General features: G+C 64.0%; 52 protein-coding genes and 1 pseudogene (2 of these 53 running past the window's edge). 37 read left to right on the top strand and 16 right to left on the bottom strand.

Features of this window, described 5'->3' with window-relative positions; all coding sequences use genetic code 11:
* From YUA_RS0129760 to YUA_RS0129705, 13 genes and pseudogenes are all read left to right on the top strand, one after another.
* A protein-coding gene (locus YUA_RS0129760) for a UxaA family hydrolase (RefSeq protein ID WP_027533974.1) crosses the window boundary here: on the top strand, positions 1-1,351 show its 3' portion. Its footprint begins 173 nt before the window's first position; only the last 1,351 of its 1,524 coding nucleotides appear in the window; its start codon lies beyond the left edge, outside the window; its stop codon occupies positions 1,349-1,351.
* A 105-nt stretch (positions 1,352-1,456) separates the two neighbouring features.
* Positions 1,457-4,729 (top strand): DUF2126 domain-containing protein, encoded by a 3,273-nt coding sequence (locus tag YUA_RS0129755; protein ID WP_027533973.1) that lies wholly within the window; start codon positions 1,457-1,459, stop codon positions 4,727-4,729.
* A gap of 27 nt (positions 4,730-4,756) precedes the next feature.
* Entirely contained in the window at positions 4,757-7,279 is a 2,523-nt protein-coding gene (locus YUA_RS0129750) for a circularly permuted type 2 ATP-grasp protein (RefSeq protein ID WP_027533972.1), read from the top strand.
* Positions 7,276-8,154, top strand: a complete 879-nt coding sequence (locus YUA_RS0129745) for a transglutaminase family protein (RefSeq protein WP_027533971.1) — start codon at positions 7,276-7,278, stop codon at positions 8,152-8,154. Before YUA_RS0129750 ends, YUA_RS0129745 begins: the two co-directional genes overlap by 4 nt.
* A 372-nt stretch (positions 8,155-8,526) precedes the next feature.
* On the top strand, positions 8,527-9,354 hold the full coding sequence (locus YUA_RS0129740; protein WP_027533970.1) for an HD domain-containing protein: 828 nt from the start codon (positions 8,527-8,529) through the stop codon (positions 9,352-9,354).
* A gap of 110 nt (positions 9,355-9,464) precedes the next feature.
* A complete protein-coding gene (locus YUA_RS0129735) occupies positions 9,465-10,352 on the top strand; it encodes an alpha/beta fold hydrolase (protein WP_027533969.1) in 888 nt (295 codons plus the stop codon).
* 107 nt (positions 10,353-10,459) lie between these two features.
* Positions 10,460-11,086: a GTP cyclohydrolase I FolE gene (gene folE / locus YUA_RS0129730; RefSeq protein WP_027533968.1), complete on the top strand. Its 627-nt coding sequence runs from the start codon at positions 10,460-10,462 to the stop codon at positions 11,084-11,086.
* Between the two features lie 19 nt (positions 11,087-11,105).
* Positions 11,106-12,629 carry an FAD-dependent oxidoreductase gene (locus YUA_RS0129725; RefSeq protein ID WP_027533967.1) on the top strand — a complete coding sequence of 508 codons (1,524 nt, stop codon included), beginning with the start codon at positions 11,106-11,108 and terminating at the stop codon, positions 12,627-12,629.
* Between the two features lie 108 nt (positions 12,630-12,737).
* Positions 12,738-13,313, top strand: coding sequence for an HdeD family acid-resistance protein (locus YUA_RS0129720; protein WP_027533966.1), 576 nt, complete (start codon positions 12,738-12,740; stop codon positions 13,311-13,313).
* 98 nt (positions 13,314-13,411) lie between these two features.
* Complete coding sequence (locus YUA_RS47150; RefSeq protein WP_245285289.1) at positions 13,412-13,915, top strand: GNAT family N-acetyltransferase; 504 nt, start codon at positions 13,412-13,414, stop codon at positions 13,913-13,915.
* Between the two features lie 218 nt (positions 13,916-14,133).
* The gene (locus tag YUA_RS45425; protein WP_156947340.1) at positions 14,134-14,661 is read left to right on the top strand and encodes a cupin domain-containing protein; all 528 of its coding nucleotides are present in this window, start codon (positions 14,134-14,136) and stop codon (positions 14,659-14,661) included.
* 198 nt (positions 14,662-14,859) lie between these two features.
* Positions 14,860-14,994: pseudogene (locus YUA_RS52755) on the top strand (acyl-CoA dehydrogenase); the annotation flags it as partial.
* A gap of 87 nt (positions 14,995-15,081) precedes the next feature.
* Complete coding sequence (locus tag YUA_RS0129705) at positions 15,082-16,407, top strand: chloride channel protein (RefSeq protein ID WP_027533964.1); 1,326 nt, start codon at positions 15,082-15,084, stop codon at positions 16,405-16,407.
* Positions 16,408-16,432: 25 nt separating this feature from the next.
* Here YUA_RS0129705 and YUA_RS0129700 read toward each other — a convergent pair whose 3' ends face one another.
* Positions 16,433-16,930, bottom strand: coding sequence for a YkgB family protein (locus tag YUA_RS0129700; protein ID WP_027533963.1), 498 nt, complete (start codon positions 16,928-16,930; stop codon positions 16,433-16,435).
* A gap of 221 nt (positions 16,931-17,151) precedes the next feature.
* Here YUA_RS0129700 and YUA_RS0129695 point away from each other — a divergent pair, with 221 nt between their 5' ends.
* The 3 genes from YUA_RS0129695 (at position 17,152) to YUA_RS0129680 (ending at position 18,825) form a co-directional block, all read left to right on the top strand.
* Positions 17,152-17,469 carry an antibiotic biosynthesis monooxygenase gene (locus YUA_RS0129695; protein ID WP_027533962.1) on the top strand — a complete coding sequence of 106 codons (318 nt, stop codon included), beginning with the start codon at positions 17,152-17,154 and terminating at the stop codon, positions 17,467-17,469.
* Between the two features lie 148 nt (positions 17,470-17,617).
* On the top strand, positions 17,618-17,881 hold the full coding sequence (locus YUA_RS0129690) for a hypothetical protein (protein WP_027533961.1): 264 nt from the start codon (positions 17,618-17,620) through the stop codon (positions 17,879-17,881).
* Between the two features lie 425 nt (positions 17,882-18,306).
* Positions 18,307-18,825 (top strand): AAA family ATPase, encoded by a 519-nt coding sequence (locus YUA_RS0129680; protein ID WP_027533960.1) that lies wholly within the window; start codon positions 18,307-18,309, stop codon positions 18,823-18,825.
* Between the two features lie 240 nt (positions 18,826-19,065).
* Here the strand turns inward: YUA_RS0129680 and YUA_RS0129675 are convergent, their stop codons facing one another.
* The gene (locus tag YUA_RS0129675; RefSeq protein WP_027533959.1) at positions 19,066-19,974 is read right to left on the bottom strand and encodes a LysR family transcriptional regulator; all 909 of its coding nucleotides are present in this window, start codon (positions 19,972-19,974) and stop codon (positions 19,066-19,068) included.
* 130 nt (positions 19,975-20,104) lie between these two features.
* Here YUA_RS0129675 and YUA_RS45420 point away from each other — a divergent pair, with 130 nt between their 5' ends.
* From YUA_RS45420 to YUA_RS0129660, 3 genes are all read left to right on the top strand, one after another.
* Positions 20,105-21,334 (top strand): MFS transporter, encoded by a 1,230-nt coding sequence (locus tag YUA_RS45420; protein WP_051383454.1) that lies wholly within the window; start codon positions 20,105-20,107, stop codon positions 21,332-21,334.
* A 77-nt stretch (positions 21,335-21,411) separates the two neighbouring features.
* Positions 21,412-21,825, top strand: coding sequence for a cupin domain-containing protein (locus YUA_RS0129665; protein ID WP_027533958.1), 414 nt, complete (start codon positions 21,412-21,414; stop codon positions 21,823-21,825).
* 2 nt (positions 21,826-21,827) lie between these two features.
* Positions 21,828-22,844, top strand: a complete 1,017-nt coding sequence (locus tag YUA_RS0129660; RefSeq protein ID WP_027533957.1) for a zinc-dependent alcohol dehydrogenase family protein — start codon at positions 21,828-21,830, stop codon at positions 22,842-22,844.
* Positions 22,845-22,859: 15 nt separating this feature from the next.
* Here YUA_RS0129660 and YUA_RS0129655 read toward each other — a convergent pair whose 3' ends face one another.
* Both YUA_RS0129655 and YUA_RS0129650 read right to left on the bottom strand, forming a co-directional pair.
* Positions 22,860-23,312: a low molecular weight phosphatase family protein gene (locus YUA_RS0129655; protein WP_027533956.1), complete on the bottom strand. Its 453-nt coding sequence runs from the start codon at positions 23,310-23,312 to the stop codon at positions 22,860-22,862.
* 254 nt (positions 23,313-23,566) lie between these two features.
* A complete protein-coding gene (locus YUA_RS0129650) occupies positions 23,567-25,306 on the bottom strand; it encodes a methyl-accepting chemotaxis protein (protein ID WP_027533955.1) in 1,740 nt (579 codons plus the stop codon).
* Positions 25,307-25,622: 316 nt separating this feature from the next.
* Between YUA_RS0129650 and YUA_RS0129645 the strand changes: the two genes are divergently transcribed.
* The 5 genes from YUA_RS0129645 (at position 25,623) to YUA_RS45415 (ending at position 32,968) form a co-directional block, all read left to right on the top strand.
* Positions 25,623-27,005, top strand: a complete 1,383-nt coding sequence (locus tag YUA_RS0129645) for an ethanolamine ammonia-lyase subunit EutB (protein ID WP_027533954.1) — start codon at positions 25,623-25,625, stop codon at positions 27,003-27,005.
* 171 nt (positions 27,006-27,176) lie between these two features.
* Positions 27,177-28,763 (top strand): B12-binding domain-containing radical SAM protein, encoded by a 1,587-nt coding sequence (locus YUA_RS0129640; protein WP_027533953.1) that lies wholly within the window; start codon positions 27,177-27,179, stop codon positions 28,761-28,763.
* The gene (gene eutC / locus YUA_RS0129635; protein WP_027533952.1) at positions 28,760-29,545 is read left to right on the top strand and encodes an ethanolamine ammonia-lyase subunit EutC; all 786 of its coding nucleotides are present in this window, start codon (positions 28,760-28,762) and stop codon (positions 29,543-29,545) included. Before YUA_RS0129640 ends, eutC begins: the two co-directional genes overlap by 4 nt.
* 205 nt (positions 29,546-29,750) lie before the next feature.
* Positions 29,751-32,117, top strand: coding sequence for an RND family transporter (locus YUA_RS0129630; protein ID WP_027533951.1), 2,367 nt, complete (start codon positions 29,751-29,753; stop codon positions 32,115-32,117).
* Positions 32,118-32,176: 59 nt separating this feature from the next.
* Complete coding sequence (locus YUA_RS45415; RefSeq protein ID WP_051383453.1) at positions 32,177-32,968, top strand: class I SAM-dependent methyltransferase; 792 nt, start codon at positions 32,177-32,179, stop codon at positions 32,966-32,968.
* A 66-nt stretch (positions 32,969-33,034) separates the two neighbouring features.
* Here YUA_RS45415 and YUA_RS0129620 read toward each other — a convergent pair whose 3' ends face one another.
* Positions 33,035-33,532: a hypothetical protein gene (locus YUA_RS0129620; protein WP_027533950.1), complete on the bottom strand. Its 498-nt coding sequence runs from the start codon at positions 33,530-33,532 to the stop codon at positions 33,035-33,037.
* Positions 33,533-33,989: 457 nt separating this feature from the next.
* Here YUA_RS0129620 and YUA_RS50340 point away from each other — a divergent pair, with 457 nt between their 5' ends.
* The 8 genes from YUA_RS50340 (at position 33,990) to YUA_RS0129580 (ending at position 40,778) form a co-directional block, all read left to right on the top strand.
* Positions 33,990-34,223, top strand: a complete 234-nt coding sequence (locus YUA_RS50340) for a hypothetical protein (protein ID WP_027533949.1) — start codon at positions 33,990-33,992, stop codon at positions 34,221-34,223.
* A 188-nt stretch (positions 34,224-34,411) separates the two neighbouring features.
* On the top strand, positions 34,412-35,296 hold the full coding sequence (gene hpnC / locus YUA_RS0129610; protein ID WP_027533948.1) for a squalene synthase HpnC: 885 nt from the start codon (positions 34,412-34,414) through the stop codon (positions 35,294-35,296).
* Positions 35,286-36,125 carry a presqualene diphosphate synthase HpnD gene (gene hpnD / locus YUA_RS0129605; RefSeq protein ID WP_027533947.1) on the top strand — a complete coding sequence of 280 codons (840 nt, stop codon included), beginning with the start codon at positions 35,286-35,288 and terminating at the stop codon, positions 36,123-36,125. Before hpnC ends, hpnD begins: the two co-directional genes overlap by 11 nt.
* On the top strand, positions 36,125-37,381 hold the full coding sequence (gene hpnE, locus YUA_RS0129600) for a hydroxysqualene dehydroxylase HpnE (RefSeq protein WP_027533946.1): 1,257 nt from the start codon (positions 36,125-36,127) through the stop codon (positions 37,379-37,381). Before hpnD ends, hpnE begins: the two co-directional genes overlap by 1 nt.
* A 63-nt stretch (positions 37,382-37,444) precedes the next feature.
* Complete coding sequence (gene shc, locus YUA_RS0129595; protein ID WP_027533945.1) at positions 37,445-39,412, top strand: squalene--hopene cyclase; 1,968 nt, start codon at positions 37,445-37,447, stop codon at positions 39,410-39,412.
* Positions 39,409-40,158, top strand: coding sequence for a phosphorylase (locus YUA_RS0129590; RefSeq protein ID WP_027533944.1), 750 nt, complete (start codon positions 39,409-39,411; stop codon positions 40,156-40,158). Before shc ends, YUA_RS0129590 begins: the two co-directional genes overlap by 4 nt.
* Positions 40,159-40,306: 148 nt before the next feature.
* Positions 40,307-40,582 (top strand): AbrB/MazE/SpoVT family DNA-binding domain-containing protein, encoded by a 276-nt coding sequence (locus YUA_RS0129585; RefSeq protein ID WP_027533943.1) that lies wholly within the window; start codon positions 40,307-40,309, stop codon positions 40,580-40,582.
* Positions 40,569-40,778, top strand: coding sequence for a hypothetical protein (locus YUA_RS0129580; protein ID WP_027533942.1), 210 nt, complete (start codon positions 40,569-40,571; stop codon positions 40,776-40,778). The genes YUA_RS0129585 and YUA_RS0129580 overlap by 14 nt, the downstream gene beginning before the upstream one ends.
* A gap of 86 nt (positions 40,779-40,864) precedes the next feature.
* On the opposite strand, the gene hpnH is transcribed toward YUA_RS0129580, so the two are convergent.
* Positions 40,865-42,025 (bottom strand): adenosyl-hopene transferase HpnH, encoded by a 1,161-nt coding sequence (gene hpnH / locus YUA_RS0129575; protein ID WP_027533941.1) that lies wholly within the window; start codon positions 42,023-42,025, stop codon positions 40,865-40,867.
* Positions 42,026-42,060: 35 nt separating this feature from the next.
* On the bottom strand, positions 42,061-42,987 hold the full coding sequence (gene ispH / locus YUA_RS0129570) for a 4-hydroxy-3-methylbut-2-enyl diphosphate reductase (RefSeq protein WP_027533940.1): 927 nt from the start codon (positions 42,985-42,987) through the stop codon (positions 42,061-42,063).
* A gap of 461 nt (positions 42,988-43,448) precedes the next feature.
* On the opposite strand from ispH, the gene YUA_RS0129565 reads away from it, so the two are divergent.
* Positions 43,449-46,037, top strand: coding sequence for an MMPL family transporter (locus YUA_RS0129565; protein ID WP_027533939.1), 2,589 nt, complete (start codon positions 43,449-43,451; stop codon positions 46,035-46,037).
* Here YUA_RS0129565 and YUA_RS0129560 read toward each other — a convergent pair.
* Positions 46,005-46,640 (bottom strand): DUF2147 domain-containing protein, encoded by a 636-nt coding sequence (locus YUA_RS0129560; RefSeq protein ID WP_027533938.1) that lies wholly within the window; start codon positions 46,638-46,640, stop codon positions 46,005-46,007. The two genes, YUA_RS0129565 and YUA_RS0129560, sit on opposite strands and share 33 nt — an antisense overlap.
* A 142-nt stretch (positions 46,641-46,782) precedes the next feature.
* On the opposite strand from YUA_RS0129560, the gene hpnO reads away from it, so the two are divergent.
* Positions 46,783-48,174, top strand: coding sequence for an aminobacteriohopanetriol synthase HpnO (gene hpnO, locus YUA_RS0129555; RefSeq protein ID WP_027533937.1), 1,392 nt, complete (start codon positions 46,783-46,785; stop codon positions 48,172-48,174).
* Positions 48,175-48,183: 9 nt separating this feature from the next.
* Here the strand turns inward: hpnO and YUA_RS0129550 are convergent, their stop codons facing one another.
* Complete coding sequence (locus YUA_RS0129550; RefSeq protein WP_027533936.1) at positions 48,184-48,489, bottom strand: HigA family addiction module antitoxin; 306 nt, start codon at positions 48,487-48,489, stop codon at positions 48,184-48,186.
* 261 nt (positions 48,490-48,750) lie between these two features.
* Here YUA_RS0129550 and YUA_RS0129545 point away from each other — a divergent pair, with 261 nt between their 5' ends.
* Entirely contained in the window at positions 48,751-49,125 is a 375-nt protein-coding gene (locus tag YUA_RS0129545) for a hypothetical protein (RefSeq protein ID WP_027533935.1), read from the top strand.
* Here YUA_RS0129545 and YUA_RS45410 read toward each other — a convergent pair.
* Positions 49,114-49,527 (bottom strand): MarR family transcriptional regulator, encoded by a 414-nt coding sequence (locus YUA_RS45410; protein ID WP_035972209.1) that lies wholly within the window; start codon positions 49,525-49,527, stop codon positions 49,114-49,116. The genes YUA_RS0129545 and YUA_RS45410 overlap by 12 nt on opposite strands.
* A 256-nt stretch (positions 49,528-49,783) precedes the next feature.
* Here YUA_RS45410 and YUA_RS0129535 point away from each other — a divergent pair, with 256 nt between their 5' ends.
* Complete coding sequence (locus YUA_RS0129535; RefSeq protein WP_156947338.1) at positions 49,784-50,077, top strand: hypothetical protein; 294 nt, start codon at positions 49,784-49,786, stop codon at positions 50,075-50,077.
* Between the two features lie 58 nt (positions 50,078-50,135).
* Here YUA_RS0129535 and YUA_RS47145 read toward each other — a convergent pair whose 3' ends face one another.
* Positions 50,136-51,395, bottom strand: a complete 1,260-nt coding sequence (locus YUA_RS47145) for a LuxR C-terminal-related transcriptional regulator (RefSeq protein ID WP_051383452.1) — start codon at positions 51,393-51,395, stop codon at positions 50,136-50,138.
* Positions 51,396-51,594: 199 nt separating this feature from the next.
* Between YUA_RS47145 and YUA_RS0129525 the strand changes: the two genes are divergently transcribed.
* A complete protein-coding gene (locus YUA_RS0129525) occupies positions 51,595-53,283 on the top strand; it encodes a methyl-accepting chemotaxis protein (RefSeq protein ID WP_051383451.1) in 1,689 nt (562 codons plus the stop codon).
* A gap of 48 nt (positions 53,284-53,331) precedes the next feature.
* Here the strand turns inward: YUA_RS0129525 and YUA_RS0129520 are convergent, their stop codons facing one another.
* The 5 genes from YUA_RS0129520 to YUA_RS0129500 form a co-directional block, all read right to left on the bottom strand.
* The gene (locus YUA_RS0129520; protein ID WP_027533932.1) at positions 53,332-54,096 is read right to left on the bottom strand and encodes an anti-sigma factor; all 765 of its coding nucleotides are present in this window, start codon (positions 54,094-54,096) and stop codon (positions 53,332-53,334) included.
* On the bottom strand, positions 54,093-54,641 hold the full coding sequence (locus YUA_RS0129515) for a sigma-70 family RNA polymerase sigma factor (RefSeq protein WP_027533931.1): 549 nt from the start codon (positions 54,639-54,641) through the stop codon (positions 54,093-54,095). The genes YUA_RS0129520 and YUA_RS0129515 overlap by 4 nt, the downstream gene beginning before the upstream one ends.
* 151 nt (positions 54,642-54,792) lie before the next feature.
* Positions 54,793-55,134, bottom strand: a complete 342-nt coding sequence (locus YUA_RS0129510; protein ID WP_027533930.1) for a cupredoxin family copper-binding protein — start codon at positions 55,132-55,134, stop codon at positions 54,793-54,795.
* A gap of 24 nt (positions 55,135-55,158) precedes the next feature.
* The gene (locus tag YUA_RS0129505; protein WP_027533929.1) at positions 55,159-56,103 is read right to left on the bottom strand and encodes a metallophosphoesterase; all 945 of its coding nucleotides are present in this window, start codon (positions 56,101-56,103) and stop codon (positions 55,159-55,161) included.
* Between the two features lie 172 nt (positions 56,104-56,275).
* On the bottom strand, positions 56,276-57,107 hold the 3' portion of the coding sequence (locus YUA_RS0129500; RefSeq protein WP_027533928.1) for an alpha/beta fold hydrolase. The gene runs 53 nt beyond the window's last position; only the last 832 of its 885 coding nucleotides appear in the window; its start codon lies beyond the right edge, outside the window; the stop codon is at positions 56,276-56,278.

Here is a 57,107-nt window from a genome sequence, read left to right as displayed (position 1 = left end):
CGGACAGATCATCGGCTTTGCGACGATGCCGATCGCGCCCGGCCAGCACGTGCACGTGCAGAACATCGGCATGGGCGATTTCGCCAAGGACTACGCCTATTGCGCCGACGTCAAGCCGACGCCGAATTTCGACCTGCCGGCGACCTTCGAGGGCATCCGCCGCCCGGACGGCCGCGTCGCCACGCGCAACTATATCGGCATCCTCACCTCGGTGAATTGCAGCGCGCATGTCGCAAGCCTCGTCGCCGACGTCTTCAAGAAGAATCCCTTCACCGGCGACAATCCGCTGGCCGAATTCCCCAATGTCGACGGCGTGGTCGCGCTGACCCACAAGACCGGCTGCGGCATGACGCAGAACGAGCCGCTCGCGCTGCTCCGCCGCACGCTCGGCGGCTATGCGCGGCACGTCAATTTCTCCCACGTCATCGTGCTGGGGCTGGGCTGCGAGGTGAACCAGATCGGCGGCCTGATGGAAGAGCAGAAGCTCGCCGGCCGCCTGCGTGCGATGGACATCCAGGAGGTCGGCGGCACCCGCAAGACGGTGGAAGCCGGCATCGCCTTCGTGAGCGAGGCACTCGCCGACTCCAACAAGGTCAAGCGAGAGTCCGTGCCGGTGAGCGAATTGACCGTGGCGCTGCAATGCGGCGGCTCGGACGGTTATTCGGGCGTGTCGGCTAACCCTGCGCTCGGTGCTGCCAGCGATCTCATCGTCCGTCACGGCGGCACCGTGATCCTGTCGGAAACGCCCGAGACCTACGGCGCCGAGCATCTGCTCACGCGCCGTGCCGTGAGCCGCGAGGTCGGCGAGAAGCTCGTCGATCTCATGCGCTGGTGGGACGAATACACCGAGCGCGAAGGCGCCGAGATGAACGCCAATCCGAGCCCAGGCAACAAGGCCGGCGGTCTCACCACCATTCTGGAAAAGTCGCTCGGCGCGATGGCGAAGGCCGGCACCACCAATCTCGTCGACGTGCTGCGCTACGCCGAGCCGGTGACCAAGCGCGGCTTCGTGTTCATGGACACGCCCGGCTACGATCCGGTCGCCGCCACCGGCCAGGTCGCCGGCGGCGCCAACCTGGTCTGCTTCACCACCGGCCGCGGCAGCGTGTTTGGCTGCAAGCCCGCGCCCTCGATCAAGCTCGCCACCAACACGCCCATGTACAAGCGCATGGAAGAGGACATGGACGTCAATTGCGGCACCATCCTCGAAGGCGAGGAGAGCGTCCAGGAGTGCGGCGAGCGCATCTTCGATCTCATCCTCAAGACCGCGTCCGGCCAGCCGACCAAGAGCGAAAGCTTCGATTTCGGCGGCGCCGAGTTCGCGCCCTGGGTGCTGGGCGCGACGATGTAGTTGAGCGTGCAGCCCGTGCCGTAGGCACGCGCTGCCCGTTGTTAATGCTTGATCGAGGTCACCAGCAGTGTTCTGCTCAAAAAAGCTGCTGGAGCACCGTACCCCGTGTCGATCTACGTCGCATTACACCACGTCACGCACTACAAATACGACCGCCCGATCGATCTGGGACCGCAGACCATCCGCCTGCGGCCGGCGCCGCATACGCGCACGCCGATCCTGAGCTATTCGCTCAAGGTTACGCCGGCCAATCACTTCGTGAACTGGCAGCAGGACCCGCAGGGCAACTGGCTCGCCCGCTACGTCTTCCCGGAGAAGACGACCGAGTTGAAATTCGAGGTCGACTTCACGGCGCAGATGACCGTGGTCAACCCGTTCGACTTCTTCGTCGAGCCCTACGCCGACAGCTTTCCGTTCGACTACCCGAAGGACCTCAAGACCGAGCTGGCGCCGTATCTCGAGACCATCAAGCCCGATCCCGCGTTCGCAAAATATCTCGCCTCGATCCCGCGCGAAGCGCCGAACACCGTCAACTTCCTGGTCGATTTGAACAGGGAGCTGCAACAGAGGATCAACTACGTCATCCGCATGGAGCCGGGCGTGCAGACGCCGGAGGAGACGCTCTCCTCTTGCGCCGGATCGTGCCGCGACTCCGCCTGGCTTCTGATCCAGACCTTCCGCCATCTCGGCCTCGCCGCCCGTTTCGTCTCCGGCTATCTGATCCAGATCCGCCCCGACATCGATCCGATCGAGGGACCGCCGGAGGTGGAGAACGATTTTACTGATCTGCACGCCTGGGCCGAGGTCTATCTGCCGGGCGCGGGCTGGATCGGCTTCGATGCGACCTCCGGCATGCTCGCGGGCGAGGGGCACATCCCGGTCGCGGCAACACCGCATTATCGTTCGGCTGCGCCGATCTCCGGCGGCGCCGGCTTTGCAGAAGTCGAATTCGATTTCGATATGAGCGTCCGCCGCATCCGCGAAGCGCCGCGTATCACAAAGCCATTCTCGGACGAATCCTGGACGCGGCTCAACGATCTCGGCGAGCAGGTTGACGGCGATCTCGCAGCCCAAGACGTGCGCCTCACCATGGGTGGCGAACCGACCTTCGTTTCCGTGGATGATCTCGAAGCGGCGGAGTGGAATACGGAAGCCGTCGGCCCGACCAAGCGCGCGCTCGGTGACGATCTGATCCGCCGCCTGCGCAACCGCTTCGCAGCCGGAGGCCTGCTGCATTACGGCCAGGGCAAATGGTATCCCGGCGAGAGCCTGCCACGCTGGGCCTTTGGCCTCTACTGGCGCAAGGACGGCGTGCCGATCTGGAAGAATGGCGACCTCATCGCCAAGATCGAGAAGCCCAAGCGCGCCGTGACCGAGGACGCCGAGGATTTCATGGAAGGCACGGCGGCGCGGCTCGGGCTCGATCCCGGCTACATCATTCCGGCCTATGAGGACACCGCCTATTGGCTGCTGAAGGAGGCCGAGCTTCCCGTCAACGTCGATCCGTCCGATTCCAAATTGTCCAATCCGGAGGAACGCGCGCGCATGGCGCGGGTGTTCGATCAGGGCCTCCGCAAGCCACGCGGCTATGTGCTGCCGGTGCAGCGCTGGAACGCGCCGCCACGCTGGCGCAGCGAGCGCTGGCAACTCCGGCGCAATCATCTGTTCCTGATGCCCGGCGATTCGCCTCTCGGCCTGCGCCTGCCGCTCGACTCGCTCGGCTACGTCCCACCCGATCAATATCCCTACATCATCGAGCGGGATCCGATGGAGGCGCGCGACAAGCTGCCGGTGTTCAGCCTCCCGGCGCGCCCGGAATCGCCGCCGCCGCGGGTCGCGCCCGAGCAGCTCAACACGTCCGTCCCCGTCCGTACCGCGCTGTCGATCGAGGTCCGCGACGGCGTGATCTGCGCCTTCATGCCGCCGGTCGAACGCATCGAGGATTATCTCGAAATGATCGCGGCGCTCGAAGCCACGGCCGAGGAGATGCAGCTCCAGGTCCATGTCGAGGGCTATGCACCGCCGTTCGATCCGCGCATCGAGGTCATCAAGGTGACGCCTGACCCCGGCGTCATCGAGGTTAATGTCCAGCCGGCAAAGAATTGGCGCGAGGCGGTCGACATCACCGTCGGGCTCTATGAAGATGCCGGCAAGATACGCCTCGGCGCCAACCGTTTCCTGGTCGATGGCCGCCACACCGGCACCGGCGGCGGCAACCACGTCGTGGTTGGCGGCTCGAGCCCACAGGATTCGCCGTTCCTGCGCCGGCCTGATCTTTTGAAGAGCCTGGTGCTGTACTGGCAGCGGCATCCCTCGCTGTCCTACTTCTTCTCCGGCCTCTTCATCGGCCCGACCAGCCAGGCGCCACGCATCGATGAGGCGCGTCACGACAGCATCTACGAGCTCGAGATCGCACTCTCGCACGTGCCGCCGCCGGGCTACCAGACGCCGCTGTGGCTGGTGGATCGGCTGTTCCGGCATCTGCTCGTCGACATCACCGGCAACACCCATCGCGCCGAGATCTGCATCGATAAGCTCTATTCGCCGGATGGTCCCACGGGCCGGCTCGGCCTCGTCGAATTCCGCGCGCTCGAAATGCCGCCGGATCCGCGCATGTCGCTGGCGCAACAGCTCCTGATCCGCGCGCTGATCGCAAAGTTCTGGCGCGAGCCCCAACAAGGCAAGTTCGTGCGCTGGGGCACCGCGCTTCATGATCGCTTCATGCTGCCGCATTTCATCTGGGAAGATTTTCAGGAGGTGCTCTCCGAGCTCAAGAGTTCCGGCTATCCGTTCGAGCCGGAATGGTATCTGGCCCAGCTCGAATTCCGCTTCCCTGCCTTCGGCCGCGTCCACCAAGGCGGCGTGACGCTGGAGTTGCGCCAGGCGCTGGAGCCCTGGCACGTGCTCGGCGAGGAAGGCTCGGCCGGCGGCACCGTGCGCTATGTCGACTCGTCGGTCGAACGGCTCCAGGTCAAGGCGGAAGGTTTTGTCGAGGGACGCCACATCGTCACCTGCAACGGTCGCCGCCTGCCGATGACCTCGACCGGCCGTTCGGCCGAGGCCGTGGCCGGCGTCCGCTTCAAGGCCTGGCAGCCGGCCTCCGGCCTGCATCCGACCATCCCGGTCCACGCACCCCTGACCTTCGACCTGATCGACACCTGGAATGGCCGCTCGCTCGGCGGCTGCGTCTATCATGTCGCCCATCCCGGCGGCCGCAGCTACGACACCAAGCCCGTCAACACCTATGAGGCCGAGGCGCGGCGGCTGGCGCGCTTCCAGGACCACGGCCATACGCCCGGCCCCATGCAGCCGCCGCCCGAGGAACGCACAAATGAATTCCCGCTGACCCTCGACTTGCGGACCCCGCTTCTGCAATGAGTATGATGGTGGGGCAGGGAGAGGCGCATGGGCGAGGGCGCAGCCGAACAGGACAAGGCGGGTAAGGCGCAAGGCCAGCGTGAAGGCCAGCGCCGCCTCGCGCAATGGGTCCGCGACTATCGCCGCCTGCCCGGCATTCCCGACGAGTTCCTGGGGCCCGACGGCGCCCCACGCGCGGTCTGGAGCCGCTTCTTCAACGCCTTCGGCGCGCTCGCGCCTGACGAGGTCGAGCGGCGCTTCGGCATGGCCGACCGTCACCTGCGCGAGGCCGGCGTCACCTACCGCGCGCCCGGCGACAGCGCCGACCGGCCCTGGTCGATCAGCCATTTGCCGCTTCTGATTGATGAGGCCGACTGGAAGCAGCTCTCCGACGGCATCACCCAGCGCGCCGAGCTTTTAGAGCTCGTGCTGCGCGACATTTATGGCGAGGGCCGGCTGGTCGCGGAAGGCGCGCTGCCCGCGGGCGCGATCGCCGGCAGCCCCGAATATCTGCGCCCCGTCTGCGGCGTGCCGCCGCCGGGTGGCCGCTACCTCTCGCTCTATGCTGCCGATGTCGGCCGCGGGCCCGATGGCCGCTGGTGGGTGCTCGGCGACCGTACGCAGGCGCCGTCGGGCGCGGGCTACGCGTTGGAAAACCGCCTGGTGTTGTCGCGCGCGTTCTCCGATCTCTACAAGTCGATGAACGTGCCGCGCGTCGCGCCGTTCTTCGAGGCGTTCCGCGACAGCCTTCGCGGGCGCGCCGATCGCGACGAGCCGCGGATCGGCGTGCTCACGCCCGGCAGTTTCAGCGAGACCTATTTCGAGCACGCGACGCTGGCGCGCTATCTCGGCTTCCTCTTGGTCGAGGGCGACGACCTCGCCGTCAGCGACAATCGCATCCACATCCGCACGGTCGCCGGGCTCAAGCGGCTCGACGTGCTTCTTCGTCGTGTCGATTCCAACTCGCTCGATCCGCTCGAGCTCGATGCCTCCTCGCATCTCGGCGTGCCGGGCCTGATCGACGTGCTGCGCAAGGACGGCGTCGTCGTCGCCAACATGCCGGGCTCGGGCGTGCTGGAGGCGAGGGCGCTGCTTGGCTTCCTGCCGGCCCTCAGCCGCCGCCTGCTCGGTGAAGAGCTGAAGATGCCGCATATCGCGACCTGGTGGTGCGGCCAGCGCTCGGCGCGCGACGAAGTGCTGTCGCGGCTCGACGAGGTCGCGATCGAAGGCGCCTATCGCCGCGGCGTGCCCGGCTTCGACAGCAACGGCCCGGTGCTCGCAAGCGAGCTCGACGCAGCCGGACATCAGCGCCTGGTCGATGCCATCAGCGCGCGCGGCATGGATTATGTCGGCCAGGAGGTGGTGCGCCTGTCCACCATGCCGGTGTGGGAGCAGGGGCAGCTCACGCCGCGTCCCTTCGTACTGCGCGTCTTTGCGGCCGCAACGCCGGATGGCTGGGCCATCATGCCCGGCGGCTTCTGCCGGATCGCCGAGCAGGCGGATGCGCGCGCTGTGTCGATGGGCGATGGCGCCCGTGCCGCCGACGTCTGGGTGGTTTCGGACAAGAAGGTCTCGACCGCATCGCTGTTGCCGGCGACCGACAAGGTGCGCATTCGCCGCATTGCCGGCGTGCTGCCAAGCCGCGCCGCCGACAATCTGTTCTGGCTCGGCCGCTATCTCGAACGCGCCGAAGCGACGCTGCGGCTGGTCCGTGCGCTGGGCTCGCCGAGCGGGCCCAACAAGGGCACTGCGGCCTCGCTGCAATCGGCCGAACGGATCCAGCGCCTGCTGGTGACCTGGGGCGCGATCTCGCAGACCTCGCGCGCGGCACCGGGACGCATCGTCGCCGAAGCATTGCAAAGCCCGGAGCGTTTCGGCTCGGCGTTGTCGCTGGTGCGCTCGGCGCAGCGCACGGCGACCTCGTTGCGCGAGCGGCTGTCGCCCGATGCCTGGCAGGTCATCACCGAGATGGCCGAGCGTCTATCTTACGAGGTCGAGGACGACGACAGCGTGCTGAGCGCAGCCGAGCTGACCTTGCAGGAGCTCGCGAGCTTTGCGGGGCTGGCGCAAGAGAACATGAATCGCGCCGCCGGCTGGCGCTTCCTCGATATCGGCCGCCGCACCGAGCGCGCCATCAACACCGCGCGGTTTGCACGGCAGTTCGCCTATGACGAGGCCGGCGACGAGGACCTCGATATCCTGCTGACGCTGGTGGACTCCCAGATCACCTATCGCTCGCGCTATCTGCTGGCGCCGATCCTGGCGCCGGTGCGCGACCTCGCGGTGCTCGATAGCTACAATCCGCGCTCGGTCGCCTTCCAGGTGGCGACCTTGAACGAGCATATCGCAGCGCTGCCTAGCCTGAAGGAGCACGGCCTGATCGAGCAGCCGCAGCGGCTTGCCGTGGCGGTGCAGTCCATGCTGGCCACCGCGGAAGCCGAGAAGCTCGAGGTCAAGACACTCTTCGCGCTGGAGCAGGATCTGCTCAGCCTCGCCGAGGCGATCGGGCTGCACTACTTCCCGCATGGTCCGAATGCGAGCCGGCCGGAGAAGCTGACGGGGCTGGCGTGATCTACGACATCCGGCACGTCACCACCTACGAATATGAGAGCCCGGTCAGCTTCGCCCGCTGCACGCTGCGGCTCGAGCCGAAGGACGGCAACGGTCAGGAGCTGATCTCGCACAAGGTCGAGATCCGTCCGCGTCCGTCCGAGCGCCACGTCCGCCGCGACTTTTTCGGCACGCTGACCGAGAGCATCGTGATCGAGGCCGCGCATCGCAATCTACGCATCGACTCGCGCTCGCGCGTGTCCGTCGAGCGGAAGCCGCCGGCGCGCGAGGCCGTAAGTCCGCCGTGGGAGAGCGTCCGCGACATCGCGTTTGAAGCGACAAGCCTCGGGCCGTCCTCGCCGGTCGGTTATGTCTTTGCGAGCCCGCTGGTGCCGGTGCTGCGCCCCGTCAGTGCCTATGCTGCCGAGAGCTTTGCGTCAGGCGCAGGTATCCTTGCCGGTGCGGTTGATCTCATGCATCGCGTCCGCACCGAGTTTCGCTACGATCCCAAGGCCACCGTGATTTCGACGCCGCTCAACGAGGTCTTCGACAAGCGCCACGGCGTCTGCCAGGATTTTGCCCATGTCATGATCGCGGGGCTTCGCGGGCTCGGCCTGCCTGCGGCCTATGTCAGCGGTTACCTGCGCACCATTCCGCCGGCGGGCCAGCCGCGCTTGCAGGGCGCGGATGCCACGCATGCCTGGGTGTCGCTGTGGTGCGGGGCGGAGCTTGGCTGGATCGACTTCGATCCGACCAACGATCTGCTGGTCGCCAACGATCACATCGTCCTGGCGGTCGGCCGCGACTTCTCCGATGTGTCCCCCGTGGACGGTATCATCGTCGGCTCGCCGAAGCAGAAGCTCGGCGTCGCCGTGGACGTGCTGCTGGTGGACTGACCGTAGTTTTCGACCGGATGCTCGCGCGCTTCGCGCAAGGGAATTGACGCCGCAGTCCGCACCCCTGATCCCACCGCGGTGGACGCCCGGCTCTCCCAAGTCCTTTCCAACAACACGTCCTTTTCCAACAAAACGGCGTTTGACGGTCGGCCATTGGCCGGGCCGACAAAGCTCCCCATGGCCTGGCCGTGAGGTGCATCGGACTGTGACCGCAACCGTGATGCTGCGCAGCGGGACGGTATCATATTTACGTATTTTTGTTCCGGGATTTGGCCTGCCGCCCCAGATTGGGTTATGCTGAGCCTGCGTCGAGGGCGAGTATGAGGCGTCAGGAGCTAGCGTGGGACACCACCGACAGACGGGGCTGCATCCATGATGACGTTACCGCGACTGGCGGCTGAATCCCTGGAGAAGCTGCTGGGCACGTTCATGCGGCGTCGGTATGACGAGTCCTATGCCAGGGTGGTGGAGGCCTCGACGCGCACCGCGATGGAATGCATTGGCAACAGCGACGCGCTCTACCACAATATCGAGCATACGATGCTGGTGACATTGGCGGCTCAGGCGATCATGCTTGGCCGCAATCTCCATGCGCACATCGAGGCCGACGACTACATTCATATTCTGATCGCCTGCCTTGCGCACGATATCGGCTATGTCCGCGGGCTGTTTCCGGAGGATGACGAAGATGGTTTCGTCATCGACGAGGCCGGCACCAAGGTGTCGCTGCCGCGCGGCGCCTCGGACGCCAGCCTGATGATGTATCACGTTGACCGGTCGAAGCTTTTCGTGCGACGGCGGCTGCCGCCGATCCGTGGCGTCGACAGCGAGCGGGTCGCCCGCGCCATCGAGGGGACGCGCTTTCCGGCCCGCGAGGGCCAGGAATACGACGACGAGGCGTCGATCCTGCGCGCCGCCGATTTCATCGGGCAACTCGGCGATCCCAACTATCTGCGCAAGGCCAATGCGCTTTACTATGAGTTCGAGGAGGTCGGCATGAACCGCCAACTCGGCTACGACTCGCCCGCCGACATCGTGAACCGCTATCCACAATTCTATTGGAATAGCGTCGCACCGCACATCCAGACCGAGATCGGCTACCTCAACAAGACCGAGATCGGCCGGCAGTGGATCGCCAATCTCTACAGCAACGTCTTCCGCGCCGAACGCGAGATCTCGCTGTCGGGGCCGCAGAGGTAGCCCCGTAGCCCGCATGGAGCGAAGCGGAAAGCGGGGGCGCCTGCATCCGTGAATCCCGGATTACGCTGCGCTCCATCCGAGTTACGATCTCGCAACTCCGGGAGCAAACCATGCAACAAAAGACAGTCCTAACGGATGTCCTCGACATCGGCTATCTCGACTACGGCGCGCCGGATGGCTGGCCCTGCATCATGGGCCACGGCTTTCCCTATGATGTGAACGCCTATGCCGAGGCCGCGCCGCTGATCGCGCAGGCGGGCGCGCGGGTGCTGGTGCCCTGGCTGCGCGGCTACGGGCCGACGCGGTTCCGGTCAGCTCAGACCTTGCGTTCCGGCGAGCAGGCGGCGCTCGGCGCCGATCTGCTCGCTTTTATGGATGCGCTTCGCATCGAGCGTGCTGTGGTCGGCGGCTATGATTGGGGCGGCCGCGCGGCCTGCGTCGTCTCGGTGCTGCATCCGGAGCGCGTGGTCGGGCTTGTCTCCGGCAATTCTTACAACATCCAGAATATCGCGCGTTCCATGGAGCCTGCCTCGCCGCCGGAGGAGGCCGCGCTGTGGTATCAATATCTCTTCCACAACGAGCGCGGCCGCCGCGCGCTGGAGCGCAACCGCCGGGGGTTTGCCCGCCAGCTCTGGGCAATGTGGTCGCCGACATGGCACTTCGATGACGCCACTTTCGAGAACAGCGCGGTGTCGTTCGACAACCCTGACTTCGTCGACGTCGTGATCCACTCCTATCGCCATCGCTATGCGCTTGTCGAAGGCGATCCCGCCTATGCGGAAATCGAGGCGAAGCTCGCCGCGCAGCCGCCGGTCCGCGTCCCCACGATTGCGATCGACGGCGACAGCGACGGCGTCAATCCCGGCACCGCGCATCACGCGCGCAAGTTCGAGGGCTTTTTCGAGCGGCGCGTGTTCGCCGGAGCCGGGCACAATCTGCCGCAGGAGCGGCCCGTCGAGTGGGCGCAGGCCGTGGCGGACGTGCGGCAAGCGGGTTGAAAAGGCATCGCTTCCGATTTTTCCTGATCTCGGGAACCTTTTCCGACTGCAGCAGTCCAAGCTGAGGGGCCGTTTCTGTATGCGGCTCGTTGCAGGGGAGGTTGTAGATGACGTCACAAACGCGCAGGCTGGAACGTGTCGCGGTCGCGCAGGCGCCGAGCGGGCGGCCTGACAAGGCGGAGGTCGAGCAGGCGGTCCGGACCATGATCCGCTGGGCCGGCGACGATCCCGCGCGCGATGGCTTACGCGATACACCGGATCGCGTCGCGCGCGCCTTTGAGGAATATTTCTCTGGCTATGCGCAGGATCCGAGCGAAATCCTGCAAAAGACTTTCGAGGAGATCGAAGGCTACGACGAGATGATCGTCCTGCGCGGCGTTCGCTTCGAAAGCCATTGCGAGCACCACATGGCGCCGATCGTCGGCCGCGCCTGGGTCGCCTATATCCCGCAGGGGCGCGTGGTCGGCATCTCAAAGCTCGCGCGTCTCGTGGACATCTACGCAAAACGTCTCCAGATCCAGGAGAAGATGACCGCGCAGATCGCCAACACGATCGACGACGTACTCAAGCCCGAAGGTGTCGGCGTCATCATCAAGGCGACGCATCACTGCATGACCACGCGCGGCGCGCACAAGCCGGGGACCGATCTCGTTACCAGCCGTATGCTCGGCGTGTTCCGCGACAATGCGCTGACACGCCAGGAATTGCTGGGGCTGGCCAATTCGGACGACTGATCCGCAAGGAGGCAATGCCATGACCGAGGACAAGAAGCCAAGCGGCCCGGACCTGACCAAGGGCGTGTCGCTCGCCGATTTCAAGGACAGCAAGCTGCTCGGTCATGTCGGCGAGGAGGACGTCCTGTTGGTCCAGGCCGGCAGCGAGATTTTTGCGATCGAGCCGTCTTGCAGCCACTACCACGGCCCGCTCGCCGAAGGGTTGGTGGTCGGCGACACCATCCGCTGCCCCTGGCATCATGCCTGCTTCTCCTTGCGCACTGGCGAGGCGACGCGCCCACCGGCGCTGAATGCGCTGGCGGTGTGGGATGTCACGCGCGATCAGGACAAGATCGTTGTTGCGCGCAAGCGCGAGGCACCCAAGCCGTCGGCTGCTCACCGCACCGCGCCGGCGCCGGAAAAATTCGTCATTGTCGGCGGTGGTGCGGCCGGCTTCGCGGCAGCCGAGACGCTTCGCCGCGAGGGCTTTGCCGGCGCCATCACCATGTTCAGCAGCGACGGCGCGATGCCGGTCGACCGGCCCAACCTCTCCAAGGATTATCTTGCCGGCAATGCGCCGGAAGACTGGCTGCCGCTGCGGGGCGAGGACTATTATCAGGACGCCGGCATCGATCTCCGGCTCAACACCAACGTTTCGGCGATCGATCCGAAGACGCGCAGCGTGACGCTCGGCAATGGCGACAAGCTGCCGTTCGACCGCCTGCTGCTCGCGACCGGTGCGGAGCCCATAAAGCTCCAGATCCCCGGCGCCGACCAGCCGCATGTCCACACCTTGCGCTCGGTCGCCGACAGCCGTGCCATCATCAAGGCTGCGGGCAGCGCAAAGCGCGTGCTGGTGATCGGCGCGAGCTTTATTGGCCTCGAGGTTGCGGCGTCCTTGCGGGCGCGCAAGCTCGAGGTGCACGTGGTTGCGCCGGAAGAGCGGCCGATGCAGCGCGTGCTCGGGCCTGACATGGGCGACTTCGTTCGCGCCCTGCATGAAGAGAACGGCGTCAATTTCCATCTCGAGGACACCGTGGAGAAGCTCGATGGCACCCGCGCGACGCTGAAGACCGGTACCGTCATCGATGCCGACCTCGTCGTGGTCGGCATCGGCGTCAAGCCGCGTCTCGCGCTCGCCGAGCACGCAGGGCTTGCGGCCGATCGCGGCGTCAGCGTCAGCGAATATCTCGAAACCAGCGTCGCCGGAATCTTCGCCGCCGGCGATATCGCGCGCTGGCCCGATCCGCATTCGCGGCAAACCATCCGCGTCGAGCACTGGGTGGTCGCGGAGCGGCAGGGCCAGACCGCGGCGCGCAACATGCTCGGCAAGCGCGAGCGTTTCGACGCCGTGCCGTTCTTCTGGAGCCAGCATTACGACGTGCCGATCAACTATGTCGGCCACGCCGAGAGCTTTGACGACATTGCGATCGACGGCGCCATCAAGGATAAGGACTGCCTGCTGAAATATCGGAAGGGGGGCCGTGTGCTGGCGGTCGCCTCAATTTATCGCGATCTCGAGAGCCTCAAAGCCGAGCTCGAGATGGAGCGCTCGCGCGCTTGATCTGCGTCAACGTTGGTGGCCGCCGGGGCTGCTGTGCTGGCTGTCGTCCCGGCACGATCGGTGCTATCCTAAGGTGTGCTCTGGGCTTCACACGCAGGAGTAGTCGTCATGACAAGCGCTTCGGATACGTCCCCTAACCTCGGCCTGGGCTCAGGCTTTGCCGCACTGCACGCCAAATGGGGCTGGATCGTCGCCCTCGGCGTCGTCTATCTCGTCACTGGCTTCATCGCGCTCGGCAGCATGGTGATGGCCACGGTGGCGAGCGTGATCGTGGTCGGTGCGATGATGATCGTCGCAGGGTTCACCGAGGTGATCGGCGCCTTCCAGATGAAAAGCTGGGGCAAGTTCGTGCTCTGGGCCTTGCTCGGCGTGCTCTACATCATCGCGGGCTTTCTGACCTTCGAGAACCCGTTGTTTGCAGCAGCGCTGCTGACCTTGTTCCTCGGCGCGTCGCTGCTCGCCTCCGGCGCGGTGCGGCTGTTTCTCGCCTTCAGCATGAAGCGCGAGAGCCCTTGGGTCTGGGTGGCGCTGTCTGCAATCATCACGCTGCTGCTCGGGCTGTTGATTTTGGCGCGCTGGCCGGTCAACAGCGTCTACATCCTCGGCCTGTTCCTCGGCATCGATCTCATCATGGCCGGTGCCGGCTGGATCAGCCTGGGTTTCAGCCTGCGGCGGCGTCATTAAACAGGCTGCGTAGAGCAGAGACCGTCGGCCGGTCGACAGCGAGCGGGGAGAGGCTAACCCTTGGGGAGAGGCTAACCCTTGGGGAGAGGCTACTCTTGGTGAACGTCAAGCGCGTCGAACCCGACTGGACAATCCGGCCGTTCCGGCTTGGCGACGCGCGCTCGGCGCGGCGGCTCATCGAAGCTGTTTGGCGCGAGCATTTTCATGATCACCCGGACGTCTTTGTACGGGAGTTCATCTATCCGCGACTGTCGGACGTCGACAACGCAGAAACTGAGTACGCCGACCGGGCCCTCTTTTTGTGCGCGATCGCCGAAGACGAAATCGTCGGCACCGGTGCGATTCGGCGCTTCGACGATCGGGAGTGTGAGATGGTTCGTATGTTTGTCGCTCCGCTCTGCCGAAATCGCGGGATTGCAAGGGCTATCGCAGATGAACTCATCGGCTTCGCCCGCAATGCGGGATACGATCGGATACGCCTGTGCAGCAACAACGCGCTGACAGCCTCGCATCGTCTGTACGAAAAGATGGGATTCCAGCCGACGCCCCCATGGGAGCCGGGAGGCGACACCTACTCGCGTTATTACGCCTTGCACGTATGATCGCAGACGCTCGCCATCACGGCGCCCGATCTACCAGTCGTAGGGTGGGCAAGGGCGCACTTGCGCCTTGCCCACCACCGATCCAACACCGAAACTGAAGCGGTGGGCATGCTTCGCTTTGCCCACCCTACGATACTGCCACCGTCCGCAGGGGCGTGTACTCGTTGGTGGTGGAGGAGTCGCGGCTATCACCCGAATGGGTGAAGACGTGCCGCGCAATGCAGCTTACCCTGGAGAACCTCAATTTTCGGCAGGGAGCGACGATGCATTCCACTAAGCTGATGGTCGGTCTCTCAATCGCAGCCATTTCGCTCGGATTGCCGTTGGCACGAGCGCAGGATCAATCACCTGCATACGTCCGCGTCACGCAGGCGGACGTAAAGTGGAGTCCACTAGCTTCCATGCCAAAGGGGTCACAAATTGCCGTTCTGTATGGCAATCTGGCCAAGCCCGGCCTGTTTACGATGCAGGTGAGGGTGCCTGCGCACTCCAAGATCCCGGTACATTTCAATCCCGACGAGCGCATCCGTACAATCATTTCCGGCACCTACTATTCGGCAATTGGCGACAAGATCGACAACTCGAAGCTGGTGGCTTTTCCTCCGGGCACGATCTCGAATGTGCCTCCGAAAGTTTGGCAGTTCGCGGAAACGAGAGACGAAGAGGTCGTATTTCAGATAACGGGCGTCGGACCAACCGGCATCACCTATCTGAACGCCGAAGACGACCCGCGAAAAGCTCAATAGACCCGTCGTCATCTGGAGCTGTGCACCCTTCGCCGACTCACCAGGGCGAACTGGTCTTGTCTGAACCCAAGAACAGAGCGGACCGAGGCACATCTTCGCGTGCCGATGGATGATGAGGCATGGCAGGCCGGCAACCCATTCTCATCGTCTGCGGCGGCCTTCCCGGCACCGGGAAGACCACGCTCTCGCGCGAGCTGAAGCGGCGTCTCGCAGGACACCTTCCTCGCGCGCTTACGTCTACGCCCGCTTCATCCGCATCAGTGACGCCCGGACCAGGTGCATCTGGCCGCGGTCGGCAAGGAGTTGATCAAGCGCGGCGGGGTGATGGCGTAGGGGGAAGGATTTCGTGGCGCAATTTTAGTGATGGTCCCAGGGAGACCGCTCGCGTAGTGTCATTCGCTACGCTCACCCAGTTGTTCCATGCCTCCGATCTTTACCCATCGCCTCCGCCGCTCCATCAGGGTCGTTTCAGTCCGCTGGCGAAGACGCCTGACCTTCCTGATCGGCGGCATCGCGGTCGGTGCCTCGGCCGTAGCTCTGGCCAAGTTGGCAGACTGGGCGCAAGTCGCGTTCGCCTACCTGCTCTCGGAATCGCGCTACGCTGCAATGCTGGTGACGCCGCTCGGGTTTGCGCTGTCCGTCTATCTGACCAGCCGCTTCTTTCCAAACTCGCAAGGAAGCGGCATCCCGCAAGCAATTGCCGCACGCCAGCTCAGCGAGCACGCAGCGCGCAAGAAGCTGGTCTCGATCCGCATTGCCGTCGGGAAGGTGTTGCTCACGCTGCTCGGGCTGCTTTGCGGTGCCTCGGCGGGCCGGGAGGGGCCGACCGTGCAGGTCGGGGCTTCCGTCATGTTCGCCCTTGGCCGCATGTCGCCACGCCGCCAGCCGGGCCTGATCCTGGCCGGAGCCGCAGCCGGGGTGGCAGCCGCATTCAACACGCCGCTGGCGGGCATCGTGTTCGGCATCGAGGAGATGAGCAGAGCCTATGAGACCAGGACGAGCAGCCTGGTCATCGGCGCTGTGATCGCGGCAGGTCTGACCTCGTTGGCCCTGGTTGGAAACTACGATTACTTCGGTAGCAGCTCGACGATGCTACGGAACGGCACGGACTGGCTTGCCGTGCCGTTGTGCGGCATCGCCGGCGGACTGGCCGGTGGCGCATTCAGCAGGCTTCTCATCGAGGTCGCGCGCGGACTGCCTGGCCGGCTGGGATCACTGACAAAGCAGTATCCTCTGCCATTTGCCGCGGCATGCGGCCTTGGTGTTGCCCTTTGCGGCCTGGCCTCAGGAGACATGATCTACGGCACCGGCTATGCGCAAGTGAAGACGGCCCTGGAGAGCGACGTTCCGCTGCCCTGGGATTTCGGCGTGTTGAAGCTCGCTGCGACCGCGCTTTCCGCGATCAGCGGCATCCCGGGCGGGATTTTCGCGCCTTCGCTCGCTGTCGGTGCCGGCATCGGTACGAACATCGCACATCTGTTTTCGGGTGCCCCGCTCGGCGCGTTCATGCTGCTCGGAATGGTCTCCTACTTTGCCGGCGTCGTGCAGGCTCCCATCACGGCCTTTGTCATCGTGACCGAGATGACCAACAACCACGCCATGGTGGTGCCGTTGATGGCGTCCGCGTTGATCGCGCAGGCCACGTCGCGTCTCCTGTGCCCCGAGGGCATATACCACGCGCTCGCCAAGGGCTTCCTGCGGGCGCATTCGACGGAAGCCCCTGCGCCGCTATCTCCGTCGACCTGAGCGTTCCCTGCTCATGCTCGAGCTCCTAGCAACGCAGCCGCGTAACGGCTTGGGGCAGCGACGCCAGGAGCAGCACGACGCAGACACAAAACAGGACGATGTCCTTGAACAGGAACTCGCCCGCCAGATTCCAGGCCATCGGGTCGGTCGAGATGCTCCATTTCACGACTCCAGGGGTCGTGAAAAAGAACGACCAGGTGACGGCAAAAGTCACCACGCCCATGAACGATCCTACCGCCGACAGGATCGGGCTGAATGCACCGGCGGCCAGCAAGGCTGCGATCACGAATTCGGTGACACCAAGGACATAGGCTTCGCCCCTCAATCCGAAGATCGGCAGCCATGAGACAAACGGACTGTTGCTGATGAATTGCGCGATGCCTTGCGCCGACTGCAGCGTGAATTTCTGCATGCCGAACGACACGAAGATCACGACCATGACCCAGCGCAGGATGGACAGAGGTCGATAAGATCCCGCCCCATCTTCTGCAATGTGGAAGGTCGTTCGCGTTAGCTCTGTCATTCTACCAGCTCTCGATGATGATGCGTTGCCGGCTGTACGGTTGTTCTCCTCGACTCGTTACGCGCGTTCGGTGGGTCTTCGGTTCACGGTTGTGTGCGGCGCGGCCGGGCTTCGATCACGAAGATTACAGTCGGTCGCGAGAATTTTTGATCCCGAGGCGTAATATTCCCCGGCGCGGCCCGAATACCCTCTCGGGCTGAATTGAACTGCGGAGGACGGATATGCTCGGTGAGGTGATCGTCATTGGAGATCTCAAGCTGCGGGATGGTGCTTCGGCTGAAGAGTACGATCGCCTGGGCGAGCGCATGTATGGAATAGTCAGCGCCCTTCCGGGATTTCTGTCGGCGAAGTCGTTCAAGGCGGATGACGGCGAGGAGGTCACCGTCTTTCGCTTCGCTTCAGAGGAAGCGCTCGAAATATGGCGCACTCAGCCCGATCATGTCGAAGCCATGAAGCGAGGCCATGCCGAATTCTACGCCAGCGGATTTTTGCAGATCTGCAAGGTCATCCGCGAAGTTGGGCCGTTTGAGCACGGGTGATGGTTCGTCGGGCCGGTTCGGCTCACGGATGATGGTGGAAAAGGCCGCGCCGTTCGCTGTCGTTCGTTGATCTGGATCAACGAGAACGTGCCACCACATGGCGCGATGCGACCGCGCAGTCCCGTTCGCATCGCACTGGAGCCCCGTCATGTGGGTCCTGATGTATGTGTTTTCCTATTCGGTCAGCCCAGCCGCAACCAACGACAGGGCGGAATGGCGGCTTCTGCCGACCGTCGTGTTTCAGGAATTCTCGAACGAAGAACGGTGCAAGGCGGCCAAGTCGACGCTTGAGGCGAGCTTGAGCCAGGCGGGTGCCAAGCTGAAGAGCGGCCTGGAAGATCTGAAGAGCCTGGGAAAGGCCGATCCCAGCCAGCTCATCATCGCCTACAATGTGGAATGCCTGCCGAAATAGGCCGACGAGCTTACCTGCCTGGCCCTGCGGCGGACGGCAACCCGCCATCCCCCGTAAAATCTCCCAATCGCCGTTTTGGCACAAACTGCACAGGCTTGCGGCCCTGTCATGGGTTAACTTTGGGCATGGGCAGCGAGCTGATGGTACGTGTGGTTGCCATTACGGCCGGTGTTTTCACCGTCGCCGCCGTGTCCGCACTCTTGTTCAGCTATTGATCTATCTCAAATAGCGCACCGTCCTCGGGTGTTCCCTGCCATGGGCAGGACATGCGAAACGGGGTGCAATGATGCGGCCGTGGGCTTTGCATTCGTTGGCCTGGGGGCTGGCCGCCATCGGCCTGATAGTCATCGCCTCCATGATTCTCTGAGGTCGTCGCTCTGCGACCGAGCCATTGCGGGCCCAGGCGTGTCGATGGATGATGCACCATGACAAGCCTGCAACCCGTCCTCACCGTCTTCGGCGGCCTTCCCGGCACCGGAAAGACCACGCTCTCACGCGAACTGACGAAACGGCTTGCGGCGACCTATATCCGCGTCGACGCGATCGAGCAGAGCTTGCGCGCGGCGGGCCACGACGTCGGCCCGATGGGCTACGTCATCGCCAATGCGCTGGCGTCTGAAAATCTGCGGCTCGGCCGCGCGGTTGTCGCGGACTGCGTCAATCCGGTGCTGGCAAGCCGCGATGGCTGGTGGCAAACGGCCATGCAATCATCGGCCCGCATCGCCGAGATCGAAGTGATCTGCAGCGACGTGGCTCTGCACCGGCAGCGCGCAGAAGCGCGTACGTCCGACATCGCCGGCCTCAAACTGCCGGCCTGGCAGGACATCGTCGGGCGGCATTATGAGCCGTGGGACCGCGACCATCTGGTGCTCGATACCGCCAATGATTCGATCGATCACCTGCTCGAACGGGTGGAGATCTATCTTCGCGACCGGGACGGGTGATCCGGTTCCGCTCCTTCGCGACATTTTGTCCGCGCCCAACCCCGTCATCATCCGTTCAAAATCCGTTGCTAGTCTTCCACTCGACGATTGGTTCGCCGGATGTACGCGGGCTGGATCGCAAGCCTCGGCCCGCGTGCCGGGGCTTTTCGTTGTCGAAGCACGCATCAGCGCAGATATTCGCGCTATCGCTCGCGAATTCACAGGCCGCGTTCGAGTATTTCTCAATCACACGGTCGGGTGCTAGCCCCGCTTTCTTCGCGCTTCGTGATGGCGGAGCGCGTCGACGATCACCTTGAATGCAGCCGAGTTCTGCCGTGAGGTCGGATAGTAGATGTAATAGCCGTCGAATTTCGGCGACCAGTCGTCGAGCACGACGACGAGCTCGCCGGACCGCACGTGCCGCCTCACCATGTCTTCGGGAAGATAGGCGATGCCGAAGCCTTTGACAGCGGCTTCGATCATCGCGCGGGAGTCGTTGAAGGTCAGTTGCCCCTCGACCCGCACCCGGAGGTCGGGACCATTTTTGGCGAACTCCCATACATAATGACCGCCGGCCGCCGCGCGCCGCTTGATGCAGACATGCGTCAGGAGGTCCTGCGGATGCTTTGGCTTCGGATGCTCTTTTAGATAGGCGGGCGAGGCGACGGCGACGAGCCGCCAGTCCGGACCGATGCGCACCGCGACCATGTCTTTCTCGACGCTCTCGCCGAGGCGGACGCCTGCATCGAAGCCGTCTTCGACGATGTTGCGGAAGGCCGTGTCGAGGCTGAACTCGACCTTGATGTCAGGATATTCCGTCAGGACCGGCGCCAGCTTCGGCCAGACGGCTTTTTCGAGCGCATGGTCCGAGAGCGTGATCCGGATGGTGCCCGAAGGCTTGTCGCGCAGGGACATCAATGCGGCGATATCGCGCTCGATCTCCTCGATGCGCGGCGCAACCGATTGCTGGAGCCGCTCGCCGGCCTCGGTCAGGCCGACGCTTCGGGTCGTGCGTGTGAGAAGCCGCAGGCCCATCTGCGATTCCAAGCGCTTGATCGTATGACTGAGCGTCGACTGCACGACGCCCAGCTTCGCGGCGGCCTTCGTGAAGCTGCGCTCGCGGGCAACCGCCACGAAAGCCAGCAGATCGTTGAAATCCTGGCTTGCCATGGCCGTCACTATTCATGGCGCGCATCGATTAATGCAAGCAAATTATATCGGCTAATCGAACGCCGGCCGGGGCTCTATGTGTTGCCGTGAACAGCGCCGCCTTGGGCGCATCTCGACATATGGATTCCCGATGGACGTGACGACAAATCAGACGGCAGCGCAGCCCGCGGCTCCATGGAGCGCGGTTTTCGCGCTGTCGCTTTGTGCCTCGACGCTGGTCGCGTCCGAATGGATGCCCGTGAGTCTGCTCACGCCAATCGCGGATAGTCTGGATCTGACCGAAGGGCAGGCAGGACAGGCCATTTCCATATCCGGCCTCTTCGCCATCCTCACCAGTCTCTTCATCTCGGCCGCGACGCGCGGTGTCGATCGTCGGTCCGTCTTGCTGTGGCTGAGCGGCATCACGATTGTCTCCGGTGTCTTCGTTGCTTTCGCGCCCGGTTACCCGGTCTTCATGGTCGGACGTGCGCTGGTCGGCATCGCTGTCGGCGGCTTCTGGTCGATGTCGGCCGCGACGATGATCCGCATCGTGCCAGGCAAGGACGTGCCGCGTGCACTTGCGATTCTGAATGGCGGCAATGCCCTCGCGACGACGGTTGCCGCGCCTCTCGGCAGCTTCCTCGGCCAATACATCGGCTGGCGTGGCGCGTTCTTCTCCGTGGTGCCAGTTGCCGTGCTGACCCTGCTCTGGCAGTTTTTCACGCTGCCGGGGATGCCGAGCCAGGAACGCGCAAGTCCGGCGGCGGCGTTCAAGGTCCTGCGCCGCCCCGAAGTCCCCTACGGCATGATTGCAGCTGCGCTGTTCTTCCTCGGACAGTTCTCGCTCTTCACGTATTTGCGGCCTTTCTTCGAAATGGTGACGCGTGTCGAAGCCACGACCGTTTCGGTCCTGCTGCTGGTCATGGGCGTTGCTGGTCTTGTCGGCACGTCGCTGATCGGGCTCGTCATCCGCCAGCGCCTTTATGCTTCTCTCGTCTTGATGCCGTTCGCAATGGCCGTCATGGCGGTCGCGTTGACGGCGTACGGTTCCTCTCTCGGCGCGACGGCGGCGCTGATGTTTCTGTGGGGCTTCGTCGGCACGGCGGCGCCCGTGGGCTGGTGGACGTGGCTGAGCAGGGCATTGCCTGACGACGCGGAAGCAGGCGGCGGCCTGATGGTCGCGGTGGTTCAGTGCGCCATCACGATCGGAGCGGCGGGCGGCGGCGTGCTGTTCGACGGCGGCGGCTATCGGGCCACCTTTCTGTTCAGCGCGGTCATCCTCGCGCTCTCATCCTCGGTCATCTTGATCGGAGCCTTTCGTCGCAGGGTAAGAGCGCGTCCGCAATGCGCGGCCTGTGTGCCGGCAAGCCTGGCCTCGTAACGCGCAGGTCCCGTAACGCGGCATCGTTCGCAAGATTTGAAGCACCGGCAATAACGACCAACTCAAGGAGGCATAACATGCAAATTCGGCAAGCAGGCTCCCAGCCCTCGGCCCGGGCGCCAACTGAGTACTTCACCGGCACGGTCCGTATCGATCCCCTGTTTCCGGCCGTCGATCCATCTCGCGTCGCTGGCAATCACGTCACCTTCGAGCCTGGCGCGCGGACGGCGTGGCACACGCATCCGTTTGGCCAGACGCTCATCGTAACCTCAGGCCTCGGCCGCGTGCAGCGTTGGGGCGGCCCGATCGAGGAGATCCGTCCAGGCGATGTGGTCTCGTTCGAACCCGGCGAGAAGCACTGGCACGGCGCGTCTGTGGCAACAGCCATGAGCCATATCGCGATTCAGGAAACGCTCGACGGCAGCCCGGTCACCTGGATGGAACGGGTGACGGACGAGCAGTACGGCGATCCCGCCGCCAAAGGAGCATGACCATGAAGGCAACCGTCCTCTACGGCCCGGGCGATGTCCGCTACGAACAGGTCGACGACCCAAAAATCGTCCATCCGACCGATGCGATCATCAAGCTGTCGGCCACCTGCATTTGCGGCTCCGACCTCTGGCCCTATCGCGGGCTGCAGCCGAAGGAGGGGCCTGCGCATATGGGCCACGAATATTGCGGCGTCGTCGTCGAAATCGGCAGTGCGGTGCGGACCATCAAGCCCGGCCAGTTCGTCGTCGGCTCCTTCTGCCTTTCGGACAACACCTGCCCGCATTGCAAGTTCGGTTTCCAGTCATCGTGTGAGCAGCGTGAATTCATGTCGGGCGCGCAGGCCCCTTACGCGCGCGTTGCTCTCGCCGACGGTACGCTGGTCGCGACCAGGGAGATGCCGGGACGGGATCTGATCCCGCATCTGCTTGCGACCTCCGACGTGCTCGGCACCGGTTGGTACGCGGCGGACGCTGCGAATGTGAGGCAAGGCGCCGTGGTCACGGTGGTCGGCGACGGCGCGGTCGGCTTGATGGGCGTGCTTGCCGCGAAAGAGATGGGCGCCGAGCGCATCATCACCATGAGCCGCCACAAGACACGCCAGGATCTGGCCCGGGAGTTTGGCGCCACCGATATCGTCGTCGAGCGCGGCGCAGAAGGCATCGCACGCGTCAAGGAACTGACCAGGGGCGTCGGCGCCGACTCGGTGCTCGAATGCGTCGGCACGCAGGAAGCCATGTCCCAGGCCCTTGAATGCGCGCGACCTGGCGGCACGATCGGTTATGTCGGCGTTCCCCATGGCGTGACCTTCGATGGGCAGGCGTTGTTCTTCGGGCAGCGGCGCATGCTGGGCGGTCCTGCTCCGGTGCGGCGGTTCCTGCCCGATCTGATGGACCGGGTGCTCAACGGACGGATCCAGCCGGGCAAGGTGTTCGATCTCACGCTGCCGATCGACCAAGTCGCCGAAGGCTACAAAGCGATGGACCAGCGCCGCGCGATCAAGACGCTGCTGACGGTGTGACGGCCGGGCAGGGCGCTATCGGGAGCGGCTTTGCAGGCTCCCGATCAGTTGCCCGACCAGCTCATCGATCTTGCCCAGCGCCGTTGGCGGATCGAGGAATTCGATATCGTCCACGTTCCAATATTCGACACGATGGGCAACGTCGGCAAAGCGACGCTCAATCATGGGGCGATGTTCGGCGTCCTTCAGCGCGACCACAAGCGCCGCCTCCGCCAAGTCGTCGACGGTGCAGAGCACCGGATCGCGCGTAGCGCCTTCCGGCGTGATGCCTTTCGCTTGCAAGGCATTCAGCGTGTAGGGCGACATGGGCCCCACGTTTTCAGGAAAGAGCTTTTCGGCGACGGCGCGCGAGAAGGCGTGCCAACCCAGCCCTTCGAGCCGGGCTTGATGGTTGAAAACCTCCTCGGCGTAGCGGCTTCGATAGTAGTTGCCCGTGCAGAGAAACAGCACGCGATCGGTCTTGGTCATCAAGTCTTGCTTTCACCAACGAACTGCCTGCCGGAGACGTGAGGCGAGGTTCGAGGAAAAGCACCGCCGCCATGATGACATCATGACAGTGTTTTGCCCGACGCGTCAAATGGATTTCGTAAAATCCGTAAGTGACCAGGGCCGGCGGTCAAACCATTGATTTGGCTCACCCGTCTACTGTGCATGGGGTTGTTTTCGAGAATCTTTGTGTGAGGCAGTCCACCACCGGCTTCGCGGGCAGTGAACGTGCGCGATCATCCCGCCTTGGCGACGCGGCTCTCCGCCGCGTCCGAGCGCAGGTTCTGGAAGAATTTTTCGACCTCGCGCGACAGCGTGTCCGCCGTCGTGGTCAGGCTGCTTGCTGCCGTCAGCACCGAGGATGCGGCGGTATCAGTCTCGCCGATTGCGTCGCGGAGCGAGGTGATGTTGGCGACGAGGGTCTCGTTGCCTTGGGCGGCCGATTGCGCGTTGGAGGAGATCTCGCGGGTGGCTTGGTCCTGCTGGCCGACGGCGCCGGCAATCGCGGAGGTGACCTCGCTGATCTCGCGCACCGCGCCGCCGATCTCGCGGACGGCGTCGACCGCATTGCGGGTGGAGGACTGGATCATGGCGACGTTCTCGCTGATGTCGGCGGTCGCCTTCGCGGTCTGTCCCGCCAGCGCCTTGACCTCGTGGGCGACGACGGCAAAGCCGCGGCCGGCGTCGCCGGCGCGCGCGGCCTCGATGGTGGCGTTGAGCGCGAGCAGATTGGTCTGCTCGGCGATCGTCTGAATGAGGGTCAACACGCCGTCGATGCGCTGCGTGGCCGCGGCAAGGCTCTCGATCTCGGCGATGGATTTTTCGGTGCGCTGGCCGGTCTGCTCGACCGCGCTCGCGCTCTGCCGCACCTGGCGGCCGATCTCTTCCACGGACGCCGACAGCTCCTCGGCCGCACCCGCAACCGCCGTGACGTTGTGCGAGGCCTGCTCGGTGGCGTTGGCCGCCGTGCCGGCGCGGCTATTGGCATCCGCGGTGACGCGGGTGATGGTCTGCGCGGTCTCGCGCATGACCGCGGCGTTGTCGCTGAGCCCACGCATGATCGCACCAATGGCTTCGCGAAACGCCTCGACGGATTGCTCGATGTGGCGCGCGCGCTCTTCGCGTGCGGCGGAATCCTGCGAGACCTGCGAGGCGAGGTTCCGATTGCGGCCCATCGCGTCCTGGAACACCTCGATGGCGCGGGCCAGCGCCCCGATCTCGTCCGCGCGGCCGCTGTGCGGCACCACGACGTTCTCGGTGCCGTCGGCGACCTGCTTGATGGTCGCGGTGATCGCGGCGAGCGGCCTGGCGATCGAGCGGGCGATGATAATGATGCCGATCACGACCAGCGCCAGCGCCACGCCGCCGAGGCAGGTCAGCACCAGCGATAGGACGCGGTTGGTCTCAGTCTCCTGCGCGATCTGCTTGGCACGCCCGGCATAGACCTTGGAGAGCGCCTCGAGATCCTTGTTTAGCGCCGAGCGCACGGCGCGGTTGGCGTCGTTGTCGCCCCATTCGCGGCCCGCGGCTGCATTGATCTCGACGCCGCGGCGCACCAACTCCTTGCGGAAGTCGACGAACTGCTCGATGCGCTTCTTGAAGGTTGCGAACTGCTCGGAATCGTCAGCCTTGACGATGCTCTCCCAGCCCTTCACGACGCCCAGGATCTGTTCGTTGAACTTGAGCAGGCCGTCGCCGTATTTCTTCACGACGGCCGGTTCGGTCGACATGTAGACGCCGCGCGATTCCATCACGACGGCATAGACCAGCGAGTTGACGCGCTCGACGTTCAGCGCGGCGGCATTCGCCGTCTCGATCGCCCTGATCAGGTCGGCGCTGCGGCGGCTGTTGTAGTCGGACAGCATCGCGATCGCCGCGGTGAGCAGTGCGAATAGCGCAAAGATCGCATAGAGCTTGGTCGCAAGCGTGAAACGGCCTGCCAGATTGGCGGCATTCCCAGATCGGTCTGATGTCATGGTGTGGGGCCCGAATGGCCGGGAGTGGCCGGTGCGCGCGGTCGTACAAAAATGATGCAAAATTATGCAGAATGAAGATGGACGCAGTGTTAACGCGCAAGTCAGGGGTGTGCGCCTTTGGTCGCTGGAAAGGCGAGCTATCTCAGTGACCTGGCGTAATCCTATCGGTTCCCGGCAAGTCGACCTCGGGGATCGCCCGGAGTGCCCCAAACATCGGCGTGCATACAGACTGCCGAGCGGGTATTTCCCTGATGTCAGCGCCGCCTTCAAGATCGCCCTGGAGTCGGTCACTGGCTGACGAACCCCGGAGGGGCCTTTGGTCTACCGCCATACCATCGACGCCACGACCTACACCTTCCCGGACCTGCGCGACCTCCTCGCCAAGGCGACGCCGCCGCGCTCCGGCGATCGGCTGGCCGGCATTGCGGCGGGCAGCGCCGAGCAGATGATTGCCGCGCGGATGGCGCTTGCGGACGTCCCCCTCAGTCAATTTCTCAACGAGGCCATCATCCCCTATGAGGCCGACGAGGTTACCCGCCTCGTCATCGACAGCCATGACGCCAAGGCGTTCGCGCCGGTGGCCTCGCTGACCGTCGGAGCCTTCCGCGACTGGCTGCTGTCGGATGCGGCTAAGGCGGAGACCTTGCGCAACCTCGCGCCCGGCATCACGCCGGAGATGGCGGCCGCGGTCTCAAAACTGATGCGCAACCAGGACCTGATCCTGGGGGCGCGGAGATGCGAGGTCGCCACCGCCTTCCGGAACACCATCGGTCTGAAGGGCCGGATGAGCACGCGGCTGCAACCCAACCATCCCTTCGACGATGCCAGGGGTATCACCGCCTCGATCCTTGACGGTCTGCTGCTAGGGGCCGGCGATGCCTGCATCGGCATAAATCCGGCGAGCGACGATCCGGCCGTGATCGGGCAGTTGCTGCGGCTGCTGGACGAGATCATCGCGCGGCTGAAAATCCCGACGCAGGGCTGCGTGCTGACCCATGTCACCACGACGCTGGCGCTGATCGGGCAGGGCGTGCCGGTCGACCTCGTCTTCCAGTCGGTCGCCGGCACCGAAGCTGCCAACCGCAGTTTTGGCATCGATCTCGCTTTGCTGAAGGAGGCGCACGAGGCCGGACTGTCGCAGAAGCGCGGCACCGTCGGCGACAACGTGATGTATTTCGAGACCGGCCAGGGCTCGGCGCTGTCGGCCAACGCCCATCACGGCGTCGACCAGCAGACCTGCGAGGCGCGCGCCTATGCGGTGGCCCGCGCCTTTTCGCCATTACTGGTCAACAGCGTGGTCGGCTTCATCGGTCCGGAATATCTCTATGACGGCAAGGAGATCATCCGGGCGGGGCTGGAGGACCATTTCTGCGGCAAGCTGCTCGGACTGCCACTCGGGATCGACATCTGCTACACCAACCATGCCGAGGCGGACCAGGACGACATGGACAATCTGCTGACGCTGCTCGCAGCCGCCGGCGTCACCTTCATCATGGGGGTGCCCGGCGCCGACGACGTCATGCTGAACTACCAGTCCACCTCCTTCCACGATGCGCTTTATGTCCGCGACGTCTTCGGTACGGCCCGCGCGCCCGAGTTCGACGACTGGCTGGTCCAGAGCGGAATTGCCGGTGCCGACTTCCGGCTTGCCGGTGACGCAGGCCTGTTGCCCGATTTCGCCTCCCGGCTGATCGCGTGAGGTGAAAATTTCGCGAAAAACCCCAGCTCCCGGCGTGAACCGGAGAAACCATTGGCGCGTCTCACGAATTAGGTCGCTGCCACAATATTGAGGAATTCCGGTCGCAGCGTTACGTTATGTGTCTGGAGACCTCGTCAGTACCGTTCGTAGCACGTGGTTGGGGGAAGTTCGATGCGCGCTGAAAGCAACGGAACGTCGCGGCGGATCCTGTGCGTGTTTCCGCGTTACACCTCGTCGTTCGGGACGTTCGAGTATTCCTATCCGCTGACCGACGGCGTCCGCGCCTTCATGCCGCCGCAGGGCCTGCTGTTGCTCGCGGCCTATCTGCCCAGGGAATGGCAGGTCAAATTCGTCGACGAAAATCTTCGCCGCACGACGAAGGAAGAGTTCGAATGGGCGGAGGCCGTCTTCGTCAGCGGCATGCACATCCAGCGCCAGCAGATGAACGACATCTGCCGCCGCGCCCATGAATTCGACCTGCCGGTGGCGCTCGGCGGCCCCTCGGTCAGTGCCTGCCCGGACTATTACCCGTCGTTCGACTATCTCCATGTCGGTGAGCTCGGCGACGCTACCAACCAGCTGCTCGAAATCCTGTCGCGGGACACGTCTCGCCCCGAACGGCAGGTGGTGCTGACCACCAAGGACCGCGTGCCGATGACGGAGTTTCCGATCCCGGCCTATGAGCTCGCCGATGTGAAGCGGTATTTCCTCGGCAGCATCCAGTATTCCAGCGGCTGTCCCTATCAGTGCGAATTCTGCGACATCCCCGGCCTCTACGGCCGCAACCCGCGCATCAAGTCGCCGGAGCAGATCATCGCCGAGCTCGATCGCCTGCGCGAATGCGGCATGACCGACACGGTCTATTTCGTCGACGACAATTTCATCGGTAACCGCAAGGCGGCGATGGATCTGCTGCCGCATCTGATCGAGTGGCAGAAGAGGACCGGCTATGTGATGCGGCTCGCCTGCGAGGCGACGCTCAATATCGCCAAGCGCCCCGAAATCCTCGAGAAGATGCGTGAGGCCATGTTCCACACCATCTTCTGCGGCATCGAGACCCCCGATCCCGACGCACTGCACGCGATGCACAAGGACCACAACATGATGGTCCCGATCCTCGAGGGCGTGCGCACCATCAACTCCTACGGCATGGAGGTCGTCTCCGGCATCATCATGGGACTCGACACCGACAAGCCGAATACATCCGATGCGTTGCTGGCCTTCATCGAGGAATCCCAGATCCCGCTTCTCACCATCAACTTGCTTCAGGCGCTGCCGAAGACGCCGCTTTGGGACCGGCTTGAGCGCGACGGGCGCCTGGTCCATGACGACGGCCGCGATTCCAACGTCGACTTCCTGCTGCCTTATGACGAGGTCGTCGCATCCTGGAAGCACGCGATGGGCGTGGCTTACGAGCCCGAGAAGGTCTATGCGCGCTTCCAGTATCAATGCGACCACGTTTATCCGCATCGTCTCAAGATGCCGGTGCCGGACGAGATGAAGACCTGGCCCAACATCCGGCGCGGCTTGATCATGATGCGCAATATCTTCTGGAAGGTCGGCGTGCTCGGCGACTACAGGCGCGTCTTCTGGAAATTCGCGCTGGGGCGGATTCGCTGCGGTGACATGGAGGGCCTGATCGGCTGCACCATGATCGCGCATCATCTCATCACCTTCGCGCGCGCGGCTTCAACCGGCCAGCAGAACGCATCGAATTATTCGATCCGGCTGCGCGAAGCGTCCGTTCCCGCCGAATGAGCGACAAGCCCGTTCCGGCGCGCCCGACCGTCGACCTGAAGTCGCTTACACCTGCGCGCGTCGCGCTCGGGCGCAGCGGCGCGAGCCTGCCGACAAAACCGCTGCTCGATTTCACGCTGGCGCATGCCCGCGCCCGCGATGCCGTGCATTCCGCTTTCGATGCGCCGGGTCTGCTTGCCGGGCTCAGGGCGCTCGGCCTTGGCGCCACCGAGGTCACGAGCCGCGCTGCCGATCGCAGCGATTACCTGCGCCGGCCGGATCTGGGACGACAGCTCGATGCCGGCTCCGCCGCGGCGCTGGCGGATGGGGCCACCGCGCCGTGCCAGCTTGCGATCGTGATCGGCGACGGATTGTCGGCCGCCGCGGTCCATGCCCATGCGGTCGCGCTGCTGCATAGCCTGCTGCCGCTGTTGGGCGAAGGCGACGCTGTCGCGATCGGCCATGCCGTCGTCGCCTCAGGCGCGCGGGTCGCGCTCGGCGACGAGATCGGGGCCATTCTCGGCGCCCGCATGGTTTTGATGCTGATCGGCGAGCGGCCGGGCCTGTCGGCGCCCGATAGCCTCGGTGCCTATCTGACCTTCGCACCGAAGCCCGGCCTGACCGATGCCGAGCGAAACTGCGTGTCGAACATTCACAAGGCTGGGTTGAGCTATGACGAGGCGGCCCTCAAGATCGCCTGGCTGGTCCGCGAGGGGTTGGCGCGGGAGGCCACCGGCGTGACGCTCAAGGACGAGAGCGCCGACCGCGCGCCGCGTCGAATCGGCACGGCTGTGCCAGAATGACAGGCATTCCGGCAAAATCGCCGCATCTTGATCGATTTGGAGACCCTTGGCGTGCTTGCGAGAAGGGTGATTGACCTGCTAAACCGCTGCCGGCGATTTTCCGCGCATTTTCAAAGGGCAAGCCTCCCATTGGTATGGCGTTTTCAAGCCGTTCGCGGGGCGCAATAAGCTCGCTGACCGAACCGATTTAGGAACTGGACAAGGCATGCTCGAAAAGCACCGCGAGAATGAGGTTCATGTCGACAAGGTCGAGCAGGGGCCTACGTCCTCCATCGCCTTCGGGCTGGAGCGCATCGGGCTGATTGCGGTCCGCGCGCCGATCGTCTCCTGCATCATACTGCTCGCGCTGATCGTCGGCGCGGTGTTCGGCATCCATCGCATCAAGATCGACGATTCGCTGTCCCAGCTGTTCCGCTCCAACACGCCGGAATTCCGCCAGTATGAAGCGGTGACCAAGAAGTTCCCGGCGGAGGAATTCGACGTTCTCGTCGTGGTCGAAGGCCAGAAACTCCTGGCGCGGAACAATCTTGAGAAGCTGCGCGATTTCGTCACTGATATGCAGCTGGTCGAAGGCACCCGCGGTTTGGTCTCGCTATTCTCCGCGCGCCAGGCGCCGGCGCCGGGCAAGCTGCCGGCCGCGTTGTTCCCGGCCGAGCTGCCCGAGGGCGCGGCCTATGACCAGTTCATCGAGACCGTCAAAAACAACGAGATCATCCGCGGCAAGCTCTTGTCGGAGGACGGCACGCTCGCGCTGATCGTGCTGTCGCTCGATCCGGAGGTGGTAGCCTCCAACAAGCTCACCAAGACCGTCGGCGACATCCGCGCGCTGATGAAGGAGGATCTCGGTGATACCGGGCTGAGTGTGCAGCTTTCCGGCGTGCCGGTGATGCAGCTCGAGATTCGCAACGCGGTCGAGCGCGACGGACTCACCTACAACATCCTCGGCATTCTCGCCGGCTGCGTCATCGCCATCATCTTCTTCCGCAAGATCTCGTTCATGGTGGTGGCGGCATTCCCGCCGATGATAGCGATCCTGATCGCGCTCGGCGCGCTCGGCTGGGCCAATTTCAATCTCAACATGTTCCTGAACGTGATGACGCCGCTCATCATGGTGATCTCGTTCTCGGACTCGATGCAGCTGACCTTCGCCGCGCGCGACCGGCTGATCGCGGGCCAGGACAAATTCACCGCGTTCAAGAATGCGGTGCTGGTGGTGGGCCCGGCCTGCGTGCTGACGCACGGCACCGCCGGCATTTCTTTCATTGCGCTGCAGTTCTCCGACTCCGACCTGATCCGCAAATTCGGCGAAGCGGGACTGGCCGCGACCATCATCGCGCTGATCACGGTGCTGTCGCTGGTGCCGGTGTTCGGCGTGCTGTTCGTGCGCAATGAAAAGATCTTCGCCGTCAAATTCCAGACCGCGGACGCCGGCGTGCAGGCGCTGCGCAATTTCTGCTACTGGATCGCGGTGCGCATGGTCGGCCGGCCCGGCCTGTTCAGCTTGATTGCGGTGCTGTTCGTCGGCGGCCTTGGCGTCATCTACGGCCATCTGGAGCCGCGCTACCGGCTTGCCGACCAGGTGCCGGACAAGCGCCAGGCGGTGGCCGCCAGCAACCGGCTCGACGCCAAGCTGACCGGCGCCAATCCGGTCAACGTGCTGATCCAGTTCCCCAAGGGTGAAACGCTCTACTCGCCGGAGACGCTGCAAACCATCGCGGACGTGCACGCGACCGTGGAGAAGGCGGCCGGCGTCGGCAATGTCTGGTCGCTGGAGACGCTGCGCCGCTGGCTGGCCGAAAAGGCCGGCAGCGACGATGTCGCGACTCTCAAGGAATATGTCAACGTCATCCCCGAGCATCTGGTGCGGCGGTTCATCGATGCCGAGCAGGATGCGGTGGTTGTGGCCGGCCGCGTGCCGGACAAGGATTCCAGCCAGCTCCTGCCGATCGTCGACAAGCTGGACTCCGAGCTCGACGCCGTCCGCAAGAAGCATCCTGGCTACGAGGTTGCCGTCACCGGTCTCGCCGCCATCGCCGCGCGCAATTCGGCCGGCATGATCGAGAAGCTGAACCGCGGGCTCACCGTCGAATTCGCGCTGGTCGCGATCTTCATCGGCCTCGCCTTCCGCTCCTGGGTGGTGATGTTTGCCTGCATCCTGCCTGGCATCTTCCCAGTGGTGATGTCGGGAACGGTGCTGTGGGCGATGGGCGAGGGGCTGCAATTCGCCAGCGTCGTCGCGCTGACCGTCTCGTTTGGCTTGGGCTTAAGCGCCACCATCCACTTCCTCAATCGCCTTAGGCTTGAGAGCAAGCCGGGCGTCGGTTCAGCGCTCGCGGTGGAGCGCGCGACCGTGCTGGTCGGCCCGGCGTTGATCCTGACCACGCTGGTGCTGGCCTGCGGTCTCGTCGTCACCGTGTTCTCGGACCTGCCGTCGCTGCGGCTGTTCGGCTGGCTCAGCGCTTTCTCGATGGTGGCGGCGCTGGTGGCCGACCTCTTCATCCTGCGGCCGACGGCGATGTGGCTGATCAACCTGCACGCCAAGCTGCAGGGCCCCGACAAGCCGGCGATCTGAGCGGAGGTCATCACGCGGCCACCGAATCGCAGCACGCTGGCTGCGGTTCGAGAGGTATCATGCGGGAAACGCAGCACGACAACTCCATCACGGCGTTTCAGCAGAAGCGGGGCGGCGACTCCGCCGCCTTCCTTGCGCCGTTCCTGACACCGGACATGGTCCTGCTCGACGTTGGCTGCGGTCCAGGGACGATTACGGCTGCGCTTGCCGGGGTTGTTGGCAAGGCGATCGGCCTCGACATCGAGTCGAACGCAATCGCCGCGGCTCGTCAGCTTGCCGCCAGGGCTGGCTTCACCAATCTGTCCTTTGTCGAAGCCGACATGACCGCGCTTCCGTTCGAGGATGAGGCATTCGACGCGGTGTTCTTTCACGCGGTGCTCTATCACCAGAGCGAGGCGACGTTGATGCGAACGCTGGCGGAGGCGCGGCGGGTGCTGAAGCCGGGCGGGGTGCTCGGCACGCGTGACGCCGATGTCGGCGGCAACATTCTCCATCCCGAACTCGACGGCGTGCGCCTCGCGCTCGACCTCTGGCAACGCTGGTACGGGCACGACGATCCGGAGGCGCTTCGCTTTGGTCGCCGGCAGAGTGCCATTGTTCGCGCGCACGGCTTCATGCCGGTCTGGGCCGGCGCAAGCTATGTCAACCATAGCGCCGATGCGGCAAGCCGCGCCGAGGCGGTCACGGATGCGCGACGAAGCCTTCTCGGCCTCGGGCCGCAGCTTCTGAGCAGGGCGCTCGCGAGCGCCGAGGAGATCGAGGCGGCGCTTGCCGGTTGGGACGCCTGGGGGCGCGATCCGGATGCGGTTTACTTCAGGTGCCGATGCGAATGCGTTGCGCGGAAGGATTGATGTCAGCAAAAAGCCTCCGGCTCGCGAAAACCGGGGGCTTGTTTCTCTCGAAGCAGGAAGGGGCGATCAGCCCTTCGTCATCGTGATGTTCACGCCGCGGATCTCGCCCTTGGACGAAATCTGCACCGTCTGTTTGGAGCCGTTGGTGCGCAGCGAGAGATTGGCGGCAAAGCCGTTGGCCTCGACGAATACCTCGATCTGACCGCCACCGGCGGTGCCCTGAAGGTTGCCGAAGATGTTGCGGTTGGACTCGCTCCAGTTGCCGGAAATCCGCTCGCCCTGGCTCGTCACGTCGCTGGTGAGGTCGAACTTGTAGCTGTCGGAGGCGCAGTGCAGGGCCTGCTTGAGGCTGAGACCGGTGCCGGCGACCTTGTAGTCCGCCTTGCAGCGGATGCGCTCGGTCGAGCCGTCCGATAGCGACACCGTGCCGGTGCCGGTCCACGCCCCGTCGAAGCCGGCGAACGGCCCGGACGACTGAGCATGGCCTGCCGCAACTGAGAAGAGCAGCGCCGCACCAATGCCCGCCGCCTTGATCGCCAGTTCAGATCGCCCAAAGATTTTCATCATCAATATCCCGTTTTGGAACGACGTCCGTTCATGACAGGACGTCTCGCCACATCGAAAGTTTAGTGTTGCGAGCCTGAGTCAGGTTCAAGAGCCTGGATCAGGTTCACAGCCTAACCGCCCACAATGTCAGCGGTCTGACCTCGGATCTCCTCTGTTTCCATGTATTTCTGGCCGAAATGGCGGATCGGACAGATGCAGCTCTGCAACAGGTATGCAGTAAAACGCCGCTTGCCAGAATTATGACGTAGGATCAAACCCTTACATCTGCCAATGAAGGCCGAGGGAAGACCTGATTTGGTGGGCGCGGCGCCAATTTGGCCGCATTTGCCAGTGCTTGTGCCTTCTCCGGTGCCGCCCTTTCCGCGGCAACTTGCCATCAGAGCAATCCGTTCCCGTCGTCCGCCCTGTGCTGTCCGGGATCGGTGCGATTCTGCCGTCAGAATGAAGGAATACAATGCGTAAGCTTCTCGTCGCTCTCACCGTGCTGTCGGCAACCCTGTCCACGGCTGCGTTCGCCCAGCAGGGGCGTGGCACGGATGCCGAGCAGAAGGCCTGCACGCGTGATGTGCAGAAGTTCTGCCGTCCGGTTATCGACCAGGGCGATTTCACCGTCTTGGCCTGCCTCAAGGAGAACCGGGCCAAGATCTCGCAGGCCTGCGACCAGGTCCTGAAGAACCACAACCAGTAAGCTCGGCCACTGGCCCACAAAGGCGGCCGTGGGGCCGCCTTTTCAGGCCGGATCCGCAAGGCTGCCATCGAGAGACAGGATTGGTTTTGCGGCCGTATTCCCCTATATGGGGGCCGCGGCAGCGCCGGCATTAGGCCCGCGCGAGCGCAAAAGCCCTTCCTGTCCAAACGATTGTTGATCAGCCCTCGATGACCTCTGCGAGCGAATTGCGATCCGGCAAGGGTGACCGCGACGAGAATTTTCCCGTCGCGTCCTGGATCATTCATCCGCGTCATCGCGCCCTGATCCTGGCGTATTACAATTTCGTCCGCACTGCCGACGACATCGCCGACCACGCGACCCTGCCGGCGGACGAAAAGCTTCGCTATCTCGACCTGTTCGAGGCGGAACTCCTCGGCAAGGGCGACACCCAGGCCGAAGCCGTCGCGCTGCGGCGTGCGCTGGCCGAGCGCGGCATGGCGCCGCGCCACGCGCTCGACGTGCTCATCGCGTTCCGCATGGACGTGACGAAACTGCGCTACGAGAACTGGGACGAGGTCATCCACTATTGCCGCTATTCGGCGATGCCGGTCGGCCGCTTCATGCTCGACGTCCATGGCGAGAGCACCTCGACCTGGGCTGCGTCGGATGCGCTCTGCGCGGGCCTTCAGATCAACAACCATCTTCAGGATTGCGGCAAGGATTTTCGCGAGCTCAACCGCGTCTATCTGCCGCGCGATGCGCTGGCCGCAAGCGGCGCCTCGGTCGAGCAGCTTGGGCTTGCACAGTCGCCACCGGCGATGCTGTCGTGCCTTCAGGCGCTTGCCGTGCGCAACGAAGCGCTGCTCAACCAGGGCAAGTCGCTGAGCGCGGAGATCAGGGATTTCCGCCTCGGCGTCGATGTCTCGGTGATCCAGGCCTATGCCGACCGCATCGTGCGTCTGTTGAAGGTGCGCGATCCCCTGCGCGAGCGCGTGCATCTGAACAAGTTTGAAGTTCTCACTTTCAGCCTCGCCGGCATGATCGGCGAAGTCGGCCGTCGCGCGATCGGCCGCAAGCCGATCTCGAATCCGGGGACTGCCCATGACGCTTGAGGCGACCGCGCCCAGCGCCAATTATGGCTCGTCCGCATCCGGCAGCTCATTCTACGCTGCGATGCGGATCCTGCCGCGCGACCAGCGCGAGGCGATGTTCCAGATCTACAGCTTCTGCCGCCAGGTCGACGACATCGCCGATTCCGACGGCCCGCGCGATGAACGGCTCGCCGCACTTCAGCAGTGGCGCAACGACATCGACGCGCTCTATCAGGGCAGCCCGCCGGCGCGGCTTGCCGATTACGTCACCTCCGTGAAGACGTTCGGGCTGAAGCGCGAGGATTTCCTCGCCATCGTCGACGGCATGGAGATGGACGTGCCGCAGGATATCCGCGCGCCCGACATGGCGACGCTGGATCTGTACTGCGACCGTGTCGCCAGCGCGGTCGGACGGTTGTCGGTGCGGGTGTTCGGCCTGCCCGAGGAAGACGGCATCGAGCTCGCTTACCATCTCGGGCGCGCGCTGCAGCTCACCAACATCCTGCGCGACATCGACGAGGACGCAACGCTCGGCCGGCTCTATCTGCCGCGCGAGGCGCTGCTGCATGCCGGCATCACCTCCAACGATCCGAACCGCGTGATCGCCGAGCGCGCGCTGCCAAAGGTCTGCCTGCCGCTGACGCAGCGTGCGAAGATGCATTTCGAGAAGTCGGACGAAATCATGAATCGCAACAAGCGCCGCACGGTGCGCGCGCCCCGGATCATGTCGAAGTACTATCACGCCATTCTGGACCTCCTGATCGCGCGCGGCTTCAATGCGCCGCGCGAGCCCGTGCGTGTGTCGAAGGTCACACGCTTCGCGATCCTGTTCCGCTACGCTTTCCTCTGATGCAAAACACAGCTCACATCATCGGCGCCGGAATCTCCGGCCTCTCCGCCGCTGTGCGGCTCGCCAATGCCGGCTTCAAGGTCGCCGTGCACGAAGCGACGCACCAGGCCGGCGGCCGCTGCCGCTCCTATTTCGACGGCGCCACCAATCTCATGATCGACAATGGCAATCATCTGCTGCTGTCGGGCAACAGCCACGCGCGCGCCTATGCGCGCTCGATCGGCACCGAGGCGGGCCTCGTCGGCCCTGAAACCGCGCAGTTTCCCTTCGTCGACATCAAGACCGGGCAGCGTTGGCAGATCGATCTCGGTGCCGGCCGGTGGCCCGCCTGGGTGCTCGATGAGAGCCGCCGCGTGCCCGACACCGGGCTCACCGATTATCTCAAGCTGGCGCCGCTGATCTGGGCATCGGAACAGACGCTGGTCGGCAAATCCATTCCCTGCGAAGGCATTCTCTATCAACGCCTGGTGCAGCCGCTGCTGCTCGCGGCGCTCAATGTCGATCCGCCCGAGGGTTCGGCCGGGCTTGCCGGCGCGATCGTGCGCGAGACGCTGCTGGCGGGCGGGCAGGCCTGCCGTCCGCTCATCGCGCGCGACGGCCTCAGCGCCGTCTTGATCGAGCCTGCCGTGAAATTCTTGCAGGAGCGCGGACACACCGTTCAGCTCGGCCATGAGCTGCGTTCCTTCGTCACCACTGACGGCAAAGTCAGTGCACTGAATTTCGGCGGCGAGGATGTGGTCCAGCTCGCTGCGGGCGATCCGATCGTGATGGCGGTGCCGCCGCGCGCGGCGACGAGCCTGCTGCCGGGCCTGACGGCGCCGACCGAATTCCGCGCCATCGTGAACGCGCATTTCCGCGTTGAGCCGCCGCCGGGCTCGGCGCCGATCCTCGGTGTGATCGGCGGCGTCGTGGAATGGCTGTTTGCGTTTCCGAACCGGCTCTCCGTCACCATCAGCAATGGCGACCGTCTCGTCGACATGCCGCGCGAGGAACTCGCGCAGGCGATCTGGAACGACGTCTGCGAGGCGGGCGGCGTGTCCGGCGAGCTGCCTCCGTGGCAGATCGTGCGCGAGCGTCGTGCCACATTTGCGGCCACGCCGGCGCAGAACGCCCTGCGTCCGGGGCCGATCACCGCGCTGAAAAACCTGTTCCTTGCCGGCGACTGGACTGCTACGGGATTGCCTGCAACGATCGAAGGATCGGTCCGGTCCGGTGATCGCGCCGCCGATCTGGTTTTGGCCGCCAAAGGATCCTGAAAAGCGGCTCTGACGGGCAATGTCCCCGTCACTTTCAATCGACTATCGGAGCAATCGAGCGACATGGATTCCGTGAACGCGACCAGCCGCGAAGCCTTGGAATCGAACACCCTGGAATCGAGCATTGCGTTGGCCACGCAAGGCGTACTCGGCTTTCAGCAATCCGACGGCCATTGGGTGTTCGAGCTCGAGGCCGACTGCACGATCCCGGCCGAATACATCCTGCTGCGCCATTATCTCGCCGAGCCTGTCGACACCGCGCTCGAGGCCAAGATCGGCAACTATCTGCGCCGCGTCCAGGGCGCCCATGGCGGCTGGCCGCTGGTGCATGACGGCGAGTTCGACATGAGCGCCAGCGTGAAGGCCTATTTCGCGCTGAAGATGATCGGCGATTCCGTGGACGCGCCGCACATGGCGCGCGCGCGCGAGGCGATTCACGCACGTGGTGGCGCGATCAACAGCAACGTCTTCACCCGCTTCCTGCTGGCGACGTTCGGCGTGGTGACATGGCGCGCGGTGCCGGTGCTGCCGATCGAGATCGTGCTGCTGCCGTTCTGGTCGCCGTTCCACATCAACAAGATCTCCTATTGGGCGCGCACCACCATGGTGCCGCTGATGGTTATCGCCGCGCTGAAGCCGCTGGCGAAGAATCCGAAGGGCGTCGGCATCGACGAACTGTTCCTCCAGGATCCGCGCTCGATCGGCATGACCGCCAAGGCACCGCACCAGAGCATGGCCTGGTTCCTGCTGTTTCGTTCGCTCGATGCCGTCTTGCGTGTCGTCGAGCCGATGTTTCCGAAGCGCCTGCGCCAGCGCGCGATCGATGCCGCGCTCGCTTTCATCGAGGAACGCCTCAATGGCGAGGACGGCATGGGCGCGATCTATCCGCCCATGGCCAACATCGTCATGATGTATGACGCGCTCGGCAAGGACGAGAACTTCCCGCCACGCGCGATCACGCGCCGAGGCATCGACAAGCTGCTCGTGATCAAGGACGACGAGGCCTACTGCCAACCCTGCGTCTCACCGATCTGGGACACGACGCTGACCGCGCACGCGCTGCTGGAAGCCGGCGGTGACAAGGCGGTGCCTGCGGCCAAGCAGGGGCTCGATTGGCTGATCCCGAAGCAGGAGCTCGAGGTGAAGGGCGACTGGGCGGTGAAGCGGCCCGACGTGCGTCCGGGCGGCTGGGCGTTCCAGTACAACAATGCCCATTACCCCGATCTCGACGACACCGCCGTGGTGGTGATGTCGATGGATCGCATGCGCCGTGAGCACGGTGCGACCGGTTATGATGCCGCGATCGACCGCGGCCGGGAGTGGATCGAGGGCATGCAGAGCGACGACGGCGGCTGGGCCGCCTTCGACGTCAACAACCTCGAATACTATCTGAACAACATCCCGTTCTCGGACCACGGCGCGCTGCTCGACCCGCCGACCGAGGACGTCACGGCGCGCTGCATCTCGATGCTGGCCCAGCTCGGCGAGACCGAGAAGACCAGCAGGCACGTGGCCGACGGGATCGCCTATCTCCGGAAGACCCAGCACTCCGAGGGATCCTGGTACGGCCGCTGGGGCATGAACTTCATCTATGGAACCTGGTCGGTGCTGTGCGCCCTCAACATGGCCGGCGTGGACCGCAACGATCCGATGATGCGCAAGGCGGCCGGCTGGCTGGCCTCGATCCAGAACAAGGACGGCGGCTGGGGCGAGGACGCCGTCAGCTACCGGCTGGACTACAAGGGCTGGGAACCTGCTCCATCGACCGCCTCGCAAACGGCATGGGCCTTGCTTGCGCTGATGGCGGCTGGCGAGGTTGATCACCCGGCCGTCGCCCGCGGGGTGGAGTACCTGATTGCAACACAGAACGAAAAAGGACTGTGGGACGAGAGCCGCTACACCGCCACGGGCTTCCCCCGCGTATTCTATCTGCGGTACCATGGTTACCCGAAGTTCTTCCCGCTGTGGGCGCTGGCGCGATATCGGAACTTGCGGAACACCAACAGCAGGGTGGTAGGGGTCGGAATGTGACTTTGGGGACGGGGGACTATGTTACCGCGGGCAATGCCATTGATCCGCGGCCGATATTGATCGTGACCGGTTTGGTTCAGGAGGCCCGCATTGCTGCTGGGCCCGGAATGGCGGTGATCTGCTCGTCCAGCAGCCCGACCCAGTTGCGGGCGCTTCTGACGGTGGTCGATCCCGAGACGATTCGTGGTGTGATCTCGTTCGGCGTGGCCGGCGGGCTCGACCCGACGCTGCGCTCCGGCGACGTCGTGGTGGCGACCGAGGTGCTCTCGGGCGATGCCCGCTGGGGCGCCGGCCTGTCGCTCAGCGACGACCTGATCGACAAGCTGACCTCCGGCCGCCGCCGGGTCGTGCGCGGCTCCCTTGCGGGCGCCGAGGAAGTGGTCACGGGCAGCTCTTGCAAGGCGGCGCTGCATTCGGAGACCGGCGCGTCCGCCGTCGACATGGAAAGCCACATCGCGGCCGCGTACGCTGCGGAAGCGGGGCTGCCCTTTGCCGCGGTCCGCGTCATCAGCGATCCCGCCCATCGCGCACTGCCGGCGCTGGCCCGCGCCGCGATCAAGCCGAACGGCCAGATCGACCTAGCCGCCGTCCTGCGCGGCATTGTGCGCAATCCGGCAACCCTGCATGCGCTGGTCTCGACCGGCCTCGACTTCAACCGCGCGCTCCGCAGCCTGCGCGGCTGCCGCGACTTCCTGATCGGGACGGAGCTGGCCGACGGCGCGGCGCTGGTCTCGAAAGCTGCCTGAGCGGCGTCTTCGAAACTGACAATAAGGCCCGGTCGCCATTGGCGCCGGGCCTTTCTTTGATGTACGTAGCCGGAGGGGGCGAACCCATTGAATGTGAGCTCGCCTGCGCCCTATCTTACCTTTGTCTTACACTAGGAAGGGCGGGCCGATGGCCGGCGCGGAAAAGCTCACCACCACCGTTTCCACCAAGGGGCAGGTCATCCTGCCCAGCGCCATTCGTCAGCGGCGGAAATGGCGGGCGGGAACACGGCTCACCGTTGAGGACACCCCTGAGGGCGTGCTGTTGAAGCCGGCCCCGGCCTTTGCCGAGACGCGGCCGGAGGACGTATTCGGCGTACTCGCCTACAAGGGCAAGCCGAAGACGCTGGAAGAGATGGACGCAGGCGTGGTTGCCGAAGCCCGGCGCCGGCATGCTCGCGATTGATCTGATCGTCCTCTGCCTGACGGGGGACCATGCCAAACAATCGTCGCAGGCGCTCGACCTCGCCGAGAAGGGAATGGATTTCGCGGATGCGCTGCATCTGACGCGATCCCGACGTTGCGAGGGTTTCGTCACGTTCGATCGCAAGCTTGTTAAAGCGGCGAAAGCGGCTGGCTATCAGGGGATGCGCGACGCATGATCATTGCGGTGACACCAAACTAACAAAAGAAAAAGCCCGGTCGCAGTGGCGACCGGGCCCTTTTTCGTTCGTGCGACTCGCGCCGCTTACGCCGCCGTCGAAGCCTTCCGTGCCGCCTTCTCCTGTGCAGCGGCGGCCTCGTCCTTGCGGATCTCGGAGAGCTTCTTCTGGACCTGCTCCGAGAAGATGTACTGCGCCGGGCGCTGCTTCGACATGTCGATCTCCGGCGCCATCGCGCCCGAGGTCCTGATGCCGCGCAGCGACACCCACATCGCCTTGATCGGGTTGTTGAGCGCGGCGGTCGCGGCTGTCGGCTCGTAGCCGCAATGGGCCATACAGTCGGCGCACTTCTCGTACTTGCCGGTGCCGTAGGTCTCCCAGTCGGTGGTGTCCATCAGCTCCTTGAAGGTTTTGGCGTAGCCTTCACCGAGCAGGTAGCAGGGCTTCTGCCAACCAAAAATGTTGCGCGCGGGCATGCCCCACGGCGTGCACTCGTATTCCTGGTTGCCGGCGAGGAAGTCGAGGAACAGGCCGGAATGCATGAAATTCCACTTCTTGCCCTTGCCCATGGCGAAGACGTCGCGGAACAGCTTCTTGGTCTTGGTGCGGTTGAGGAAGTGCTCCTGGTCCGGCGCGCGCTCATAGGCGTAGCCGGGCGACATCGACACGCCGACACCAAGCTCGACGGTGAGGTCGAGGAATTTTGCGATCTCTTCGGCCGGATGGCCGTCGAAGATGGTGGCGTTGACGTTGACGGTGAAGCCGCGCGCCTTCGCCGCCTTGATCGCGGACACGGCACGGTCGAACACGCCCTTCTGCGACACGGCCTTGTCGTGATGATCCTTCAGGCCGTCGAGATGCACGGAGAAGAACAGGTAAGGTGAGGGCTCGAACAGGTCGAGCTTCTTCTCGAGCAGCAGCGCGTTGGTGCAGAGCGAAACGAACTTCTTGCGCGCGACGAGGCCGCGCACGATCTCGCCGATCTCCTTGTGGATCAGCGGCTCGCCGCCGGGAATCGCCACCATCGGCGCGCCGCACTCGTCGGCCGCGTCCCAGCACTCCTGCGCCGTCATGCGGCGGTTGAGGATCGCATCGGGATAATCGATCTTGCCGCAGCCGACGCAGGCGAGGTTGCAGCGGAACAGCGGCTCCAGCATCAGCACGAGCGGATAGCGTTTGCGGCCAAGCAGTTTCTGCTTGAGCAAATAGCCGCCGATACGCATTTCCTTGAAGAAGGGGATAGCCATTGCACGTTTCTTTCTGGGCTTGAAATTCGGATAGGTCAGCTCGCAGCCAGTTGGGCCGGAAGCCTGAATTCGATGTTTTCCTCGCGGCCCGGGAGCACCGAGACCGTCACCGGTCCGATCCGCCGCAGCGCTTCGATCACGTCATCCACCAGCACCTCAGGCGCCGAGGCGCCGGCCGTGAGGCCGACGGTCCTGGCACCTTTCAACCACTCCGGATTGAGCTCGCGGCCATCGGCGATCAGATAACTCGCGACACCGGCCTCGGTGCCGATTTCGCGGAGCCTGTTCGAGTTCGAGCTATTGGCAGCGCCCACCACCAAGATCACGTCGACCAGCTTGCTCAAGTCCCTTACCGCAGATTGGCGGTTCTGTGTCGCATAGCAGATATCCCGGATGTCTGGGCCTTGAATATCTGTAAATTTGGCTTGAAGAGCCCCGATAATGTCCCTGGTGTCGTCGACCGACAGCGTGGTCTGGGTAATGTAGGCCACTGGCGTATCCGCCGGCAGCGCCAGCGCGATAGCCTCGTCAACGCTCTGGACCAGTAGAACGGGCCCGGGAACCTGGCCCATCGTGCCCTCGACCTCGGGGTGGCCGGCATGGCCGACCAGGATCAGGGTGCGGCCCTTGGTGATGTAGCGCTTCCCCTGATTGTGAACTTTCGTGACCAGGGGGCAGGTGGCATTCAGCACCGGAAGGTCGCGCGCGGCGGCCTCTTCCTCGACGCTGCGGGCGACGCCATGGGCACTGAAAACGGTGACAGCCTTCGGTGGAACTTCGGACAGCTCCTCGACGAAGATCGCGCCTTTGTTCTTCAGGCTCTCGACGACGTATTTGTTGTGCACGATCTCATGGCGCACGTAGACGGGCGGGCCATATTTCTCCAGGGCCCGCTCCACGATCTCGATTGCGCGCACCACGCCCGCGCAAAAGCCGCGCGGCTGCGCTAGATAAACTTCCATTGGACGCCCATCACGCAATTTGCACCAATCCGCTCAATTGTCCCCGGTGGCACCCGATACAGGCCAATGCTGCAATATCCGCACCATTGGCGTCGCGACCGCGGTAACCGCCCACCCCATCCTGGGTTCCCGGCGCATGCAGGCACAGCACTTTGTGTCAAAAAATCGGCGATAAGGAAAGGTGGAGCGAGGCCAGGGGTTCCCGGCAGGACTGATGGCGGGTACTATAATACTCTATTCCGCGTGGGCGAGGCAGCTACATTTGTGCTCACCCCTTCGTCACTTTACCGCCTCAACTCGACGGCTATACCGCCCCTTCGCATGATTTTGCCATGGTCCTTCCGGCGTTTACTTCGAACCTGGTTCCCGCGAGAGCCACGCAAACAGCAATAGGTTTCGCCTGGGAACTCCGATAAACAGCGGGCGTTTCCGGCAGGCTGTTAACACTAGAAAGAAAAGAAGTGCTGCAGAGCGTAGTCGTTGCCATCGTCAGGGCCTGTACCCGGTTTGCCTCCCTCGTCGTCGTTCTCGGGCTCCTGCTGGCGGTGGGGGCGGGCTATTACACGTCCCAGCACTTCGCCATCAACACCGACATCAATTCGCTGATTGCCCAGAATCTGGACTGGCGCCAGCGCGACCAGCAGTTCGACCGCGCCTTCGACCGTGACGCGACCATTCTCGCGGTCGTCGAGGCCAGGACGCCGGAGATGGCGACCGCAGCCGCGGACGCGCTGTTTGCCAAGCTGAAGGACAACAAGACCGAATTCCAGTCGATGCAGCAGCTCGGCACCGGTGAGTTCTTCGAGAAGAACGGTCTGTTGTTCCTGCCGACCGAGGAAGTCGGCAAGATTACCAGCCAGTTCGAATCCGCAGCGCCCCTGATCGAGATCATGGCCGGCGATCCGTCGATCCGCGGCCTGACGGGCGCGCTGGAGACCGGGCTCGCCGGTGTCAAGCGCGGCCAGGTCAAGCTCGACAGCACCGAGCGGCCGTTCAACCAGATCGCAGAGACGGTCGAGACCGTGCTCAACAAGGGCAATGCGATCTTCTCCTGGCGCGAGCTCGTCAGCGACAAGCCGCTGGAGGATTCGGACAAGCGTGCCTTCATCGAGTTCAAGCCGATCCTTGACTACAACGCGCTGGAGCCCGGCAAGGGCGCAACCGACGCGATCCGCAAGGCAGCGCTCGATCTCGATTTTGCGACAAAATATCAGGCACGGGTACGGCTGACAGGTCCGGTCCCGATCGCCAACGAGGAATACGCCACCGTCCAGGAAGGCGCTATCGTCAACGGCATCGGTACGGTGCTCGTCGTGCTCCTGATCCTGTGGCTCGCGCTGCACTCTTCGAAGATCATCTTCGCGGTGTTCGTCAATCTCTTCGTCGGCCTCGCGCTGACGACCGCGGCGGGCCTGATGATGGTCGGCTCTTTCAATTTGCTGTCGATCGCGTTCGCCGTGCTGTTCGTCGGCCTGGGCGTCGATTTCGGTATCCAGTACAGCGTCCGCTACCGCTCGGAGCGCTACAAACACGACGATCTCTCCGGCGCGCTGGTGCTTGCCGCGAAGCGCTCGGCGGTGCCGCTGTCGCTGGCGGCAATGGCGACCGCCGCCGGCTTCCTCTGTTTCCTGCCGACCGACTACAAGGGCATCTCCGAGCTCGGCCAGATCGCCGGCGTCGGCATGCTGGTGGCGTTCGTCTCCAGTATCACCGTACTGCCCGCGATGCTGAAGCTGCTGAATCCGCCCGGTGAGATGGAGCCGGTTGGCTATGCCTTCCTGGCGCCGCTCGATTACTTCCTGGAGAAGCACCGTGTGTTGGTTGTGGGCGGCACGTTGCTGCTGGCGCTCGCCGGCCTGCCGCTTCTCTACTTCCTGAAGTTCGACTTCAACCCGATGAACCTGCGCAACCCGAAGGCGGAGTCGATCGCGACCTTCCTCGACCTGCGAAAGGATCCCAACACCGGCGCCAATGCCATCAACGTGATGACCACGTCGGATGAGCAGGCCAAGCAGGTCGAAGCGAAGCTGGAGAAAGTACCCCAAGTGTTGCGCGTGATGTCGCTCGACAGCTTCGTGCCGGAAGACCAGCAGCCGAAGCTGAAGCTGATCGCACAGGGTGCCAAGATCCTGAACCCCGCGCTCAACCCGGACCAGGTCGACGCGGCGCCGTCGGATCAGGAAAACGTCGAGGCGCTGAAATCCTCAGTCGACAATCTGCGCCGGACTGCCGGTGACGCCAAAGGCCCGGGCGCAATCGCCTCGCGCCGGCTCGCGGCCGCGCTCGACAAGCTCGCCAATTCGGATGAGGCGACCCGCAACAAGGCGCAGGACGTATTCGTCACGCCGATGAAGATCGTGTTCGACCAGCTCAGGAACGCAATGCAGGCCGAGCCGGTCACCCTGAAGTCGCTGCCGCCCGATCTCGTCAGCGCCTGGAAGAGCAAGGATGGAATCATTCGTGTCGAGGCGCAGCCGAAGGGCGATCCCAACGACAACGATACGCTGCGCAAATTCGCTGCAGCCGTGCTCGAGGCCGAGCCGACCGCGATTGGTGGACCGGTCTCGATCCTGAAGTCGGGTGACACCGTGGTGAGGGCGTTCATCCATGCCGGCATCTATGCGCTGCTGGTGATCGGCCTCTTGCTGTGGATCACGCTGCGCCGCCTGGTCGACGTTCTGATGACGCTGGTGCCGCTTCTGGTTGCGGGCGCAGTGACGCTCGAGATCTGCGTGTTGATCGGCCTGCCGCTCAACTTCGCCAACATCGTCGCGTTCCCGCTGCTGCTCGGTGTCGGCGTCGCGTTCAAGATCTATTATGTCGTGGCGTGGCGGTCCGGCAGGACAAATCTGCTTCAGACCAGCCTGACGCGCGCGATCTTTTTCAGCGCACTGACGACGGCGACCGCGTTCGGCAGCCTGTGGCTGTCGAGCCATCCGGGCACGTCCAGCATGGGCAAGCTGCTCGCACTCTCGCTGGTGACGACGCTTGCCGCAGTGCTGCTGTTCCAGCCGGCCCTAATGGGCAAGCCCCGCAATCTCAGGGAGTAGGCAGATGTCGCCGACGGGATCGGCGGCACCTTTCTGACCGGGCTTGGTCGCGGTGGCGCTCTTCGGAGCTGCCGTCGTCGGCGCGGGGGCTGCGGCACTCGGCACTGCTGGCGCAGCCCTGGGCGCCGCACCTGTGGTTTTGGGCGCACCCTTGGCCATGGCGTTGGCGGTGCTCAAGGGAATCGGCGGACCGACGCGGGTCCAGGTCTCGCCGCCGCACAGGAAGCCCAGGACGCAGCCCTTGATCTCGAGCTGGTCGGTGCCGACAGGCGTGATGGTCGCACTATACATCTGACCATCCTTCGCGTTGTAGACCTGACCTTCCCACTGCTCGGCGCCGGCCGTCTTCTTCATGTTGATCAGGGTCGCCATGCCCAGTGACGGTCTGTTCTTTTTTGAGACATCCGGGTTGTTGTCGTCGCGGCCGCCGGGCTGCTTTTCCCAGGAAACCGCGCCCCACATGCTGCCGTTGCATTGGGCGACGCGGATATTGGCAACGCCATCGGCGACCCGCCAGTCGCCGGTGGGATCGGCGGCGAGCGCCGGTGTCAGGCCGGCGTAACCGCCCGCCAGTATTATTCCGGTGTAAATGGCCAAACGCATGAGTGTTCCTTGGCAGTGCAACATGGTTTAAAGCTGTGCTTGCGAACATGGTCCGAAAAAGGGCAAAAGGCCGCACAGACCCTTTTCCGTTTGCTGACCGTTTTCAGTTGACGAAGCGGCCCTCAACCGAAGTATGTAGCGGATGAACAGTCCAAATCCAGACATGTCTCAGCTATTCGCGGACCGTCAGGCCCAGCGTAGCGCCCTGCATAATCGGCATCTGAACGAGCAGTTCGTTCGGGTTCTCAAGACCATCGGCTACGATGTCGGCTTCCAGAAGGGGCAGGGGCAGTACCTCTACGATCGCGACGGGGCGCGCTATCTCGACCTCCTGTCCGGCTTTGGCGTGTTCGCAATCGGGCGCAATCATCCGGTGATGCGCGAGGCGCTGAAAAGTGTGCTCGACGCCGATCTGCCCAATCTCGTCCAGTTCGACGTCTCGGTGCTCGCCGGCGTGCTCGCCGAGCGGCTCCTGAAATATGTTCCCTATCTTGATAAGGCGTTCTTCGCCAATTCCGGCGCCGAATGCGTCGAGGCCGCGATCAAGTTCGCGCGCGGCGCCACCGGCCGCCCCGGCATCGTCTACTGTGCCCACGGCTATCATGGCCTGACCTATGGCGCGCTGTCGCTGACCGGTGATTCGAACTTCCGCACCGGCTTTGAGCCGCTGCTGCCGGGTTGCACCTCGGTTCCGTTCAACGATCTCGCCGCGCTCGAGAAGGCGCTGGCCTCGCGCGAGGTCGCGGCCTTCGTCGTCGAGCCGATCCAGGGCAAGGGCGTCAACATGCCCTCCGACGAGTTCCTGCCGGGCGCCGCCGCGCTCTGCAAGAAGTACGGCACGCTGTTCGTCGCCGACGAGATCCAGACCGGCATGGGCCGCACCGGCCGTTTCCTCGCGGTCGAACACTGGAACGTCGAGCCCGACATGGTGCTGCTGTCGAAGTCGCTCTCGGGCGGCCACGTGCCGGTCGGCGCGGTGCTGACGCGCAAGAGCATCTTCGACAAGATCTTCAACCAGATGGACCGCGCCGTGGTGCACGGTTCGACGTTCTCCAAGAACGATCTGGCGATGGCCGCGGGCATTGCCACGCTCGACGTGATGGAATCGGAGAAGCTGATCGAGTCCGCCGCCAAGCGCGGCGCCGAGCTTCGCCTCGCGCTCACCCGCATGGTGCCCGGCTACGAGCTGCTGAAGGAAGTGCGAGGCAAGGGGCTGATGATCGGCATCGAGTTCGGCCCGCCGAAATCGCTGCGGCTGCGGGCGTCCTGGAACGTGCTGGAAGCTGCCAACAAGGGCCTGTTCTGCCAGCTCATCACCGTGCCGCTGTTCAAGGATCACAAGATCCTGACGCAAGTCGCCGGTCATGGCAGCCACACCATCAAGCTGCTTCCGCCGCTCACCATCACCGAAGAAGACTGCAGCTGGATCGAGCGCGCCTTCGACGACGTCATCGCCGGCAGCCACAAGGTCCCCGGTGCGATCTGGTCGCTCGGCAAGACGCTGGTGGACAACGCGGTGCGGCGGTCGGCGTAGGCCGATCGCTCAGGCGGCTTCAGGCTTGTTCACTGTCTCGATGCGATCGAGTGCCTTGCCCAGATCGCGTTTGGCGATCTGGATGTCGAAATCATTTTGAAGATTGAGCCATAGCTCGGCCGTCGTGCCGAGCGCCTTGCCAAGCCGAAGTGCGGTGTCGGCTGTGATTCCGGTCTGCTCGCTCGCAATCCGCTCGATACGCGTGCGCGGCAGGCCGCATGCCTTGGCGAGCCCGCCAGCCGACATATTCAGCGGGATCAGAAATTCTTCCCGCAGCACCTCACCAGGATGCATGGGCTTGAGTTTCTTGGCCATCGTCGCGTTCTCCTAGTGATAGTCCACGATCTCGACCTCTGCATGGTCTTGGGCGGTCGAGCCTGCTGCCGGCGGTATGCGCTTGCCTCGTAAATCTACCAGTAGTCACGCGACCGCGGTTTACTTATCGATGGCTGGGGCGCCTGAATAGATTTGACGATCAAGGTTTATCCTCAGCATGGATTTCGTCCCGCCGTCCTCCAGGAATGCTGCGCATCGCCGCGCGATATCTGAGACCTTGCGTTAGGTTCGGCGCTCGCGATGGCTCGGATTCTGCTCGTTGATACCGAAGCCTGGCGGGGGAGCGTGCTCTTGCGCCGGCTCTGGCCGACGGTGCGGGATGTACATCACATCAGCGATCCGCAGCTGATAGCGGGAGCAACGGATTCATTCGAAGTCGCAGTGATTGTCATTCGGGACCCGCTGCAGCTGTATCTTCAGGCGATCGGGTATCTGAAGGCTCTGAGTGGCAAGGTTCAGGTGCTGGCAATCTTCGCCGGCGGCAACCTTCCGGCAGACTACTCGCTACTGGCCGCGCGCGTGCGTGGTGCTGACGCGGTTCTGTACCACCCGCATAGCGAAGACGAGCTTGTCAACGCGGTGCTGTACTTGCTTGGGAATCAGTCAATTCCCTGATTGCCGGAGTTGCTGATGCAGCGCGATGAGACCCTGCGCCAGCGCTTCGCGATCTTCGGCGGAGAGCTTGTTCAGGCTGTCGATCAGGTGCTGCAGGGGATCGGAGGCGAGGAGGTGACGGCCGCGCTCGGTAAGATCGAGCTGTACGATCCTGCGGTCTTCTGCCCGGTGTCGTCGAATAAGCAGGTCCTTCTTGACCAGGGCGGTCACCGTTTGGGTTGCCGTCCCCTGGGTTGTGCCACGCGCTTCCGCGAATGCGCCGACAGTGCGGGCGCTGTCGTTTGCCCGAGCAAAATAGCGAAGTGCTTCCCATTGGGCTGCGTGCAGCCCTTCGGTGAAACCGCGGCTGTAACTGCGCCCCGAAATACCGGCGAGGAGTTCTGCGATGGCGCGTGTTCTCATGGCGATCCGTTGGTCGCTTCAGCCTATGATGGTGGTGGCATCCCTGTAAACGCTTCATAAACTATTCGAGTCGAATATATCTGAAGAAGGTGCAGCCGAGCCGAGGACGATACAAGGACGAAGTGACGCTGAGCCGCCGCGGCCATTGGCGCAGGCCGGCCGGAATACAGTCCAAGGCTCACGCGCCACTCGGCGATTGGCCGATGAGGTGATCGCCGAACTCAGGACGATATCCTGGGAGGGAGGAGGGAAACGAATGAATGTCGTACAACTGTCAGCGCGACGGAAACCGGCTGTGAAGGACGTATCGCACGAGTCCGCAGCAAGGGATGAGTGGTTGAACAGGCTGGCGCTGGCCGTGGAAGCATACGCCGCGCTTCAGGGCGTACTTCGGGTGACACTTCAGACGACCAAGCTCGTAAAACAAATCGCGGAGCAACCTGCAGCTTACAGTCCTGTCCATCTGTGTGCAGTCGAAGCAAGCCTGGAGCGTGAGCTCGTCGCCCTCCGCAATCTTTTTCAGGCGTTGCAGTCGGATCAATGCCCATGAGGTCGCTTCATCCAAGTTGATCGACACGACCGGCGGTGCATTGTTGCGCGGAACGGGATTACTCGGGTCGAGCGTCGTGTGCGTCGCGTTCGTGCACCCCAAGCACGATTGCAATCAGCTCCGCGGTATTGCGCGCCCCCAACTTCCGTATGATGTTTGCGCGGTGAAACTCCACAGTCCGCGGGCTGATGCCGAGCTTCCGTGCGACACGCTTGCTGGAATTTCCTTCGAGGAGTTCCCTGAGCACGACCCGCTCGCGCGGGGTCAGCTGTTGCAGGTCAGCGGGACCATGGCGCCGCTTCTCCAGATCGTCACCGGGCACCAATCCCCGCGGGCGAGGCCTATAGGCCGATCGGGGAGCGGCAGGGGGCGTAATGACGACCGGCCACGGCTCGATGCCGGAAAGGGGTATCAACGAGGCGGCGAAATTGCCGCCAGCGGCACGGAAGAACAGCGATCGGGCGGGTCTGAAGACGGACCAGAGGCTGACGCCATTCTGAGGCGTGTCGTCGTGGCGCAGAAGGCGCTGGGCATTCCGATCTGCCCCGATGATCCGCTGGTCGTCATCGAGGGCAATGAGCATCGGCGGTGCGCTTCCACCTGGTGGGGTGAAACCAACTACCCAATCCCGATGGTGACGCGAACGAAACCAGCGTTCTTCGATCGCACACGCGGAGGTCCGAACCAGCTCCCCCGTTAGCGCATGAGATTGCTCCGATAGCACGCGATCGAACGACGAGACGTCCAGGACACCGACCAATTCTCCGTCTTCGCCGAAGATCGGAGCTGCTGAACAGCTCAGTCCGATATGGCGCGCCCGAAAGTGCTGCTTTCGATGCACGGTGATCGGCTGTTGCTCGACGATGCAAGTGCCGATTCCATTTGTGCCCTCGATGTCCTCCGACCAAACACCACCAAGCCAAATGCCCCAGTGCTTGAACAGCGCGGCGTCCGCCTCATCACCGCGATGATCGATCGCAATGCCGCGGCTGTCGCAAAGCAACACCGTGTAGTGGGCAGGGCGCACGATCTTGACCAAGCGATCAAGTTCGTCACTTGCCTCGCTGATCAGCTCATTCAGTGGCTCTCGCATCGTGCTGAGCTCACTTCCAGTCAGAACCCGGGGCGGCTCGCCTGATCCTGGATCGACACGGTTCGCATTGCTGCGGCGCCAAGAGGTGGCGATCCCGGGGTTCTTGTCCGCCACGGTGGATCGTTCCGCAACCGAGAGCACGCGCTCGATGTGCGTAATTGCTTCCTTGGCCTTTCCAGGGAGGCCGGGCCGGAACGAGTCCGATATCGGGAATTTGGGAACCACGACGCACCTTGGGTGGAGATCAGCAGCGTGCCCCTCAAGCGTGCCAAAAAAACTGGAATGGAGATTAGCTGGTGCTAGTCAAGTCCCATTCAAGTCCATTCGGCGCATGGAACCGACAAAACCAGCATACCGTAAATGAATCTTAATATTCGAGTCGAATATATAACAGATACTTTGTGCACTGAAGAGGGGCAACACCATGCTGTGGGCACTGAAGAACCAGACCATCAAGGCGAAAGTCATCGCGGCGTTCTGCACGGTGCTCGCCGTGACCATTCTGCTTGGCACATTCGCCATCCTGCGACTCGCAGCGGTGAACGGAGAGGCCGAGCAAGTGCGGCAGAACTGGCTGCCAAGCACGCGCGCCCTGGGTGAGCTTTCCGGGAAAACCGAACGCTATCGTATTGCGGAGGCGAACTGGCTCATGACCCGCGCAGAGGACAGGGCGTGGGCAGAAAAGAACATGCGCGCCGCCCTGGAGATGAGGGACAAAGCATGGGCGGCCTACGAACACCTGGTTTCGCCGGGCGAAGAACGCCAGATCGCGGACGAGTTTCTGGCCGCGTGGGCAGCCTATATGCAAGCCCACGACAAGCTGGAGAGCCTCGTCCGCAGCGGACAACAGGAGGACGCAGTGAAGTTCTTTGTGGTCGATACCCGCCCCACGTTCGAACGCGTCAGGACACCACTGGCGCGAGATATCGCCTTCAACACTGCCGAAGGTCAGAAGGCGGCCGACCGGGCCGCCGAAATGTATGTCTCAGCACGGTTCATGATTATCGCCGCAATCGGCCTGGCGGCCATCATTTGCATGCTCTGCGCCTTCCTTATCATTCACAGCGTCTCCCGCCCCATCACGGCGATCACCGAGGCGATGAGGCGGCTTGCCGCGCGTGACATGGCAACGGAAATCGCGGGTCTAGGTCGGGGCGACGAGATCGGGCACATGGCCCAAGCCGTCCAAGTCTTCAAGGACAACATGATCCTCGCCGACCGCTTGGGCGCCGAGCAGCAAGCCGAGCGCAGTGTCAAGGAGCAGCGCGCGCAACGGCTCGACGTTCTGACCAAGGGCTTCGAGGCGAAGGTTGCGCAGCTTGTCGGGGCTCTTTCGGCGGCTGCGACCGAAATGGAGGCCTCTGCCGGGGGGCTCTCGTCCACCGCGGAGGAGACCAATCATCAATCCATGGCGGTTGCTTCCGCAGCCGAGCAAGCCTCCGCCAACGTGCAGACGGTCGCAATAGCTGCCGAAGAGCTCTCGTCTTCGATCAGCGAAATCGGGCGGCAGGTGCAGCTCTCCAATCAGATCACGAACAAGGCAGTGGAAGCCGCAAGCCGCACCGACAGTGTCGTCCAGGGCTTGGCAAGCGGCGCACAGCAGATCGGAGAGGTCGCGCGCCTCATCGGCGACATTGCCGGGCAGACCAATCTTCTCGCGCTGAACGCCACCATAGAGGCAGCGCGCGCCGGAGAAGCGGGAAAGGGCTTCGCCGTGGTCGCCTCCGAGGTCAAGGCGCTGGCGACGCAGACCAGCAAGGCCACGGAAGAGATCTCGGGCCAGATCGCCCGGATCCAGGATTCGACCAGACAGGCCGTCGACGCCATTCAGGGCATCGGCGCGACTATCAACGAGGTCAATCAGATTGCCGCATCCATCGCCGCGGCCGTTGAAGAGCAGGGCACCGCGACGGGGGAGATCGCGCGCAATGTGCAGCAGGCGGCACAGGGAACGCAGGAGGTGACGAGCAACATCGTGGGCGTCAAGCAGGCGGTCACGACAACGGGGTCGGCCGCGGCCCAACTTCTGGCGGCCGCCGGGGATCTGGCGCGCCAATCGAATCAACTTTCACAGGAAGTCGACCAGTTTCTCGATGGCGTGAAGGCTGCCTAGCGCTGCTTATCGGGTAGCCATCGGGCGCTTTAGGAACGGAGGGGTGCGCTACCCCTCCACATTCGCCTTCATCGCGGCCTCGAACCTGTCGACGAATTCGGCGAGCTCGTCGCCGCCGATATCGCTGACGGCCCAGAAATTCAGGCCGCGCTCGCCCCAGCGGCGGCAGTTGAAGCCCTGCATGGTCTGCGTCTTCGGCGACCGATGTTCGATGCTCGAGGTCTGCGCTACGAACAGGTTGATCACGTGCTGCCGGCGCTTGTAAACGACCGCGCCGATGGCACGGGCGTCGATATAGTCGAGCCGGCCACCGACCAGCGTAAAACCTTGCGCGGTGAGGTCGATCACGGGCGGGGCGACGTCGAGCTTGCCGTTGAACCAGGGCTTCACCGTGTGCTGGTCGGTCGAGACGACGTCGATGAGGTGGCCGGCCTGGAGCGAGCGCAGATGCGCGGAGACGACCTCCGAGAGGATGCGCTGCTGGTCGTCCTGGCGGAGCACGACGGCGACGACGCCGGAGGCGGCGAGGGCCGAGACCGCCGAGCCCATCGCGAAACCGCGCAGCACGGAGCGCCGGCTCGGCTGCGGTCGCGCTTGCGGCATCGACGCCTCGATACGGGCACGCAAGGTCGCGGGCGCGCTGTAGCGCAGCTCGGTGTCGGCTAGCACGCGCTTCATCTCGCGCTGCGCCGCGAACTCGGCCGTGCAGGCCGGGCAGCTGGCGATATGGGCTTCGACCTCGCGCGCATGGCTGGCATCGAGCTCGTTGTCGAGCAGCGCGTGAAGCAGGATTTGTGCTTCGTCGCAGGTCATTTCAAGTGCTCCTCTTCCGCCGTCCAGGCCGCGCGCAGCATGGCGCGGGCGCGGGCGAGGCGGGACATCACGGTGCCGACGGGGGCACCGACGGTCTCTGCAATTTCGCGATAGGACAGGTTGTTGATCTCCCGCAGCACGAAGGTTTCCTTGAACGGCTCGGCGAGTGCGTCGACCATTTTGCGAATGGCGCCGGCGTCGCGGCTGCGCAGCACTTCCGTCTCCGGGCTCGCCTCGTTCTCCTGCCACATCGGAGTCTGCTCGGCAGCGCCGGGCGTGTCCTCGATCGCGGCGTGCTTGTGTGCGCGTCGTGCATATTCGGCGTTGCAGACGTTGCGCAGGATCGCGAACAGCCACGGCTTCATCGCCGGGCCGCGATAGCTGTCAAAGTGCTTCAGCGCACGCAAATAGCATTCCTGCACTGCGTCCTCCGCGTCGGAGGCGTCGCGCAGCAGATAGCGTGCGAGCGTGTAGACGTCGTCGAGATAGGGTAGCGCCGCCTCGCGGAACCGCTGCGCCTTCTGGAAATCGTCGCTGACGGGCATCGCCTCTCGCTTTGCCTCTTGCTGCATTTCGTGCGTCGTTGCGTGCTTCGTGTCGTTCTTCGCGTCGCTGTGGGGCCTGACCGAAGTCACGCGAACCCGGCCGGCGTGGCACCACCGGCCGGGCAAGACAGAGATGCCTTGGTTGGAGACGTTACTCAACCTTGATCATCCCGGTCATGTGCGGGTGCAACGAACAAAAATACTTGTAGTCGCCCGCATTGGTGAAGGTGAACGAGAACTTGTCGTCGGTATCCAGCGTCTTGGACCTGAACTTGCCGGCCGACACCACGGTGTGGGGGATGTCGTCCCGGTTGGTCCAGGTCACGGTGGTGCCGACTTTGATGCTGAGCTCGGCCGGCTGGAAGGTGAAATTGTCGATGTGGATCTCCAGGTTGGTGTCGTCGGCACGGGCGGTTGTGACGGGCAGCAGGATGGCCGCGGCCAAAGTGAGACCGAAGTCGACCCCGAAGTCGCGGCGATTGAGTGTCTTCATTGTCAGCTTCCGTTCAGCCCTGAATCAACCCTGCAGCGGCGTGTCGATGATCGCGAGCCGCTGCTCGTTCTGCTTGAAGTTGACGCTGGCGACCCCGAGCATCGAACGGAGCTTGGCGTCCTCGACCTTCATCGGTCCGGGCGAGGCGGCGGCGCCCGGCGCCGGTTGCGGGAAGGCGGTCGAGCGCGCGGTGTGGAAGGTGACGTTGCCTTCGACCTTCTGCATGACCTGGTGAATGTGGCCGTTGAGCACGGTGACCGAGCCAAAACCCTTGACGTATTCGAGCGCGCGGCCGCCGTCCTCGGTGCCCCAACCCCATTCCGGGTAGACGGTCCAGAGCGGGATGTGGGCGAACAGCACGACCGGGGTGGATTTCGACTTGCCGCGGAGATCGTCCTCGAGCCAGGCGAGCTGCTCGGCGCCGAGATTGCCGAGACCACCGGCCTTGAGATCGACGACGTTGACGAGGCCGATGAAATGCACGCCGCCGGCGTCGAAGGAGTACCAGCCCTGGCCCTTGGTGCCGCGGCCGTAGCGCTCGCGATAGAACTTCACCTCTTCGTCGAGGAAGTCATGCTCGCCGGGCACGTAATGAACGTCCAGCTTGGACTGCGAGATGATGCGATCGGCATTGTCGAACTCGGCGGCTTTCGACAGATGGGTGATGTCGCCTGTGTGGATCATGAACGACGGCTTGACCGGCATCGCATTAATCTTGTTGACGGCTTCCTCCAGCGTGCCCAGCGCATTGGGATTGGCCGGCTTGTCGAAGCCAACATGGCTGTCGCTGATCTGGAGGAAGGTCATGCCGGGCGTGGCCGCGGTTGCGGCCTGCGCGGAATCGATGATGCCGAGCGAGCGCGGCACGCCCCCCGTGATGGTCCAGAGCACCCCGGTGCCGGCCCATGTCATGCATTCCAGCACCTTGCGGCGGCTGACGCCGTCGTCCCCGTGATCGTGTCCGCTCATGGCGCATCTCCCTTGGCCCGGAATTGGGCTTCGGGGAGGTGATCGGGGGAGGGGCGGGTTTATTCGCGGGGGCCGATGACGTTTTCGTGAGATGGGGTCACACACGCCGGATGCGGTTCGGCAGCGCGCAATTTGTTGCGCTGCGTCCGGGACAAGGGAAGAGAACGATGATCTACGCCGAAAATTCCCGGACCGTCCGCAGCACGAGGGCGGGGGCTTCCTGCGCCACACAGTGGCCGGCACCTTCGAAGGTGAGGGTACGGGCCTGCGGGATGAGCGACATGGCGCGTGACGCCATCTCCTTGTAAATCGGGCCCGACGTCTCGGCGGTCGTCAGCGTCACGGGACATGCGATTTCGCCGAGCCAGGCGAACGGATTGCCGCGGGCGTCGCCGACGTAAACCTGCTCCATTGCCTCGTAGATCGGGCGCAGCATCGCGGATTCGATCTCCGGCGTGCAGCAGAGGCGCACCCGGCCATTGTCGAGCGGCGCAAAACCGTGCCGCACATAGGCCCAGAGCGAAGCCTCGGTCCAATCCGCAAAAGCGGGCGCGGCACGGTAGCGCTTGAAGACGGCATCGTGATTGTCGAACTCCGCCTGCCGGCGCAGCGCGCCCTGCACGCGGGACAGCGATTGTTCGCTCAGTCCCACGGATGGATCGCGCGCCGCGTGCGGGTTCATCACGGTCGGCTCCATCACGAACAGGCGTGTGAAACATCCTGGTCTCATCTTTGCTGCCAGCAACAGATCGGTCGCGCCCGCGCTGTGACCGATGCCGTAGACGTCGCGCAGGCCCAGCGCGTCGATCACCCGGCAGATATCATCGGCATAGTCCGCAAAGTGATAGGTGAGGGGCTTATGGCTTGCGCCGTGGCCGCGGCGATCGAGCGCATAGACGGTGTAGGTCGATGCGAGATCGCGCGCGACCTCGTCCCAGACGTCGGCGACGAAGCCTGTGCCATGCACGAGCAGGGCGGGCGGCTTGCCGCTCTCGCCCCATTGC

It is taken from the genome of Bradyrhizobium sp. WSM3983 (assembly GCF_000473045.1).
Taxonomy (GTDB): domain Bacteria; phylum Pseudomonadota; class Alphaproteobacteria; order Rhizobiales; family Xanthobacteraceae; genus Bradyrhizobium.
Note: the sequence above shows the minus strand (reverse complement) of the source record. Positions and strands in the feature narration are given on the sequence as shown.

Coding starts and splice junctions, on each gene's coding strand:
- YUA_RS0129750 (WP_027533972.1), top strand. CDS start 4,757: ATGGGCGAGGGCGCAGCCGAACAGGACAAGGCGGGTAAGGCGCAAGGC.
- YUA_RS0129740 (WP_027533970.1), top strand. CDS start 8,527: ATGATGACGTTACCGCGACTGGCGGCTGAATCCCTGGAGAAGCTGCTG.
- YUA_RS0129735 (WP_027533969.1), top strand. CDS start 9,465: ATGCAACAAAAGACAGTCCTAACGGATGTCCTCGACATCGGCTATCTC.
- folE (WP_027533968.1), top strand. CDS start 10,460: ATGACGTCACAAACGCGCAGGCTGGAACGTGTCGCGGTCGCGCAGGCG.
- YUA_RS0129725 (WP_027533967.1), top strand. CDS start 11,106: ATGACCGAGGACAAGAAGCCAAGCGGCCCGGACCTGACCAAGGGCGTG.
- YUA_RS0129720 (WP_027533966.1), top strand. CDS start 12,738: ATGACAAGCGCTTCGGATACGTCCCCTAACCTCGGCCTGGGCTCAGGC.
- YUA_RS45425 (WP_156947340.1), top strand. CDS start 14,134: ATGCAGCTTACCCTGGAGAACCTCAATTTTCGGCAGGGAGCGACGATG.
- YUA_RS0129705 (WP_027533964.1), top strand. CDS start 15,082: ATGCCTCCGATCTTTACCCATCGCCTCCGCCGCTCCATCAGGGTCGTT.
- YUA_RS0129700 (WP_027533963.1), bottom strand. CDS start 16,930: ATGACAGAGCTAACGCGAACGACCTTCCACATTGCAGAAGATGGGGCG.
- YUA_RS0129695 (WP_027533962.1), top strand. CDS start 17,152: ATGCTCGGTGAGGTGATCGTCATTGGAGATCTCAAGCTGCGGGATGGT.
- YUA_RS0129690 (WP_027533961.1), top strand. CDS start 17,618: ATGTGGGTCCTGATGTATGTGTTTTCCTATTCGGTCAGCCCAGCCGCA.
- YUA_RS0129680 (WP_027533960.1), top strand. CDS start 18,307: ATGACAAGCCTGCAACCCGTCCTCACCGTCTTCGGCGGCCTTCCCGGC.
- YUA_RS0129675 (WP_027533959.1), bottom strand. CDS start 19,974: ATGGCAAGCCAGGATTTCAACGATCTGCTGGCTTTCGTGGCGGTTGCC.
- YUA_RS45420 (WP_051383454.1), top strand. CDS start 20,105: ATGGACGTGACGACAAATCAGACGGCAGCGCAGCCCGCGGCTCCATGG.
- YUA_RS0129665 (WP_027533958.1), top strand. CDS start 21,412: ATGCAAATTCGGCAAGCAGGCTCCCAGCCCTCGGCCCGGGCGCCAACT.
- YUA_RS0129660 (WP_027533957.1), top strand. CDS start 21,828: ATGAAGGCAACCGTCCTCTACGGCCCGGGCGATGTCCGCTACGAACAG.
- YUA_RS0129655 (WP_027533956.1), bottom strand. CDS start 23,312: ATGACCAAGACCGATCGCGTGCTGTTTCTCTGCACGGGCAACTACTAT.
- YUA_RS0129650 (WP_027533955.1), bottom strand. CDS start 25,306: ATGACATCAGACCGATCTGGGAATGCCGCCAATCTGGCAGGCCGTTTC.
- YUA_RS0129640 (WP_027533953.1), top strand. CDS start 27,177: ATGCGCGCTGAAAGCAACGGAACGTCGCGGCGGATCCTGTGCGTGTTT.
- eutC (WP_027533952.1), top strand. CDS start 28,760: ATGAGCGACAAGCCCGTTCCGGCGCGCCCGACCGTCGACCTGAAGTCG.
- YUA_RS0129630 (WP_027533951.1), top strand. CDS start 29,751: ATGCTCGAAAAGCACCGCGAGAATGAGGTTCATGTCGACAAGGTCGAG.
- YUA_RS45415 (WP_051383453.1), top strand. CDS start 32,177: ATGCGGGAAACGCAGCACGACAACTCCATCACGGCGTTTCAGCAGAAG.
- YUA_RS0129620 (WP_027533950.1), bottom strand. CDS start 33,532: ATGAAAATCTTTGGGCGATCTGAACTGGCGATCAAGGCGGCGGGCATT.
- YUA_RS50340 (WP_027533949.1), top strand. CDS start 33,990: ATGCGTAAGCTTCTCGTCGCTCTCACCGTGCTGTCGGCAACCCTGTCC.
- hpnC (WP_027533948.1), top strand. CDS start 34,412: ATGACCTCTGCGAGCGAATTGCGATCCGGCAAGGGTGACCGCGACGAG.
- hpnD (WP_027533947.1), top strand. CDS start 35,286: ATGACGCTTGAGGCGACCGCGCCCAGCGCCAATTATGGCTCGTCCGCA.
- hpnE (WP_027533946.1), top strand. CDS start 36,125: ATGCAAAACACAGCTCACATCATCGGCGCCGGAATCTCCGGCCTCTCC.
- shc (WP_027533945.1), top strand. CDS start 37,445: ATGGATTCCGTGAACGCGACCAGCCGCGAAGCCTTGGAATCGAACACC.
- YUA_RS0129585 (WP_027533943.1), top strand. CDS start 40,307: ATGGCCGGCGCGGAAAAGCTCACCACCACCGTTTCCACCAAGGGGCAG.
- YUA_RS0129580 (WP_027533942.1), top strand. CDS start 40,569: ATGCTCGCGATTGATCTGATCGTCCTCTGCCTGACGGGGGACCATGCC.
- hpnH (WP_027533941.1), bottom strand. CDS start 42,025: ATGGCTATCCCCTTCTTCAAGGAAATGCGTATCGGCGGCTATTTGCTC.
- ispH (WP_027533940.1), bottom strand. CDS start 42,987: ATGGAAGTTTATCTAGCGCAGCCGCGCGGCTTTTGCGCGGGCGTGGTG.
- YUA_RS0129560 (WP_027533938.1), bottom strand. CDS start 46,640: ATGCGTTTGGCCATTTACACCGGAATAATACTGGCGGGCGGTTACGCC.
- hpnO (WP_027533937.1), top strand. CDS start 46,783: ATGAACAGTCCAAATCCAGACATGTCTCAGCTATTCGCGGACCGTCAG.
- YUA_RS0129550 (WP_027533936.1), bottom strand. CDS start 48,489: ATGGCCAAGAAACTCAAGCCCATGCATCCTGGTGAGGTGCTGCGGGAA.
- YUA_RS0129545 (WP_027533935.1), top strand. CDS start 48,751: ATGGCTCGGATTCTGCTCGTTGATACCGAAGCCTGGCGGGGGAGCGTG.
- YUA_RS45410 (WP_035972209.1), bottom strand. CDS start 49,527: ATGAGAACACGCGCCATCGCAGAACTCCTCGCCGGTATTTCGGGGCGC.
- YUA_RS0129535 (WP_156947338.1), top strand. CDS start 49,784: ATGAATGTCGTACAACTGTCAGCGCGACGGAAACCGGCTGTGAAGGAC.
- YUA_RS0129525 (WP_051383451.1), top strand. CDS start 51,595: ATGCTGTGGGCACTGAAGAACCAGACCATCAAGGCGAAAGTCATCGCG.
- YUA_RS0129520 (WP_027533932.1), bottom strand. CDS start 54,096: ATGACCTGCGACGAAGCACAAATCCTGCTTCACGCGCTGCTCGACAAC.
- YUA_RS0129515 (WP_027533931.1), bottom strand. CDS start 54,641: ATGCCCGTCAGCGACGATTTCCAGAAGGCGCAGCGGTTCCGCGAGGCG.
- YUA_RS0129510 (WP_027533930.1), bottom strand. CDS start 55,134: ATGAAGACACTCAATCGCCGCGACTTCGGGGTCGACTTCGGTCTCACT.
- YUA_RS0129505 (WP_027533929.1), bottom strand. CDS start 56,103: ATGAGCGGACACGATCACGGGGACGACGGCGTCAGCCGCCGCAAGGTG.